Origin of the sequence: Microscilla marina ATCC 23134 (assembly GCF_000169175.1) — a bacterium.
GTDB lineage: Bacteria > Bacteroidota > Bacteroidia > Cytophagales > Microscillaceae > Microscilla > Microscilla marina.
Map to the genome: position 1 here is coordinate 1 of NZ_AAWS01000060.1, position 54,629 is coordinate 54,629.

The following is a 54,629-nucleotide window of genomic DNA, read 5'->3' on the forward strand; positions in this document are numbered from 1 at the left end:
ATGGTTATCAGTAGTTTTCTGTTTCAATATATTAATCACTCCAGCGTGCATTTTATCCAGTATTTTGCCTGGATCGGTTTCTCTTTGCTCCTTTACCACCTGGTTGAGCAGGTTATTACCAATCAGGCTCATAAACGCCCCTGGTACCCCGTGTCCGGTACAGTCTACCACTGCCAATACGTACTTATGCCTGACCAGAGCAAAGTAATAAAAATCGCCACTGACAATGTCACGGGGTTTATAAAAAATAAAGTGATGAGGCAAAAAATTGCCAATTTCCTGAGAGGTAGGCAATATGACCGATTGAATATGACGGGCATAAGTAAGACTATCGATAATGCTTTTATTCTTATTTTCAATCAGGTTTTTGTGGCGTTGCAAAGCCCGGTTTTTCAATGCAATCTCTTGGTTTTTGCGCTCTATTTCTTTGGTTTTATGGGCAAACACCTCGCCCGATATTCTCTCTTTACGGTTGTTGCGGTACAGCACAAAAGCCAACACAATGACCAAAAACGAAATACCAATAAACGAATTGCGTAATAAGCGTTGTTTGGCTATTTCGTCTTGCTTAAGCTGGTTTTCTTTGTTGAGCAATGCCAACTTGTCTAGTTTTTTTTGGGCGTCGTAACGCGCCTGCAATCGACTGATACGTTTACTGGTTTGCTCGTCGAAAATGACATCCTTCATTTGGGCAAACTTGCGGTGATGGGCAAAAGCCTGGTCGTGCTCACCCATACGATGGTAGGTAATGGCAAGCCCCTCGTACGCATTGGCTACTATAGCGTGGGCTTTGATTGTTTTGGCAAGCTGTAGTGCTTGTGTATAATACTGAATAGCAGTGCTGTAACGTTGTTGTTGGGCCAATACCCTGCCCAGGTTGTTACAAGTACTGGCAATGCGTCGGTTGTCATTGAGCCGCTGCCTTATCTGGAGTGCTTTGAGCAATGAATTGACCGCCAGCGAATACTGTCCTGTTTGGTAATAAATATTGCCAATATTGCTCAACGTTACCGCCTCACCAGGTAGGTTTTTCAACCGCTTTTTTATTTGCAGCGATTTTATAAAATAGTACAAAGCATTTGGATAATTGCGTTGTTGGTTATAGAGTTCACCAATGTTGTTGTAAGTAATGGCCATGCCTTGTTGGTTGCCCAGCTTTTGCTGAATAAGCAGCGATTGGGTATAAAAATCAATGGCTTTGTTGTATTTCTTAAGCTGGTTGTGCAGAAGCCCCAAATTGTTGTAAGTGCTGGCGGCACCTGCGGGGTCTTTGAGGGCAGTCCTGAGCTTCAATGCTTTAAAATGATACCCAATGGCCTGTTCATAACTTCGTTGTTGGGCGTATACCCGCGCCAGGTAACCATACGTATCGGCAATGCCATTTTTATAGCCCAATTGCTCGTTGATATTCAATGCTTTCAAAAAATAACTGACCGCCTTGGCGTAGTCATCTACCTGAAAAGACACCAGGCCCATTTGATTAAGCGCACGCCCTACTCCTTGAGCAAACTTGGCTCGTTTGGCAGTGCTAAAGGCACGTTCGGCATATTGTCGTGCATTGGCAGGGGAGGTGCGCAGGTACGCCCGCGAGAGCGCAATAAGTAGATTGGTACGGGCGTGGTCATTATTACGAGTAGCATTGAGCTGCTTCTTAAGCTGGGTGATCCGAAGGGTTTGTGCCTGAACCACCGTGCTTAGGCACAAACAAATAACGATGATATGTAATGGTATAAAATATCTGAACACTATGCAATAGGTATTTTTAATGAGTCGTAGGGTTGCCAATGCTTAGGTGAGCAATCAGCAAGGTGTTTTTTTAGTTTTTTTGTTGCAGTGTAAACTTGAACGTACTCCCCTTGTCGGGTTGGCTTTCTACCCAAATACGCCCATTGTTTTTTTCTATAAACTCTTTGCATATCAACAAGCCCAGGCCTGTACCCTTTTCGTGGTTGGTACCTTGGGTACTAAAGTGAGTATCTGTATTGAACAATTGTGCTTGTTGTTGGGCACTAATGCCCACCCCACTGTCTGCAATTGCTACTTCAAGCATGTTTTCTACTATTTTTGTGGTTACCTCGATTGTACCCGATTCTTTAGTAAACTTAATGGCATTACTAAGCAAGTTCCTCACCACCAGTTTTATCATTTCTTCGTCGCCCCAGGCGGTAGTTTCGGCAGCTACCTGGTTTATCAGGGCAACTTGCTTTTTATCAGCAATGGGTTGTAGCAAGCCTATATTGCTTTTGACCAATGCGTGTAGGTTAATTTTTTCGAAATGAGGTTCAATCCCCTCCATTTGAGCTTTTGCCCATTTGAGCAGGTTTTCCAACAACTCCAAAACATAAGAAAGCTCTTTATTGAGCTCTCCGGTAAAATACTGCATTTCGTCTTTTGCCAATGCCCCCATTTCCATCAAAGCCAGGGTGCCCTTGAGGCTATTTAGTGGGCTACGCAAATCGTGCGAAACTATAGAAAAAAGTCGGTCTTTTACTTGGTTCAACTTATTGAGCTCTTCACGCCGCTGTTCTATCTCTACATTTTTGGCAATTACATCGTCGCGTTGTTGTTCTATCTCCTCTTTTTGCTGAAGTATTTGTTCGTTTTTTTCAGCTAAATCATTTTTCTGTTTTTCAATCTCTTTCTTTTGTTGCTGTAGCAAACTATTAATTTTTTGTTTTTGCCAATTGTTTCTAAACAACAATGCCATAATGATAGCTGCGAACCCCAGGCCTACAATAAAAATTTTGATATACAAACGGTCTCGTTTATGTTCAATCTCCTTTTTTTGAAGTTCCAGCGTTTTTAACCTTTTCTCCACTCTCAATATCCCTGAGTTGTTCTCCATACTCACCTTGGTTTTTGCTTTAATCAACAGTTCCTGAACATCCTTGCCCAAATGTTTTTCCAACAAAACAGGTAGCTTTTGTTTAAATACATCGCTTTTAAGGTAGTCATTCAGTGGGGTTACCCAATCGCTGCCTTTAGGGAAAATCATCGTGTAGCCCTCTCTATCTACCCTAAATACGCCCTGACGCTTGATCTTGAGTCCTTGCTTTAGCCCCTGCAAATACTTGGGCAGTTCTATATAACCAAACTTGTCTATTTCTGTGCTTATCCGTTGTAGTATATTGTCAGAACTGGGCACGGCTTCGGTTTTAAGTCCTGTGATGAGTTTTTTGATGGTATCAAGGTTTTCTTGCAAACTGCTTTGGTCGATATAAAGTGCGGTAAAATCACTCATTACCTCTTGAAAGTCAGCCACATTATTGACACCTGGTACCGCCGAGTTGCTAATGAGCACCTCTATATCGGGGCAATAGGGCATAGTAAAGCCTACTTCGTGTATGCGTTGTGGAGTGATAGAAAAAGACGAAACGCCCAAAACTGCCTGGTCTACGGGAGTATTTTTTATTTGGTTATAAAGTGCGGCAAGAGAAGGGGCAGACTGAAAGTCAAGGGTAAGCGACACCTGGTGTTGGTGGAGTAGGTACCGGGTAAAACTTTGGAGTAAGTCATACTCTATACCAGTAAGTTGTTGGGTGTTTTTATCTTGATAAATAAAAGGCTGATTGGCCAGGTAATGCACCACCAATGTACCCTTGTGCAGGTCTTTGACACGTTCCCAACTACCAGAAGGCATTTGTGCCATTGATGTAGAAACAGTGTGCAAAATAAAAAATAACACCAGCAAACACCCTTGGTTTACCTTATGATTATGGCAAAGCGATCTTCCCTTTAAACTCATAAACCGTGTATTTTCTAATTGACCAAGTAAGTAAAATGGAAAAAATAAAGTAATCTAAAAGATGGCAGTACCTATTTGTGCTGCCTTGTGGAATCTCCGATTGCAGAATTACAACGATCAGAGACGAAGTTTAATGGATTAGCTGCGCAGAGTTTGACCGAAAGCCTGCGGTTAAATTATTTTTGTCGTTTTACTAAGACATACAAGGTAAAAAAAATATGCCTAAAAACTACCATTTTACCCCCAGAGTTTTGAACACGATGTTAAAAACAAGGGGCATGTGATTTAATACCTGATTAAGTATTAGTACCCGTATTTGTCTTGCCATAAATTTTTCAAACGTTTCCTTAGCTCATTTTCTCTGGCATTTTGTCCAGGGTCATACAACGTAGTATGGGCAATTGCCTCAGGCAAATATTCCTGCGGGCTAAAGTTGTGCGGGTAGTCGTGGGCATACTGGTAGCCCTTGCCATAGCCTTGTTCTCTCATGAGCTGAGTAGGGGCATTACGCAAATGCAATGGAATGGGTAAATCGCCTTTTTTACGCACCAATTCTTTTGCTTTTTTGATAGACATATAACTGGCGTTGCTCTTGGCAGACGCTGCCAGGTAAGTAGTGGCTTGTGCCAATATAATTTCAGCTTCGGGGTAACCCACCATAGTAACCGCCTGAAAACAATTGGTAGCGATGACTAAAGCCGTGGGGTTGGCATTGCCTATGTCTTCTGACGCCGATATGACCAGCCTGCGGGCAATAAATTTAGGATCTTCGCCCCCCTCTATCATACGGGCAAGCCAGTATACTGCCGCGTTGGGGTCGCTACCCCTGATAGACTTGATAAAAGCCGATACAATGTCATAATGTTGTTCACCGGTTTTGTCATACCGCACTGTTTTTTGCTGTGCGGTACTCAGCACCCACTCATTGGTGATCACCAAGGGGTCCTGGTTTGCCGGAAAAGCACTTACTACCAGTTCAAACAAATTGAGCAAACGACGGGCATCGCCTCCCGACAAGTTGAGCAAAGCTTCAGTTTCTTTCAGTTTTATATTCAACTTTTTGAGCCATTCATCTTGTTTTTGGGCATTTTCCAGCATTTCTACCAAGGTTTCGGGCGAGAGCGGTTGCAATATATATATCTGACAACGCGATTGTAGCGCCGAAATCACCTCAAAAGAAGGGTTTTCGGTAGTGGCTCCTATCAACGTAATCAGTCCAGTCTCTACGGCACCCAGCAACGCATCTTGTTGTGCTTTGTTAAAACGGTGAATCTCGTCTATAAATAAAATACTGCCCGCCCTGGTTTTGGCTTTTTCTATGACTTGACGCACCTCTTTTACGCCTGAGTTGATGGCACTAAGGGTAAAAAAAGGTGTTTTGACATGGTTGCCTATCAAGCGGGCCAGGGTAGTTTTGCCCACCCCTGGAGGCCCCCACAAAATCATAGAGGGTACTTTGTCTGACTGGAGCAGTTTACTGATGACACCATTTTTGCCCACCAGGTGTGCCTGTCCCTGGTATTGTGCCAGGGTTTGAGGTCGTAAGCGCTCTGCCAGGGGGAATTTCTGAGGTTCGTCGAAGAGTGTTGCCAATGTATTACAAAAATTAATGCTGATGGAGTAAATACCAGTCTGCAATTTGGGAGGATATATATACTTTATCAATTAAATAGGCTGAAAATATTTGCCAGCGTTCAAATATCAATAGTCTGTAGAGCACCGTCATCGCCTCAGCGCGTGTCTTCACCATAGCCGTCAGGTTAAGAGAAGTATAATAAAAAATGTAGAAAATTCACTCAAAAATAACGTCATCGCCTCAGCGAGTGTCCCCACGCGCTGATCGAATCGCCAAAACTTGGTCACTGAAAGATGTTTTACGGAGTGAAAAAAAAATTAGCCTGACGGCTATGGTGTCTTCACGCGCTGATCGAAACCTTGAAAAGCACTGTTTCCAGGCGCTGCTATGGAGCGATTTAGCTTTGCTGAGCACCGATATTCATCGGCATCTAAGGACTCGTAAACTCGGTTGTGAAGACACAAACCGAGGCGAAAAAACAGTAAGGTGGGGTAGATGTTGCCTATTCATTACTTGACTTCGAGACATACTTCCTGCTTGTTTTGCCTCAATCTTGTAAATATAGTGTCTAGCTTATTGCCACGCTTTTGGGCATAAAAAAACTCCCCCACTACGAGGAGCTTTTGTGTTTTTTTAAAACCTCTTATCCTCTACCAATTGGCCCCCCTCATACCGCTTTTGCCGTAGCAGCTTGCCCATGTCATACCAAGTCTCTTGTTGTAGGGTGCCGTCTTCGTTCCAAAGTTTCCAATGCCCGTGGCGTTTGTGCCCTAAGCTTTTGCCGTTTTTGTCGTATTGTTTTACCGTCCACTCTTGTTTCCAGGGAATGCCCTTATCCCAAACTTTGCGTTTTCTGCTTTCTACATGATGATTATTTTTTATCACCATTATCAACTCTTCGTTTTTTTCCCTATGTACTCACGACTCCAACTAATCCTATGCTCAATATATTTTTTCCCGTTAGGGTCAAATTTATATAAGTATTCATGGCTTTTAATTGAATCATTTTTAGAGCTTGCCCAACCATAATAATGATACAACTTTTTAAGGGTGTCATGCGCATAAGTAAAGCGCATATAGTTGTGGCGTTGGGTATTGCTGAGCCACTCCGTCCATTCCCCGTGGCGTTTGCCTTCTATATAGTAGCCCTCAGTGAGTTTTTGCCCAGTGGCGACGTCCCACTTGCGGTATACACTATCTAGCTTACCATTTTTATAATACTTTTCTTCTTTAAAGGCTCTCCCTTGGCGGTGCTCAAGTTCTAATTTTAGATCAAGCTTACTAGAAGGTCTTTGGGCAAATGCCCCAAACGGCACTGCCCATAAAAAGCATAATATGATATTGATTCTATACATACACAGGTCATTTAATTTTTACATCAAAACTCTCCAATTACGAGGAGCTTTTGTGTTTTTTTAAAACCTCTTATCCTCTACCAATTGGCCCCCCTCATACCGCTTTTGCCGTAGCAGCTTGCCCATGTCATACCAAGTCTCTTGTTGCAGGGTGCCGTCTTCGTTCCAAAGTATCCAATGCCCGTGCTTCTTGTGCCCTAGGCTTTTGCCGTTTTTATCAGTCTTAAGTATAGTCCACTGTTGCTTCCAGGGAATGCCTTTGTCCCAAACTTTGCGTTTTATATTAATAGTTATTCCAGCCCTTACAACTCTTGTTTTTTCCCTATTGGCTTTCCATCCCAGTATATTTCGTGCACCGTGTAATTTCTTGCGTCAGGCTGTAAAATGTAATGGTCTTCAATCCTTTTAGGTGAATCTTTATTTTTGCCCCAAGCACTGTAATCAAATATTTCTGTTATTATACCGTGTTTGTAGTTATACTCTATATAATGATAGCTTGCATACATGGTCATGAGTTCCCACCACTTGCCGTGGCGTTTGCCCGCCACATAGCACCCCTTGGTTACGAGGTTACCTTGGGCATCCAGTTTTTTATATACCCCGTGTAGTTTCCCTTTTTTATAGTGTTTTTCTTCGGTATATTGTTTGTCTGCCCGGTGTTCCTGCTCTTTTTGCCAGGTGAACTCTATGGAGCGTTGGGCTTTTGCCCCCAAGGGCAAAAACCACAACAGCATACATAAAGCATAATTGTTTATTTTGATATAATTCATTGTTCTTCTCTAGTTAATCTTGACATAAAACTTGCCTAAATCGGTGGTAAAATACACACTTTTATTTGTTCCTTTAATCGTTACTGCTTGGTCATAAGGAAACCTTACCCGTACATAACGCACCCCTTTTACAGTTTTTGGTGCTTCTGCCACTACCGCCCTTATCCCATTAAAATCCGCCTTTTGTCCATGATAAGTACCATAAAACCTAAGTATAAGCTCTGAACCTATAGCATAAGATGAGTCTTGCACTATCTCTATAATATAGCGTCCTTTAGGTTTATGGCTGATAGTATTTTTAGGAATACTTCTATCTTGTTTGCCCTACCCTCCAGCTTCCCCTTCTCCTTCTCCAACCCCTTATCGTGCACCACGTGTTGGTTTTCGCGGTCTACTTTGGGGGCGCCTTTTTCGCCTTGTTTTATATCAGGGTTCAGGGTGCGGGCACAAGCCCCTTCCAGTTTTTCCAGGTAGTCGTTCATGGTAATGCCTTTACCAGTGGTGGCTCGGTTATGCTTGTTGGTTACTTCTATAAGGTCGAGCTTGCTGCCATACCGTTGGGCAATACGTACCAATTCGTGGGCGTGTTGCGCGGTAAACTCTTTCATAAGCGAGGTGTGCCGCCCCTCCAATACCGCATTTGCCAACATGGCGCCCCATAGTTTTCTTGCCTGGGGTTGGGTGTCCAGTATTTTTAGTAGTTGGGCTATTTTGCCATTGCCTTTTTTCTGTGCTTCGGCTTTTTTGTTAAACACGATCTTGCGTTTGCCTTGGTCATTGCGGTGGGCATTGGGGTTGTCGGTAGTAACCCCACCCAACACCTCTTTGCTGGTACCGTGTTGGCTCGATTTGTGTATGTCGGTGGTGCCGTTTACGCTATGGGTTTTGTCGCCTTCCATACGGTCTTGCACCATCAAGCTAAGCAAGGCAGTACCGTCTGACGAACTTTTGCCGCTAAATATAGAAGTCAGTCTTTCGGGAGCCATTGCCCCAGGGCTTCTACTTCTTATCTACTAAACTTAAAATCATGTACTTAATCACCTCTTCTTCGTAGCGGAGAACAGTATTTTGGAAACAGGTCAAGTACATAGTAGCTACAAGTACAGGTGTATGATGGAAGTGAGCGTGTGCAAAATCTTGATTTTGTTTTTTAGAGTCATTGTTGTATAAATAGTTTTTTGCATTGCCTAAAGCAATTAAAGGGAAAGGCTTTAAACCTGAATCTCTATACTCTGTATTTAGAAAAGACACATAATTATTTAATACCTTTTCCAGTTGATACCCTACCTTATTTTGAATCATTATGGTATTTACTTCTACAGTAGCCAATGGTTTTTTTAATTTATGACTTGCCCCATAATTACCCCCAGCACTGTTTTCTAATTGATATTTTATGCTTTCAATTTTAGCCATTAAAGAATTTGTTTTCTTTTTCAATATTATTAGTTTCTTCCATTGTTGAGGGTACACAGCCTTAAAATCTTTTTTTACTAAAAATGAAAGGCTTTCATCTGCCATTTGTTTTCCTTGAGTTATATTTTTTTTAGATAAATAATCTAAATGATCTACAACCTCTATTAATTGCTGTAACTTACTAGAGTCATTATGTGGTAGTTTATTACTTGTTTGAGAATTAGAGCATCCACAAACCACCATTAATAATGCATACTTAATAAAATATTTCATCGGTTACTTTTTTACTTCTTTAAATAAGTTAGTTGGAGTCATAATAGCAGATTTAGACATATTAGTAGCTTGCTCTTTTCGGACTCTGTAGATTTTATGTATTGATCTTTTATTACTTATTATAATGCTTATTGGATAATAAAGATGCTTTGCTTCTGACTGATCATCTGCTTTTTCTCTGTTATAATAAAATCCTTTAATTGTACTAGGCACATACGACCTTTGATAAATTCCATGCTCCGTAAAAACAGGGTTAAACCTTGCCAGGCTTTCTAAATAAGCATTTCCTTGCTCTAACTTATAAATATCCTCCCCATAATAGGTCTTGTTATACTTCTCCTCAGGTCTTTCATGGCGGTTCACCGCATCCAAGGGGTAAATAATTTTCTTAGGCTCACCATCAGGGTCTTTGCCCGCAGGTGGCAATAGTATTTGTACCGCATCATCATACGCCATGTCAACCAAGTCTTTCCAAGCGTTGATATCTATGTTTTTTCTAAGCCAAACCTCCCAAGGAGTAGCGTCGCGGTATCGGCCATCCTCTATCTTCTGCTTTTCAAGCTCTTTTATGCGTTCAAAGCTAACGGTTTTAGCATTGATCAACACCCTTTGCCCAGGGTCTATGTTCCAGTCGTAGCCCTGCCCGGTTTGTAGCCCCGCTTTGTGCTTGAGCCAAAATTCTTCAAATGTTTTCATATTGGCGCGCTACTTGACCAAGGTCTAGCTTATTGCCACGCTTTTGGGCATAAAAAAACTCCCCCACTACGAGGAGCTTTTGTGTTTTTTTAAAACCTCTTATCCTCTACCAACTGGCCCCCCTCATACCGCTTTTGCCGCAATAGCTTGCCCATGTCATACCAAGTCTCTTGTTGCAGGGTACCGTCTTCGTTCCAAAGTATCCAATGCCCGTGACGCTTGTGTCCTAAGCTTTTGCCGTTTTTGTCGTATTGTTTTACTGTCCATTCTTGCTTCCAAGGAATGCCTTTATCCCATACTTTACGTTTTTTGCTTTCTAAATGTACTTTATCCTTAATTATCACATACTCTTCTTCGTTTTTTTTCCCTATAATATCTCTGCTCCAACTAATGGTATGCAAAGAAAAATTATCAGGGTTAGTTTCAAAGATGTAAAAGTATTCTCTGCTTTTGATGGAATCATTTTGGGCATTTGCCCAACCAAAGTACTCATACAACTTTTTGAGGGTATCGTGTGCATAGGTAAAGCGCATATAGTTGTGGCGTTGAGTATTGCTCAACCATTCTGTCCATTCGCCGTGGCGTTTGCCCGCCACATAATAGCCTTCGGTCAGTTTTTGCCCGGTAGCGGCATCCCACTTGCGGTATACACTATCGAGTTTGCCGTTTTTATAATACTTTTCTTCTTTAAAGGCTCTCCCTTGGCGGTGCTCAAGTTCTGGGTCTAAATGAAAACTAAACCTCCCAGAAGGCATTTGGGCAAACACCCCTAAAGGCATTGCCCATAAAAAACAGCATATAATATTTATTCTCAACATATAAGTGTTAGTTAATCTTTACATAAAAGGTTTTGGTATCATCTTTTTTAAAGTATATTTTTTGGGCTCTCCCTTCTGGTTGTATGTATTGGTCATAGGCATAAGTCACTTTTACATATTTTACCCCTTTTACCGTTTTTGGAGGAGCTACTATAGTTACCACAACTTTTTCAAAACGTGCACTTTTACCTTGGTAGGTTCCTACAAACCTTAAACTAAGGGTAGAACCTACCGAGTAATTAGCATTTCCTATTTCATCTACCATATAACGCCCTGAATCTGGTTTAGCACTCACTACACTAGTGGGTATACTTCGAGCTTCCTCAGCGATTCCTTCAAACTTCCCCTTCTCCTTCTCCAACCCTTTATCGTGCACCACGTGTTGATTTTCGCGGTCTACCTTGGGGGCGCCTTTTTCGCCTTGTTTTATATCAGGGTTCAGGGTGCGGGCACAAGCCCCTTCCAGTTTTTCCAGGTAGTCGTTCATGGTAATGCCTTTACCAGTGGTGGCTCGGTTATGCTTGTTGGTTACTTCTATAAGGTCGAGCTTGCTGCCATACCGTTGGGCAATACGTACCAATTCGTGGGCGTGTTGCGCGGTAAACTCTTTCATAAGCGAGGTGTGCCGCCCCTCCAATACCGCATTTGCCAACATGGCGCCCCATAGTTTTCTTGCCTGGGGTTGGGTGTCCAGTATTTTTAGTAGTTGGGCTATTTTGCCATTGCCTTTTTTCTGTGCTTCGGCTTTTTTGTTAAACACGATCTTGCGTTTGCCTTGGTCATTACGGTGGGCATTGGGGTTGTCGGTAGTAACCCCACCCAACACCTTTTTACTGGTACCGTGCTGGCTCGATTTGTGTATGTCGGTGGTGCCGTTTACGCTATGGGTCTTGTCGCCTTCCATGCGGTCTTGCACCATCAAGCTAAGCAAGGCAGTGCCGTCTGACGAGCTTTTGCCGCTAAATATAGAAGTTAGTCTTTCGGGAGCCATTGCCCAAGCCAGCAAAAACGCCAGGGCTTCTACTTCTTATCTACTAAACTTAAAATCATGTACTTAATCACCTCTTCTTCGTAGCGAAGGATGTTGTTTTGTAGAAGCTGCAAGTGTGATAAAGCAAGTATTAGAGGGGTGTTTTTAAAATAAGCATTTACAAAGTCTTCTTTCTTATGGCTGGGTAAAAGCTTATAACGAAGATTTCTTTGATAGTTTGTGGTTAGTTTCGAAAGTTTAAAGTAATCAAATTCTTGATTAATAAAATCAGTATATTCATTAAGTCTTTTTTCTAAATCAAAAGCTTGACGTTCCTTTAACATTACTTTTTCAACTAATGCTTCTTCATAAGGGTTTACTATTTGCTCTGTATCAGGGTTAATTCCATTGCCTGCCTTTTTTACAAGCTGATGAATTAATTTATCAATAAACGTGATTTGTTCAGTCGTCCTTTTTTTTAAGCTTGTGTACTTCGTTATTAACTTTGGTTTATCTTTAAAGTACTTTCTCACAAAAGCATAAGTGTTATCTGACCACTTTTTACCTATGGAGGTATTATAAGACAATACATTGTTATGTTTGTAAATAATACTTAACAATTGCTCTTTGTTTAACTTAGGCACTTTTTTATCGGTTGTTGGTTGCGAAACAGTACAACCAAAAAGGCAACAGAGAATAATATAAAAAAGGTGTATTTTATAGGTTAGATTCATAAATAGTTATTTTTTTGTGACTGTGAGTTGTTTAAATGGCTGTTTGGTTTGTAGTATTTTCTTACCTGTCATTGTGCCAATTGCACTAGCCTGAAATCTATAAAGGTAAAATACCCGGTGATGGTTGGTTTTTATTAATGCTATTGGATAATAACAATATTTTTGTTCGGGGTCTTCACGATCATAATAATATCCTTTATGTTTACTTAAAGTATATTTTCTATCGTAAATCCCTGAACTTGTTCCTTGAAATATAGGATGTTCGCTGATACTTGTGGACGAACCTATGCTACCCTGTTGATCTAATAAGTATAGCTCCTCCCCATAATAGGTCTTGTTATACTTCTCCTCAGGTCTTTCATGGCGGTTCACCGCATCTAAAGGGTAAATAACTTTCTTAGGCTCACCGTCAGGGTCTTTGCCCGCAGGTGGCAATAGTATTTGTACCGCATCATCATACGCCATGTCAACCAAGTCTTTCCAAGCGTTGATATCTATGTTTTTTCTAAGCCAAACCTCCCAAGGAGTAGCGTCGCGGTAGCGGCCATCCTCTATCTTCTGCTTTTCAAGCTCTTTTATGCGTTCAAAGCTAACGGTTTTAGCATTGATCAACACCCTTTGCCCAGGGTCTATGTTCCAGTCGTAGCCCTGCCCGGTTTGTAGCCCCGCTTTGTGCTTGAGCCAAAACTCTTCAAATGTTTTCATATTGGCGCGCTACTTGACCAAGGTCTAGCTTATTGCCACGCTTTTGGGCATAAAAAAACTCCCCCACTACGAGGAGCTTTTGTGTTTTTTTAAAACCTCTTATCCTCTACCAATTGGTCCCCCTCATACCGCTTTTGCCGTAGCAGCTTGCCCATGTCATACCAAGTCTCTTGTTGCAGGGTACCGTCTTCGTTCCAAAGTATCCAATGCCCGTGACGCTTGTGTCCTAAGCTTTTGCCGTTTTTGTCGTATTGTTTTACTGTCCATTCTTGCTTCCAAGGAATGCCTTTATCCCATACTTTACGTTTTTTGCTTTCTAAATGTACTTTATCCTTAATTATCACATACTCTTCTTCGTTTTTTTCCCTGTAATATCTCTGCTCCAACTAATGGTATGCAAAGAAAAATTATCAGGGTTAGTTTCAAAGATGTAAAAGTATTCTCTGCTTTTGATGGAATCATTTTGGGCATTTGCCCAACCAAAGTACTCATACAACTTTTTGAGGGTATCGTGTGCATAGGTAAAGCGCATATAGTTGTGGCGTTGAGTATTGCTCAACCATTCTGTCCATTCGCCGTGGCGTTTGCCCGCCACATAATAGCCTTCGGTCAGTTTTTGCCCGGTAGCGGCATCCCACTTGCGGTATACACTATCGAGTTTGCCGTTTTTATAATACTTTTCTTCTTTAAAGGCTCTCCCTTGGCGGTGCTCAAGTTCTGGGTCTAAATGAAAACTAAACCTCCCAGAAGGCATTTGGGCAAACACCCCTAAAGGCATTGCCCATAAAAAACAGCATATAATATTTATTCTCAACATATAAGTGTTAGTTAATCTTTACATAAAAGGTTTTGGTATCATCTTTTTTAAAGTATATTTTTTGGGCTCTCCCTTCTGGTTGTATGTATTGGTCATAGGCATAAGTCACTTTTACATATTTTACCCCTTTTACCGTTTTTGGAGGAGCTACTATAGTTACCACAACTTTTTCAAAACGTGCACTTTTACCTTGGTAGGTTCCTACAAACCTTAAACTAAGGGTAGAACCTACCGAGTAATTAGCATTTCCTATTTCATCTACCATATAACGCCCTGAATCTGGTTTAGCACTCACTACACTAGTGGGTATACTTCGAGCTTCCTCAGCGATTCCTTCAAACTTCCCCTTCTCCTTCTCCAACCCTTTATCGTGCACCACGTGTTGATTTTCGCGGTCTACCTTGGGGTCATCTTCTTTGCCCTTTTTTATGCTAGGGTCCAGGGTGCGGGCACAAGCCCCCTCTAGCTTCGCCAGGTAGTCGTCCATCGTGCCTTTAGTGGTTTTTTGGGCAGCTTGGCTATACTCCCGGGCGGTTTTGCTGATGTCCAGCTCATCGCCATACTTTTGGGCAATACGTACCAACGCCTGGGCGTGTTGCAGGGTAAACTCGGCAAAAAAAGCGTCGTGGGTTCCCCGTAAAATCGCCTCAGCGAGCATCGTTTGCCACAAGGCTTTGGCGTGGAGGTTCGCAAAAACTACCTTCATTACCTCCTCGCGGTTGCCGTTGCCGTGCTTGTCTTGGGGTTTGGTGGGGCTGGTTTTGCCCTTGCCCACTACCGTGTCTCCCGTTGCCTCCTGGCGGGTGCGGGCAGCGGCTTTGCCCTTGCCTGCCTTGTTTTGGTCGTTGGTAGACGCTTTGCGCCAGTCGGTGGTGCCGTGGGTGCTGTTTTCCTGGTCGCCTTCGGGCAGGTCTTGAGCCAGTAGTAGCAGCATATCGGTGGCACTTATGGTGTTTTTACCGCTAAATATAGAAGTCAGTCTTTCGGGAGCCATTGCCCCAGGGCTTCTACTTCTTATCTACTAAACTTAAAATCATGTACTTAATCACCTCTTCTTCGTAGCGAAGTATAGTGTTTCGGAAATGCTTAAGGTAAATCACAGCCAAAATCACTGGAGTATTTTCGAAATAAGCGTGGGCAAAATCTTTTTGACGCATTGTAATGTCATTCATATATAATGCATTTTTGTGATTAGTTCGTGCAATTATAGGTAGTTTAGGAATGCCAAATTTTTTGTATTTGGTATTAAGAAACGTTACATAATCATTGAGCCATTCTTCTAATTTGTAGGCGTTTTTTTCTTTAATCATACATTGGGTAACCTCTACTTTTTGCATAGGTGTTATTAATGAATGATTCTTTATACTTATCCCTCCACCAGCTCTTTTTATTAATGTTTGTTCTATTACTTTTATTTTAGCTATTAATGGTGACACTGTGTGTGTATGTAGCAAAAGAATCTTTTTTCTTAGCACAGGATATTTTTTGTATTTTTTCAAAACGTCTGTTATTACAGGCTGTAAACCTAATAACTTACTATTATTTCGGGTTACAGATACCAATAGTTCATTATGTAGATGAACTATGGTTTTTTTAGTTACTTGTGTTAATCTTGTTAAAGAATCTACTTTGGTCTGTAGGTCAATATCTTTCTGTGAGTATCCACACGCACTTAAACACAAGAATATACAAAAACATGTTATATATTTTTTTATTATCATTTCTAGTTACTTCGTTTAATTACTAAATTATCCAAGGTCATTATCTGATTGCGTGAGATTTTTCCTGCCTGAGTTCGCTTAACCTTATAGAGGTAATAAATTACTTTATAGTTAGATACTTGTTTTATAACAGGGTAGTATAAATGCTTTACCTCAGAATCTTCTAAACCTTCTGACATCTTCCTATAAAAACCTTTTGTTTTGCTTGCAATATAACCATCATTAAAGATAAAGTGATCCTCCATTATTGTTCCTTGGGCTTTATCTTCATCATAAATATCCTCTCCATAGTACATCTTATTATACTTCTCTTCGGGAGCTTTATTGCGGTTCACCGCATCTAAAGGGTAAATAACTTTCTTAGGCTCACCATCAGGGTCTTTGCCTGCGGGTGCAGGTTGAGCAAGCATTGATAATGTTTACCACAAAAAAACGCAGCGACTACTTGAGCCACTGCGTGATCTTGCTTTTATTTTGGGTCTAATAAACGTAATACCATATAATTAATTACTTCGTCACGATACCTAATTATCATTGCCTGAAAGTATGTGATATGAAGTATTGCTACTATTACTGGAGTATTGCTAAAATAAGCTTGTACAAAATTTTGTTGTTTTTTTAGGGGGCGGTTTTCAAAAAAAGCAATTTTCTGATTATTTATAATAATCTTAGGAAATTTAGGTATATCAAAATGTTCATATTCTTTATGTATATATTTTACATAATTGGTTAGCTTTTTTTCTAAAGCATAAGCTCTCCCTTCTTTGAGCATAAGTTGCTCTACAACTGCTATTTCATAGGGTGTTTTAAGGTTATTATTAACCTTTCCTTTTCCTGCGCTCTTTTCTAATATTTTTTTTATTGTTTCCAGCTCCTTAACAAGTCTTTCACTTTTATACATTAATGAGTCTTTTATGAAAACGTAGTGTATTCTACGTAGAAGTACCCTATTGAGGCGGTCAATTTCTGGTGACGATACTCGCGCAAGACTGTCACCAATTACTTGGGTAACCAACAAATGTTGTAATACTTCAAGCCTGTGCTTTAATCCTGTAATTGTATCATTAAACTTATTTTTTTGTGCCTGAGACAGCGTACTTGAAAAGTTCTTAGTATTTTCAGGTATACAACTTATGGTTGTACCTACCAAAAATATATACAATATTATAAAATAGTTTTGTTTGTTATAATGGGGCTGTTTCATCTGTTAGGTATGATATAACTTGTATAATAGCTTTTTTTTGATAGTTAATTACCATATTCTGAAAATGAGTAAGGTATGCCAACGCCAATATGACAGGCGTATTGTCAAAATACGTATGAGCAAAGTCTTTATCTTTAGTTAAAGTAAGTAATGGCAACTTACCAACACCTAAACGAGCATATCTATCATTAAGAAACTTTACATATTTATCAAGCTGATATTTAAGTACATTTGCGTTGTTTTCTGTGATCATGCAAAGCCGTACTTGTTCTGTTTCTAATGGAAACATAACCGAGTGGGTTTTAATACTAAACCCTCCAGATCTTTTAATCAATGTTTGTTGGAGCTGCATAATTTCGCCATTCAATTGATGGCTTGTTTTTTTTATTCTTACTACTTCTTTCCAAAACGATCCTCCATGCTTACGGTGACGTACCAACACAGGCCTTTCAAGCATTATATCTCCATGCTTTTTTTCTCTCAGGAGTTGCCGTCCTAAATTCACTTCCAGCAAATGGCTAGCATCTTTTAAATCTAGAATTAGTTGCTTAAGGCTGTCTGCCTCACTTAATTGATGTTGTTGGTTTGGGCTGTTACAACTATTTAATGTTGTAACAGCCAAAAAGGCTAATAGAATGTAAATACTATGTTTCATTGTAATTAATTAGTTACTTTGTTTTTTCACCAAATTGGCTGGAACCATTATTTGCTTACGTGATATTTTACCGGCTTGGGTTTGTTTTACTTTATAAAGGTAGTGAATATACTTATAACTGGATTTTAGATGAGTTACAGGATAATACAAATACTTGACCTCAGAATTGTCTGTTCTTCCCAAAATACTACGATAAAACCCCTTAATGTTGCTTGGTACATAGCCGTCATTAAAAACAAAGTGACTATTTACTATTGTTCCTTGTATTTTATCTTCATCATAAATATCCTCTCCATAATACATTTTGTTATATTTCTCTTCGGGAGCTTTATTGCGGTTCACCGCATCTAAAGGGTAAATAACTTTCTTAGGCTCACCGTCAGGGTCTTTGCCCGCAGGTGGCAATAGCATTTGTACAGCATCATCATACGCCATATTTACCAAATCGTCCCAAGCGTTGAGGTCTACGTGTTTTCTGAGCCAAACCTCAAAAGGAGTAGCTTTGCGGTAACGGTCATCTTTTTGGCTTTTTACTATTTCTACAAACTGCTGTAGTCCTATGCTATTTACATTGATAAACACCCTTTGTCCAGGGTCTATGTTCCAGTCGTAGCCCTGCCCGGTTTGTAGCCCCGCTTTGTGCTTGAGCCAAAACTCTTCAAATGTTTTCATATTGGCGCTAAACTTAGGTTTCATCCCGTACTCGCTCAGCATTACCTGGTTGTAGGGCGAGTTATATAAGTATATTTTACGCAAACCGTCTATAGGCGACATATCGGGGTAATAAGTAACTGCATATACCCAGGGCGAGTCGTTGGGTTGCACTACATCTACTACAGCCACCGTGAGTGTTTTACTTATTTTGTCTATTCTTATCTCGTGTTGGGCAGTTTTCCCTCTTGCTTTTATTGCCTCTTCCTCCTCTTTGCGTTGTACCACAGCATTGTTTAAAGAGGCTTTGTTTCTGTACTTGGAAGGTACCGGGTCTTGCTTTGCCTTGTGGGTCTTGTGTTTACTTTTGTGAGAGTCATTGGTACGACGCTGTTGTTGAGGTACTTGGTTTTGGGAGGTTTGATCTTGTTCGTTTTGTGCTTGTTTGTGTTCCATAACTTATTTATAGTATTTGATTTTAAGGTAAATATTTTTTTCCGAAAATCCACCTTGTTTTCACGGCTAAACCGTGCGGTGGGTTGCCAAAAACTGTCGCCTACCCATTGTTATTGGAGCGACTTTGCATTTTATCTTCAAATATAAACATTTTGTTTAATATATTGCTCACTTTTACCCTAAAAACTCACCCCTGCGCAATAAGCGCATAAACACAAGCCCATAAAAAAACCGCCTGTCTACTCAAAGACAAGCGGTCAGCACTATGTTTTATACCATTGCCTAGGCAGGCACCAGCGTAAAGTTGATGGTCACCGAACCACCTTTGCCCGTAGTACTGCCCTGGTACTTAAGCTCAGTTGCACTAAAGCTCACCGCACTATAGGTAATGGCAGTTCCGGTAGAAGGGGTAAGGGTCAAGCTGGTTTTGTCGGTAGACAAAGCCCAGGTACCCGTAGTAGACGTACCCGAACGATCGACCAAGGTATAGCTCTTGGTGGTGCCATCGTTGGCAAGGGTCAGGCGGTATTGGCTAAACTCAGCCGTTACATCCAGGGTGCCCTCCAGGGCATTGCTCACCTTCCAGGCTTTCAGCAATTCGGTATTTTCAATGACAGGCCCATTGTCATCATTCTTCTTTTTGCAACTTTGAGAAAAAACGGCCACCATAGCCACCAATACTAAAAATAGATGTGTTCTTTTCATGAGTTAAATTTCTTTTGGGTGATAGTTTTTATAGCTTTCAAGCTTCAAGGGACAAGCTTCAAGCAACAAGTGGCGGAAGTCCGTGGCTTTAGTGTTAAAAAGCCCCGCTTCGCGAACCATAAAACTATAAAACCATATAACTAATTTAGCCTATTTTTTTTGAATTCTACGGGCTACCTTTTCTTCGCCAATTTGCAACAGCAACACATAGTTCCCCGCGGGCAACTGGCCCATATCAATGCTTCCTTTGTGGGGCACACCCTTCGCCACGGTTTGTCCCTGCATATTTACCACCTGGTAGCTTACCTTGTTAGAAGCTTTGCCCTCAATGCTTAAGCGTACCTTGCCTTGGGTAGGGTTAGGACCCACCGTCAAAATACCCTCCTTCAAATCGGGGCTCACCCCGGTTACATTGCTGGTAGCGGTGCCCGTGAGGTTGATCGTATACGTGCCTTCGTCGGCATCGTTGCTGCCAATGGTCAAAGTGGCGGTGCTGCTGCCCAACCCGGCAGGTTTGTAGCTTACGCTAAACGTTACATTGCTAAAGCCCGCAATTTTATCGGTTACACTGGTTTGGGTCACTACAAAGTCGGTGGCATTGGTACCACTCACTGCCACCTGGCTACCCGAAGTACCACTCAAAGTCAAATCTATGCCGCCCAAATTCTCAATAGTGAAAGTTTTATCGCTCGACTGGCTCACTACCACACTGCCAAAATCTACCGTACTACCCGAAGCTATGGCTACCGTGCCTGCTTTGAGATTGATTTCCTGGGCGGGAGCCATTATTCTGATTCTGTCTTCAAGAGGATCACTTATATAAAGTTGTCCATTAGCATCAAAGTGTAGTTGGCGTTCACTTTTAGTAGTTCCACCTGCATTGTTCGAGTTGAACTTTTTTACAAAAGTGCCATCGCTTTTAAAAACTTTGATGTAATCGTTACTGTTGTCATCATCCGATACATAGATGAAGCCATCCTTGTCAATGGCAATGCCTGCGGGCTTGGTAAATTGAGCGTCTCCTGTACCTGTGCTGCCAAATTTGCTCAAAAACGTCCCATCTTTGTCAAACTTCTGTATTCTATCGTTATTTCTATCTACCACATACAGGTTTCCGCTTGCATCCATCACCATGCCATCGGGACCAGAAAACTTTCCGTCAGTGGTGCCTGCGCCGCCAAATTGAGATTGATACGTACCATTTTTATCAAACTTTTGTACTCGGTTGTTATTAAAGTCTACTACATAGATATTGTCTGAAGCATCTATCACAATTGCTCTAGGAGTATTAAACTGACCATCACCATTACCATTGGTGCCGAATTGAGATAGATAATTGCCGTCTTTGTCAAACTTTTGGATTCGATGATTACTACCATCAGTTACAAAAATATTTCCCTGACTGTCTTTAGCCAGCCAATAAGGAAATTCTAGTTTTCCGTTGGTGGTTCCTGACCCCCCAAACTGGGAGACATAATTGCCGTCTTTGTCGAACTTTTGTACCCGATCATTTATTCCTTCTGATACCCAAAAGCTGCCATCAGCATTAAACAGGATACCTTGAGGGGCGTTAAACTCTCCGTTGCCTGTACCATCGGTTACATTGCCTAAAGAGTCTTTGAGCACCAAAGTAGTTTGGGCGGTCAGTTGTAGGGGAGCCAGCAGGCACAGTGCCATCAAGATACTCCATAACCTTTGTGCGTTGTAGAATTTTGTTCGTTGCATACTTTATTTAGTATTTAGGTTTGATTAATTTTGTTTCCTACCTACAAAGATACGCCTTTCGTGAAATTTCATACTTTTTTTTGGCTTTTTTAACTTACCCGACCGTCTTCACCCCTGGCTTGCGCCACCACAAGCGAACGCCCTTGGGTTGACTGCGTACTTTATTTTGCCGCCCACCCTTTGCCCATGCCCTCAAAGCACTGACTATCAGTCAGTAGAAGGGAGTGGTTGCCCAACCCCTTGATAACCAGTGGTTCAAGGACATCCGGCAGCAACGCCCACCCCAGAAGAGCCGCTGGGGCAAAGGGTGGAGGTTGGGGGCAAAACTTACCTGGACAATAAAAACCGCCAAACTTTGTCCGTTTCATTGCCCCAAATGTAGTATATTTGAAGTAACGCTTGTTGGCTCCGCATTCCTTAAAAACAAGGGGTTACTTTAGGCCACCCCACCCCATCTAGGGGTGGGGTACAATGATTTACCTTAAGCAATCAATTTATTAAATCATCTTTATTGTTTATTATTTTTGCATATATGAAAACGTTGACTTTATCCAAAACACAGGCATCTTTTACCTTACTTGCCCTGGTGGGTATCATAGGGCTATGGCTACAAAACCCTCCGGCTACCTGGTCGGCTTTATGGCGGGCAACCCCCCCAGTGGTAGGCTCCCCTGAGTTACCAACCTTGCCCTCGGCTGATTTTTTACCCCCCCTCAAACCCACTGCCGTGGCGGGCAATGTCGTCATTACCGCCCCCGACTTTACCGGAGCCGCCGCCCTCTGCAAAGACGGGCAGTTTGTGACCTTGCCCAACATCACCCTCTACGAAACCACCAACGATAGTTTTACTTATACACCTCCAGGTGGAGATGATAGTGAAAGTATGGTGATTACTCTTAGGGTAAGAACCGCCAACGCCACCAATTTTGAGTTCAAAACCGGCCCCGGTTCAGTCAGTGTAACTGCCAATACTTCGGGCACCAATATTACCTCTATCAGCACTACTGATGTTAGCCCAGGATCTGTCTATTACTTTGATATCACTTTTAGTTTATTAGGGAATGATAAATTAGATGCCATTACTATTTCGGGCTTGCAAGTAAAAGCCTTATCCAATACAGCAGTAGCGGAGGAGTTTTTATATGCTGGAACAGCTACTACTGATGGGGTTTTCACTGGGCTGACTGAGGCTGGGGCAGGTGGTGTTCCAAATGCCAACACTACTCGTTTTGCCAAATATGGCTCCAAAGATGCTCCCGCTGATGTTACTTTTACCGGGCTAACCAATGTAGATATATGTGCAGGTGCTACTTTTGAGGCGACCGACAAATTCAATGTAAGTGCAGGTGCAGGTACCACCAATTGGTACTCCGACTTTGCCCTCACCACCCAGGTAGCCACTGGAAACGAGGTAACCGTACTCAATGGTACCGAAGGCGATGGCAGCAATGATTTGATTGGGGTAAACCCCACCACGGCTGCTACCCTTACTTATTATGTCCGCCGGGAACACAATGGTTGCTACAGCACGGTCAAAACAGTGACAGTTACCGTACACCCTATTCCTGATGTTTTTCTTACCCTCAACTTGGCAAGCAACCAAATATGTTCTGATGGTACGATTGGGTACACTGCCTCTAGCCCCACCTCCGATGTATACACCTTCCAAATAAGGCCTTCAGGAGGATCCTATGTCAATGCTACTACTTATGGAGCAGTAGACGCTGCCGCAGGTACTTTTACATCTAATGCTGATGTTTTTGCCGCAGGAACGTATGAAATAAGGGTAAGAGGCAAGGTTAACTCTACGGGCTGTATCAACTGGACAAACCCAAAAACATTTACTGTGGTGACAAAACCAACAATTCCCAATATCAATGCGGCATCGGCAGTGACCAAAGGGAACGCCATTCCATTGACCGCAAGCAACAACGGAGCAAGCCGGGATGAAGAGCGTTTTGAAGGAGAGGGAGTAATACAAGTTGGTCCAAATTCTTATGAATTCAATACGTCTTCTCTTACCGAAGGTAATCCATACGATGTTACCTATAGGTATAGGGTAGGCGACTGTTGGGCGTTTAATACCAAAACAATTACCGTACAAGCTGCTCAACCCCTCTTTACTAACATTACCAACCCCAATATATGTGAACAAAGGTCAGTTTTTACCCTAAATATTAATGCTGCCAAAACCGAATTGAAAAATACATTTCCTTGTGCCTCTACTGCTGTTACCTATGCAGTCAGTTGCAATGTCCCTGGCATGTTGTCAGGTAGCCCTAGTACATCGGTGAGTAGTTATACTTTTAACCCTACTGCAGTTCCCTCAGCTCCCCAAGCGGTTGAACTTACTGTAACAGCCACGCATACTTGTACTTTGGGGGGACCACAAATAAAAACTTCTACTACTACTGTCAATATTTTTAAAGCACTTAACTTAGTGATTGATCAGGCCGCACTTAATCCAGGTGGGTATTGTGATAATAATAATACAAACATTCCTTTTACGCTGAAAGATGGGGCAAATGTATTGACCGATAAGGTAACTTTTGTGCTCAACGGAGCAAATATAGCAGATGGAGACGCAAGGCTTGACAATGCCAACCGTACTTTTAACCCTCAAGAGCTAGGCGCAGGTACCCATGTTATCAAGTTTAAGTATACCAATGTGTGTTCAGATGAGTCACCTTCGGTAACTATCAAGGTAACATCACCAGCCAACACCGATTTTAAAGATATTACCCTCAACACCTATTGCAACGATGTAGGTAATATGCTTCAGTTAGCTCCTACTATTGGAGGGGTACCAGTGACTATATTTGAGTCTACAAAAGGCTTTTTTACCATTGATGGAAACCCTCAACCTAATGGACAAAACTTTATTGACCTGAGTACACTTAATGTAGGTGTCCATACCATTACTTATGTGTATACCGATGGAGCGTGTTCTAATGTAGTGGGACCACGCAACCTGACCATAGAAGCCAAGCCTACTTTAGTATTAGATGGTTTGGCCGCAAAATATTGTCAAAATGAGCCAGCAGTTACACTCACGGGTAAAGTAACTGTGGGAGCCAACCCGGAAACCACTGTAACGTTGCTAAAAGCCTCTAATGATTATATTGAGCTAAGACTTCTGCCTGCAGGTACTCCCTTTGTGTTAGATGAGGATCAACTAGACCCTTCAAAACTTAGTGCAGGTACTTATGACGTTACCTTTGTGCATAAAGAAACAGCCACTTATTTATGTGAGTCACGTATTACTTCGTCTTTAATTATTCATACTCCCCCTGCACCATCTTTTAATGGCATTAGTAAAAACCAACAATTTTGTGAGGATGTAGGAGTCATACCATTAGAACCATTGGTAAATAACCGCCCACCTCTGTTGCCAGGGAAGGGTTTTTTCAGAGTTTGGCAAGACAGTCCAAGTTTGTTTGATAAAAACATTGTGGGTACAGGCATTAACTCTACTACCGATTTGAGTGGGGTAGGTATTTATCATATCACTTACAACTACCTGGATGACAATAACTGTAATGGCGTGAGCGATACTGTTACTTTTCAATTGTTATCTGCTCCTCAAAATCTAAAGGTGACCACTTTTAAAGAGGAAAACATAGCCGAAATTAAGTATACTGCTACGGCTGATGGGGTAGACCCTTTATGGAAATGGAATTGGGACTTTGCTGATGGAACCACCGCTGATACCATTGTGGCATTGAAAAAGTTGGACGTGAACACCAATAGTATTTTAAATACCTATACTATTCAAGCCTTTAACGGAGGGGGATGTGTAGTAAGTTTTACCAAAAGTTATGTGGTAAACTTTGATTTTACTGGTTTATGTCAAGGGAGCCCTACCCAGTTTACTGATCAATCAAGTTCTTCAACAGATAACTTTACCAGTTGGGCTTGGGACTTTGGCGACGGTAGCACTTCTACTGCTCAAAACCCTGCCCATACTTACACCAACATTGGTACTTACCGGGTAACCCTTACTGTAACTACTGACGATGGCAGATCATCACATACCATTCGCAAACGGGTAGACATATTTCCTGGGGTGATTGTTACCCCTACGAGTCCCTATAACGAAGATTTTTCGGGAGGACGAGCTGGTTGGATAGCCAATGGAAATGTAGTAGTCGCTGGTGTAAAAAAAGATAGCTCAAGTTGGCAGCTCAAAACTCCGGCTGGCCTTGCCCAACATATTCCAGCTGATAAAGGCAATGCCTGGGTAACTGATAATAGCAACAACCCAGCTAAAACTGATACTGTAGCCAACTACAATGCCAACGAACAATCGTACGTAGAAAGTCCTTGCTTTAATATTACTACTTTGAATCGGCCTATGGTATCGTTTGATTATTGGGTAGATACTGACCTGGGAGATGATGGAGTGGTATTATTGTATACCATAGATGATGGTAAAACCTGGTTTAGAGTTGGGCAACAAAACCAAGGCTTAGATTGGTACAATTCTCGTCCTATTCTAGGTAAACCAGGCAATGATTTTACTATTGATAATGGCGACGGACAGGGTTGGTCAGGCAATGCACAAAGTACAAACCCTGCCTTGGGTTGGAAGACAGCGCGCTTTGGTTTAGATGGTGTACTGCAGCGCATGGATGCTGCCAATTTAACTACCAGATTGTTAAGGTTTAGAGTAGCTTTTGGTAGTAACGCTGATAATAACCCAAAAGCAAAGTATGATGGGTTTGCTTTTGATAACTTTCAGATTACTAACCGAAACCGCCTGGTGTTGATGGAGTACTTTATCAATCAGGCCACCACCAACGCCGCTACCCTGGATGCCACCACCCACACGTATGCCAGCAGCAAAGCCGAGGCGATTAATATTCATTACCATACGGCTTTTCCTGGCAATGACGTGATCAATAACCAAAACCCAAAAGACCCCAGTGGCCGGGCGTTTCACTATGGCATACGTGAAGTACCCCGCCCCACCCTTGACGGGCAAGTAAGAGATGAGTCAATTACCGGGAGTTATGCCGGTACCTGGGTAGACACGGCTTTTGCTCAGCGTACTTTACGCGCGGCTCCTTTCTTAATTAATATAAGCCAACCTACAGCCACCAATGGCACCTTGACTGTTTCGGCTACTATAAACGCCATCGAAGCACTTGACCGCAAGGTAGTCATGCACATTGCCGTGATAGAAGACACTGTTAACATTGAGGGCAATAACTACTACAATGCAGTACGCAAAATGTTGCCCGATGCAGCAGGTACCTTCCGGGCCCAGTCTTGGGTGGTAGGCGATAGCCAAACATTGAACGAAACCTGGAACTACAGTGCTGTAACAGGGCTTTCGCCCAATCACCTGCGGGTGGTGGTGTTTGTGGCAGATTATGAAACCAACGAAATATACCAGGCTGAGGTAAGCGATGTGCTGGCAAACGGCCGTGAAAACGATGTCAATGATGAAAATCAGGTAACTGGAGTTGTAGATGATTTGAAATCAGGTAAGTGGAGCATATTTCCCAACCCGGCTGCCGATCAATTAAACATCTCCTTTCCTGCCAATGGGTCTGCCAAAAGCCTGACCGAGGACATCAAGTGGGAGGTAGTGAATGTGTCGGGGCAAACGGTCAAACAAGGACGTTGGGCGCGTGGTAGTCGTCAATGGTCATTGAGGGTAAATGACCTTGCCTCCGGGGTGTATATTATCAAGTTGAGCAACCGCCAGTTTACGGTGCAACGACGTTTTGAAAAGCACTAAGCATTACATAAAATGGTAGGAATTGATTCCCGGATAAAGTACAGGCTTTATCCGGGATTTTTTTTGATTATACCTGGCAGGTTTCTAAAACCTGCCAGGTATAAAATTGGGCAATTAGAGTAAATATACTGTGAATGGGATAAAAAAACGTTTTTAGGTTCCAACCTTTGTACCGCATCGCGTGCTTGCATCCCGTTGCAGAACGGGGCAACCATTTTAGCCATTAAGCGGAGCGTAACAATGAGCGGAGCGACAACCATTAGAATAACCAGGTTTCGGTTAATCATGCCGTTCCAAGTATAAATACTATTTAGGCACCCGTTTGTACATAATTAAACCAATCAAAGCAAATAAGATATTGGGCATCCAGGCAGCAACCAAGGGGGGCAACTCTCCATTTTTACCAATACTCCGGCTCACCATAATCAACATGACATAAATAAAAGCCAGTCCAAACCCCACCGCTATTTGTAGCCCTGCGCCTTCACGGGTTTTACGGCTCGACACAATTACTCCAATCACGGTGAGAATAATTACGGCAAAAGGATAGGCCATCCGCTCATAACGCTCTACCAGATAAGTTTCCAGTTTGCCCACCCCCCGTTGCTTCAGTTCCGCTATATAGGCTTCCAGCTGATCAGACGTAAGCTGTTCATTGAACATGTACTTGCTTTCAAAATCTGATGGTTTCAGATTCATCAAAGTATCCAGGCTTTGCCCGTAAGTAATCTTATAGTTGAGAGAATCCCCTCGGTTAAACTCCGTAATTTTATAGTTTTCCATGACCCACTTTTTGCGGTCTTTGTCCCACAATATGCGTCGGCATTCTACCTTACTGTTTAACTTTTTCTGTTGTCTTTTGCCGTCATACTCAAAGCCACTGATGTTTTCGAGGGTAAATTTGTAGCCCACATGACTGGTATTGTCGTAGCTTTCTATGTAAGCAAAGGTATTGGGAGCTATTTTCAAGTGCACATTGCGGTCAGTAAAATAGAACTTGTCTTTGATGTGGGTATTTTCAAACTTGAGCCTTACCCGGTTGGCTTTGGGTATCACCCACCCAATGAGGTAAAAGGTAAGTACTGCTATCAGTGAAGAGCCCAGCAGGTAGGGCACCAGCATACGTTTAAAACTTACGCCACTGCTCAAAATAGCAATGATTTCGGTATGAGTGGCAAGGCGGGCGGTTACAAATACTGTAGCTATAAATATGAGGATAGGACTGAGGGAGTTTGCCCAGTAAGGAATAAAGTTGAGGTAATACTTCGTAAAGATTTGCCAAACCGTTTGATCCATCTTGTTAAAGTCCCCAATCTTTTCGGTAATATCAATGATCACTATAATAGAGATCAATATAATCACCACAAAAAAGAAGGTAACTAAAAATTTCTTTAGTATATACTTGTCTAACCTTTTGAGCATTATTTTAATTGTATAATTGCCAACTTTCAAATATAGAACGAAAATTCTAATCTTTTTGGCTCATTTCTACATTCCACCGAAAAAATATAAGGGAGTAGTAGCTTCAAGCTTTTAGCAAAAAGCAACAAGTTTGAGGCTGTTATTCAAGTTTGTCTTGGGTAACCTGTACTTATACTTGTTGCTTGAAGCTTATAGCTAGTCACTAATAGTGTTCAAACTTTTAGCAACAAGTTTGAGGCTGTTATTCAAGTTTGTCTTGGGTAACCTGTACTTATACTTGTTGCTTGAAGCTTATAGCTAGTCGCTAATAGCTACAAACGTTGCATCAAGTGCTTTACCATCTTGTTTTTCCATTCAAGAAAAGTACCCGCCAATATTTGCTCACGGGCTTGCTTTACCAACCAAAGGTAAAAAGTAAGGTTATGCACTGAGGCTATTTGTGCGCCCAGCATCTCTTTGCAATGCACCAGGTGGCGCAGGTAACCCTTGGAGTAAAAAGTGCTGACATAGCCCCCCAGGTGTTCATCTATAGGCGTTTGGTCATCCTCCCATTTTTTATTCTTGATATTGATCACCCCCTGGGTCGTAAAAAGCATTCCATTGCGGGCGTTGCGGGTAGGCATTACACAGTCAAACATATCTACCCCCAGCGCAATCCCTTCCAGAATGTTTTCGGGAGTACCTACCCCCATCAGATAGCGCGGCTTGTCTTTGGGCAAAATACTGCATACCAATTCAGTGCTTTCATACATTAGTTCATGCGGCTCTCCCACAGACAACCCACCTATAGCATTGCCATCTCGCTCAAAGCTTGCGATTACCTCGGCAGACTGTTTTCTTAGGTCTTTGTAAGTACTGCCTTGTACAATCGGAAAAAGCGTTTGGTCATACCCATACAAAGGTTGGGTAGCGTCAAACCGGTCGCAACAGCGCTTTAGCCAACGGTGGGTCATTTCCATAGACTTTTTGGCGTAGTCATATTCACAAGGGTAAGGGGTGCACTCATCAAACGCCATCATAATATCGGCACCAATGGCACGCTGAATGTCCATGACGGTTTCGGGGCTAAAGTGGTGCTTTGACCCGTCGATGTGTGATTGAAAAGTAACTCCTTCTTCTTTTATTTTGCGAATACCCGCCAGCGAATATACCTGGTAGCCACCACTATCGGTCAGAATGGGGCGATCCCAACCATTAAATTTATGTAAACCACCAAATTTTTTGAGAATATCAAGCCCAGGACGAAGGTAAAGGTGGTAGGTGTTCCCCAAAATAATCTGAGCATTGATGTCTTCTTTGATTTCTCTCTGATGAACCGCTTTTACAGTGCCAGCGGTGCCTACCGGCATAAAAATAGGGGTTTGTATATCACCGTGGGCGGTGGTCATTACACCAGCCCGGGCACTGCTGTTAGGATCGGTGGCTTTTAGTTCAAATTTCATAACTTGATGCGGTAAAAACTGTGAAAACTATTGTACAAGGGACCTAAAAAAAGGCAACAAAGATAGGGCTGTTCATCAGTGATTTGCAAAATAATTTGAACACTATTCTTATATTGTTTTGTTTTGTGGCACAAACACTCCGCAGTGATTTTAGTCAAAGTTGTTTGCTGTTTATCAGTTATTGATGAATTTAAAAACTATTTAATTGGGTGTTTAGGCATACAACCGAAACACTTTTAAAAATAAAGTGAGTACACAACCTTAATATAAAATACTGGTTTACAGCATTTAACAAGGTGAACATTTACTCGAATCAGCTATGGACTATCGACTAAATACTATGGACTATTGTGACACAAACACCACCAACCATTTCATCCAAGTGACTTATTTATTATTCAGTTTATTATTGATTGTTACGCTGGGGCAACTATTTTTTTTGCTCAGGTTTTTTGCCCGGCTTGCCCGGCATCCATTGCTTGCATTGCCTCAGAAGGAACTGTCCTTGTTTCAGTTATCATTGCCTCAAGTATCGGTTGTAATATGCGCCCACAATGAATTACCCCGCCTCAAAAAATTCTTACCTGGTATACTGGCCCAACAACACCCTGAGTTTGAAGTCATCATTGTCAACGACCGCTCAACCGATGCATCGGCAGCCTGGCTCGAAGCCCAAATGTCCATCCATAGTAGTTTGTGTGTGGTCACTATAGATCAAACTCCAGAGGGTTGGAATGCCAAAAAACACGCCTTGGTGCAAGGGGTAAAAACAGCCCGTTATGACGTAATATTATTGACCGATGCCGACTGTGCGGTCAATTCGCCCCACTGGATACAACACATGTGTCAGCCTTTGCTTGATCCTCATATAGAAATTGTGCTAGGTTTTTCGCCTTATTTTAAACATAAAGGGGTACTTAACTGGTTTATACAATATGAGACCTTCTTTACAGCAATACAATACCTGTCTTTTGCTTTATTGGGTAAAGCTTACATGGGAGTAGGGCGTAATTTAGCCTATAGGCGAAAATTATTTGCTAATGGAGAAATACTTGAGCGGTTCAAGGGAATTACCGGGGGCGACGATGATTTATTTATCAATCAGGTAGCCAATGCCCATAATACAAGCGTATGTATGCACCCGGAAGCGCACATATTGTCAGTGCCTAAAACTACCTGGACTGACTGGTATCGTCAAAAATTACGACATTTGTCAGTAGGAAAACTCTACCAGGCTAAATATCAGTACTTGTTAGGTTTTTTACTGTTTACACAAACTTTATTTTGGTTTTTGAGTATTTTAGGGACGATATTTGAGCTATATAATTCAAATGAACCAATATTTGAAGGAATAATTTTTCTATTTTCATTGAGAATGTTAGTTTTACTATCAATTTATAATGTAATAATTCGTAAATTGCGTATTGATGTAAACGTGTGGTGGATTCCTACATTGGATTTTTTGTACATTTTTTATATATTTATCATAGGATCATTAGCAATTAGCAGAAAGAGAATAAAATGGACGTAGGCAAATCAAACAAACAATTTTCGGAAAAAGCTCTCAGAGATTTCAAACTAATTGATTTAGCAAAAGAAAATGGCGACCAAAAAGCCTACGCTGAATTAATGGATCGTTACCGTAAGCCATTGTATCATACGATGCTTAAAATGGTGAAAAACACCGACGATGCCGAGGATTTAACTATCGAAGCTTTTGCCAAGGCCTTTAAAGGATTGAGTAAGTTTAAGAAAGAATATACTTTTAGCACCTGGTTGTTTCGTATTGCTACCAACAACTGTATAGATTTTATTAGAAAGAAAAAACTGGAAACCCTCAGCATCAGTTCTTCTTTCAAAGATGATAATGGTGAAGAAGTGGGACTAGACATCAAAGACGGCAATCGTGACCCTCAGGAAGAGGCCATCAGAAGTCAAAAAATAGAATTGATGCAACTCATTGTAAACAAGCTTCCGCCCAAATACCAAAGGTTGGTAGAGCTACGCTACTTTAAGGAGTTCTCTTATGATGAAATAGCCAAAGAAATTGAAATTCCACTGGGCACCGTAAAAGCCCAACTGCACCGTGCCAAAGAACTATTGTTTGACATGGTCAAAGATAAAAGACACTTAATTTAATATGGTTTATATCTTAAAATGGTTAAGCCCTTGATGACTTAATCATTTTTTTTATAAAAAGAACCCTCATTGTTTTTTGAAGCAATGAGGGTTTTTCTTTTTTATATAGCCTATCAAACTAACTTTTTTGCTTTACTTAGGAATGGTGTAAAAATAAAGTTCTATTCCTTAGCTTTGGTCTACTGGTACATTATTTAAAATAAACTCAAAGAAAGTGTTTCCATTGATTTTTTGCACCAACTCGTGGTGACGGTTATAGATAAATACACTGGGAGTCATGACATGGCCAAAGTAATCAAATATTTTTTTCTCTTCAATTTGCATTACCCTATAGTTGTCATACTTATTCATCTCATAAGCCTCATCAAACGTTTTCAGTGCTTTGATTGGCTCACTGGAAAACAGAATTACTTGTTTACCTTTTAACTGGTTAGCGTGTTTGACCAGGTTCTTGGCGTTGTCTTGACAATGATGACACAAAGAATTGAACAAGAAAAACATGGTGGTTTTTTTGTCAAGGTCTTTGCGCGTAAAGGGTTTCCCGTCAAGGGTAGTAAATTGTACATCGGGTATTTTCTGAGCTTGAGGGTTGGGCTTGTCATTGGTAATTATTTTTCTGGCGTTAACCCCACTGTTTACTCCTCCTTTAGAGTTTTGGCAGCTCCACATGCTTAACAAAAGCACTAAAATGAGCAGCAACCCTCCTAATCCAACAATTCTTCCTTTCATTTTGTATGTACGTTTAAATGTTTGTGTAATATATAATAATTGCTCATTACAGCATGTTGCAGGCAAACTACTGAGAGCAGTTGCACAAAAATAATAATTTTACGCAAAATCGGGTGAGAAAATAATTGTTTGATAGTATAGATTAAAACTGTAGCCTGAAATGCTGTACCGGTTGATTTTTCCTAAAAAAAATCAATCCTACCCTAAATAAGTCGATGCTAAGGGTTACTTCGGGGTGTTGCCTGATAGTTTGCCAGGCTTGTTGCATTTCTGCCGACCAGTAGATGTCGTCAAACACAAATAGGCTGTTTTCGTGTGCCTGGGCCAAGCAAAGCTCAAAATATTGCAGGGTAGGTGTGTAGCGGTGGTTGGCATCAAAAAACACAAAGTCGAGCAGGGGCAGGGTGTCCAGTATTACAGGCAGTGTATGGTCAATATTGCCTTCAGCCACGTGAATGTGGTGGCCACTGCTTTGAGCAAAGTTTTTTCGGGCAATGGCAGCTATATTGGGGCAGCCTTCCAGCGTAGTAATATGGGCCTTGGGGTTGGCTTGAGCAAGGTACAGGGTATTAATACCCAGCGAAGTGCCCAGCTCTACGATGGTTTTAGGTTGGAATTTACGGACAAGTTTGAAAAGTAATTGACTGGTTTTTCGGTTAGAAACAGCGTACCGGGCAATTTGGCTCACTTTACGTGTGTTGTTAGAACTTTTTCTAGAGCCTGCTCCCAAATCTTTGATGGCAATAGACTGATGATTTTTGAGCAAACTCTTTCTTAGCTGTTCTATAGGTATAAACTCACGGTATTTTTTTGAGGATTTAATCGTTTGGGTATATAACTCAAACACAAAAGGTGAATGTACCGAACGTACTGTTTTTGCCGTAACTAAATGGCGTAAATATTCTTTTATCAATGTAAAGCGATTTGAGATTAATTAAGCAAATAGGGCAAAATTAACACAAATTCGGGAATTACTACTTTAAATTGTTTACCATCTACTACGCGCTCCATCAAATAAGTACCGTTCATTTTGCCAATACCTGTTTTTAGGTTGCAGCCAGATACATACTGGTGAGTTTCGCCAGGCTCAAGCACAGGCTGTTGACCTACCACCCCCTCGCCTTCGACTTCTTTTTGAGTGTTGTTAGAATCATATATAAACCAATGTCTGCGAAGCAACTGTACTGTATAGGCACTGCAGTTTTCAATGGTAATGCGGTAAGTAAATACATAATGCGATTGTCGGGGGCTTGAATAATCTGCCTGATACTCTGTGACAACACTTACCTTTACGCCATCAGTAATTTGTGTAATCATCTTATTATATGGTTAATGTTTGTAAAAATGAGAGAGAGGAATAACATCCTGTATTTTTGAAAACAAAGCTTTTAAATATAGACTTTACTTTTCGATTAGCAAATTTTTTTCCAAAAAAATTGTTTTGTACTTTTAGCCATTAATTTACCTAATAAAAACACTGTATGGACGTAAAAATAGCAGATTCCTGGAAGGAAAAACTACAAGAAGAGTTTGAAAAGTCTTATTTTAAGGATTTGGTAGCATTTGTAAAAGATGAATACCTCAGTCAAACAGTATACCCTCCTGGTAATCAGATTTTTAATGCCTTTGATAAATCTCCTTTTGACCGGACGCGTGTGGTAATCATAGGGCAAGACCCTTACCACGGAGCGGGGCAGGCAAATGGTCTTTGTTTTTCGGTGAGCGATGGAGTAAGAATTCCTCCCTCTTTGCGCAATATTTTCAAGGAAATTAACCAGGATTTGGGAAAAGATATTCCCAAGTCGGGAAACCTGGAACGTTGGGCAGAGCAAGGAGTGTTGCTGTTGAATGCTACTTTGACAGTAAGGGCCAAAACTGCCGGATCGCATCAAAACAAAGGCTGGGAACAGTTTACCGATGCGGTGATCAAGGCCATTTCGGATGAAAAAGAAAATGTAGTGTTTTTGTTGTGGGGAAGATACGCACGTGACAAAGGTAAAGTGGTAGATCGCAACAAGCATTGTGTGCTGGAGGCCCCTCACCCTTCGCCTATGGCAAAAGGCTTTGTGGGATGTCGTCACTTTAGCCGTGCCAACGAATTTTTGAAATCCAAGGGATTGGCAGAGATTGATTGGTAGTGCAAATAAACTTATAGAATAGCGAGGTACCAAAGGGGCAATGTTTGCCCTTTTGGTGCTTTAGCGTCTGGTGTATTTGTGGGGAGGGAGTGTTATACTCAAACGGTGGAGCAACTGCATTGTGATGTATATGACGACTCTCGACAATATAAAACAACCTTATGAAAACTTACCGTATTTTAGTAGCAGACGATCAGCCTGGCAATCTCGACACTATTATCAGGTATCTGGAAGAATCGTCGGGTATTTACAGCATTCTAAATGCCACCAATGGAAAGATAGCTTGTAAAGTAGCCGAAAAAAAACAGCCTGACCTCATTATTATGGACTGGGAAATGCCCGTAATGTCGGGGATAGAAGCCATTCGTTACCTTAAGGCGCAAGACGTAACCAAGGACATTCCTATTATTATGGCTACTGGGGTGATGTTGTCACCTGCCCATTTGAAGGTAGCCCTGGATGCTGGAGCCATTGACTATATTAGAAAACCTATCGAGCGTACCGAATTATTGGCGAGGGTAAACTCTATTCTCAAGCTTGCCGATTCGTATAAGATGATCAAAGAACAAAATGAAAATATTCAATCAACCAACAAAAGACTTTTGGAGCTCAACTACGAAAAAGATCAATTGATTCACGTAGTAGCACACGACTTAAAAGTACCTTTGAGTCATATGTCGAGCCTGGTACATATCATTGACCCTAATGCCGACAACCTGACCGAAAAACAAGCGGCGTTTCTGCAAATGATTGGGCAGTCGTCGGATCGGTTGATTAAACTTATCAATAAGATTTTAGACATAGAAGCCATAGAGTCTAAGAAAGCAAAGCTGCACATGGAGCCAGTAGACATCAGGTTACTACTAAGGCAGGTATCAGAAGAGTTTACCCACGTAGCCATACGCAAAAACATAGAAATTATTAGTCAGATTGGCGAAGGCATTGTGTGGGCAGATAAAACCCATCTGACCCAAATACTTGAAAATCTGTTGTCTAACGCGGTTAAATTTTCGCCCAAAAATAGCCAGGTACAAGTACATTGTGTAGCAGCTGAAGGCAATATAAGGGTAGAAGTGCAAGATCAGGGAAAGGGCGTACTGCCCGAAGAAATGTCTCAGCTATTTATCAAATACCAAAAACTATCGACGCGCCCCACTGCCGGAGAAAAATCTACTGGCTTGGGGTTGTCTATAGTAAAACAATATGTAGAGGCAATGCAAGGACGGGTTTGGTGCGAAAGTACTCCAAAAAAAGGAGCTAAATTTATTGTAGAGTTTGCCCAGCATAACCCTGCAGTACAATCAAACACTTGATTGAATGGTACAACCACCCGGGTGACCGTATAATGGTACCTTTTGAATGTACGACACAGCAGTAAAGCGAAATATTATCGCTGAAACATGTTTTTTTTCAAAATATCCTACACGAAGTGCAGTTAGTGTATTTGAACCGTTAAATTTGTTACCTGCTAATATTACATAATTATTAATTGTTAATCATCGTTTTATGAGTCCACAACTAGTAATTATACCTAAGCATAACATATATTTAAAACCGTATGAAACAAGTTCACAAGTACTGGGAGGACGTTGATAAGCAACTTACCAAGATCACTAACCAAAGCTTGATTAACTTTCACGCCAAAGGAGCAGCCAAAGAAGACATAGCCAAACTATCGGCCAAGATAGGTTATGAGTTGCCCGAAGACTTTCAAGATTTTCTCACCCGTTTTAACGAATACCAAAGCGTAACGTTTTTTGAGTATAAGTCGTTAAGTATCAGCGATATATACGATAATTGGCGTTTGCTTACCAACCTTAAAACTCAAGGTGAGTTTGAGCATCTTACACCTTGGTATATCAAAGAAAAAGGAGCTGTAAAGTTTAAATGGTGGCATAAGGGGTGGATTCCTTTTGCCGAAGACAACAACGGCAACTTATTGTGCATTGATTTGGCTCCTGCCAAAAAAGGTACAAAAGGGCAAATCTTTTATTGGGAAACCGTAGGAGGACCAGGGGTACCACAGGCAAAATCTTTTGGGGAGTACCTCAAAAACTACAAAAAATCGCTTGAAAAAGGCAAATTCGCTTATGACGAAGTAATGGGAGTGTTGGCGCAACAACGCGAATCAGTAGGGGCCTAAGTGATGGCCAAAAGAATGGTGAAGGTTTCGACGACCAGACAGATGTGACTGATCGCCGGAACCTTTATTGCTAATATTTGCAAACTCTATCCCTTTTTGGTAAGTCGCCTGCGCAGATAACGAACACCGAAAAAGCCCCCTACACCCAATACCAACAGCGTAGGCCAGGCATAAGTCAACCCAATGATAAAGCCAAGGATGCCTTTCCAGCCGGCAACAAAACCTCGCCCCATTTTAGTGAAAAAACCATCTGAAGGAACTTCTGCGGCTTCTGTACGTTGGTATACCTCCATACTAATGGTGCTGTAGTTGATCTGATCAACCAAAAACTTGAGCCTGCCTTCTCTAGCCTCTATTTCTTCTCTGATCACCCGCAGCTGGTTCTCCACTTTGAGGATTTCTTCAATACTTTTGGCTTTTTCAAGTATTTCAAGGTAACGTTTTTCTACCGCGCGTTTGGTTTTGAGTCGGCTTTGTATGTCTACAAACTCTTCAGTAACATCTTCGGCTTTTACATTTTTGTAATCCAAAAATACTGCTTCGCGCACCATTTCGTCTAACAAGTCTTCAAATTTATCACTTTCTACCCTTACCACAATTTTGCTTTGCAAACGGTTGTATTGGCGGTCTTGTTTTGCCGATGATACATAACCTTCGTGTTTTCTAATCATTGCCTGCATTTTTGCAATACTTTTAGCCAGATTTTTTACCTGAAATCTTACATCTGCAGTTTTAATGATTTTCTGATTTTTTTTGACCAAAGGTTTAGGGGTTTTTACGTTTTGTACCTGCAGTATTTTCATTTTGTGTGCCGCAGTGCCATCGCCTTTAGAGCCTGTTTTTTTAGTACTGGAGACTGTCTTTTCTTCTGAATGGATAGTCATTTCTTCTTTTGACTGAGCTCCGTTATATTGCTTACTGCCACAGGCAGCCAGCCATAACATACAACTCATCAAGAGCCAATAATTCAATGTTTTCATAGTGTTTCAATTGTAAGTTTATTTGAGTGTTTTTCAGTGTTGCCATTTTATACTGCCTTTGACTTAAAGTAACCCAGTATGCTATAGTTTATGTTTTTTTTTGGTCAAAAACCTACAAGCTCCCAATCTTTCATAGGCATTTATATCCTTAAAAGGTAAATTCATCGTTATTTTTGAAGTAAATAAATATTATCTTTGTTACTCATATAAGCCTTACTCGTTATATTTATACATACTATATCCACAGTGTGAATACTGAGAGGCTTTCTAACATTGAGAAATGCTGTATTTTGAAAAACAACTTGCAAAGTACAGTGTTAATAAGCACCAAATAACAAAAAATGACAATCGCCATGGCAAAAATTTTATTATTTGCATGGGTTTTACATTTTCCCATGAACCACCCCATTTATAACAACTCTTTTGATGAAAAAATCAGTTGTTATGGAAGTTTTGTAGGGGATATTAAACAAGGCTACTGGAAGTGCAGGTATACCAATGGCAACACTTTAAGAGAAGGGGCTTATCTGCATGGCAAACGCCACGGATACTGGAAGTTTTACCATCGAAACGGCGTACTGGCTGCCGATGGATATTATAAAGTAGGAGAAGAAACCGGTATTTGGTATATATACGATGATCAGGGAAACCTGCTTCACGAGCGAGAAGATGGATTGTGGGGTACTGAAGGAACCGAAATTACTTGTAGTGGAAGCGTTTTGGGGGATCAGAAAGAAGGTTTATGGATATGTTTTTATGACAATGGAAATAAACTACAAGAAGGCGCCTATTTTAAAGGCAAGCGTGATGGATACTGGCGTATGTTTCATCAAAATGGCAAGATTGCGGCTGAAGGCCCTTATATAAAGGGCGAAGAGGTAGGCCGCTGGAAAATATACAATGAAGAAGGTTCGCTTATAATGGAGCGCAACGATTAAGTTTATAAACAGTATTATAAGAGACTTTTAGCAGACCCTGATATACACATATCAGGGTTTTTCTTTTGCCTTCAATTCACCTTTCGTTGCAACTAATTTCAAGTTTTGTTTGTTTATCGGGTGGCAATGCAATTACTCAATACTTTATATACTTTACATGCGTGAACTATTATCTTTAAGAAAACCCAGTTTCTGCTGTTGGGCAACATTTTGAGTCACATGGGCAGCGGCATTGCCCTGATCGCCATTCCGTGGTTGTGGTAAAGCACCCTAACGGCGAACAAATTTTTGGCTATGCTACCATGGCAACTGCGCTTATCACTATGCTGATGTTGCTCTATACCGGATCGTTGATTGATAAGTTTTCCCGAAAAAAATATTGGTATTGGCTGAAGTTTTTGGTCTTTTGTGCACCCTGGTCATTGTTTTTGTTGAATGGGAGCACACACAACCAGCCGTAGTTTCATTAGTGGCTATGTTGCTTTTTAGCAGTATGGTCTACAGTGTACACTTTCCCACCCGTTTTGCTTTTACCCAAGAGTTGTTTGAACCCCACCAATACCAACGCTTGAATAGTTTGCTGGAGATTCAAGGACAAATCGCTTTTATGGTAGCAGGTGCTTTGGGCGGGGTATTGGTAGAAGTGACTACATTTGCCAATGTAATGTTGATAGATGCCATTACCTTTGGACTAGGGGCATTGTTTTTTGCTGCCATTCCTTATCAACCAGTGCTCAAAACCCTTGCTGAGGTAAAACCTGTTTGGCAAAATGTAAAAGAAGGGATAAGCTTTATTAAGACCTATCGCCATACCACCAGTTTTTTTGTATACACCATGTTGCCCTTTATTGCAGTATTAATTGGCATGTATTTGGTGCCTATATATGTTGCCAAAACCCTCAAAGCCGATGCCTTGGTATATGGTTGGCACGAGGTAATATGGTCTGTAGGTGCCATCATAGCCGGGCTTACCATTCCTATACTCACAACCAGGGTACAAGGCCGGGTATTGGTTATCTGGAGTGTACTGTTGTATAGTATGTGTGTATTGGCGTTGGTGTTGAATACCTCGGTAGGTGGTTTTTTGATCATTAGCTTGCTTATGGGCTGGGGCAATGCTGGTAGGCGGGTAGCACGTGCTACTGTCATGATGGAAAGCATTGACAATCGCATGATTGGACGAATGAACTCTACCCTGATGTCGTTTGGCAAACTGTTGCAGGTATTTTTGGTGTATGGTTTTACCCTTGTTATTCCGGTTTGGGGAACCAAAGGTGCTTTTGCGGTATTAGGTGTGTTGTTGTTGTTTACCTGTTGGGGAGCATGGCAAAGCAATAAGTGTTTTGTAAGCAGTATTTCGACTAAAGTAGCAGCAGGCGATTAAAGTAGTAACAAGTTGTTAGTTTTAAGCCCCGACAAGGTTCTAGGTACACCTTGTTTAACTGCGTTGAGCTCATCACAGCAAGCTGCTGTAGATTCGGTTCATGGGTAATTAACAAATTTATATTATACTCATTTTCAATGGTTTATACATTTGTTAGTTTTAAGTGATAAGTAGGCACGCCTTACATTTTAATAGGCCACTTTTGCCAGCAGAGCTGCGAATAACTGTGGCTTTAAAAAATAAAAAAAATGGAAACAATCGATACAATCAAACTATTAGGGCAAGTGCCCAACCAAGCACCGCAAGTATGGGCAGATATAGGAGCAGGTACAGGAGTATTTACGGTAGCCTTGCAAATGTTGTTGGCACCCCAAAGTACTGTATGGGCAGTAGACAAAAACCCTCATGTATTGTGGAGTTTGCCTAAGCAAAATGAAGTAAATATAAGCGTAGAAGAAGGCAATTTTGAGCGGGCAATGGATTTACCCTTGTTTGATGGCATTGTAATGGCAAACGCCTTGCATTATGCTACTGACCCTGCTGTGGTATTGCAAAATGTATTGCAACACCTCAAGCCCTCTGGCACTTTTATTCTGATAGAATACGATACCTCAATACCCAACCCGCCTTGGGTGCCCTATCCTGTAAGTCTGGCGCATTTTCAGAAACTTGCCTCTCAGCTAGGGCTCAACTCTCCCAAAGAATTGCATCGGGTAAGTTCTCAGTATGGGCAAAACAGCATTTATTCGGTATCGTGCCAATCACTTCAAAAATCCTGAAAAAGGGTTTTTAAGATTTTCAAATATGCCACTAATAACGAGGAACCCTGGCAAAAAGCGAGCAGGTACAATGCCAGACTTCTAGTTCATTACATCAACCATTCATAAACTCAAATGCTGCTTTCATAAACTCAGCAGCCCTCTTTTGCGGCAAATGGCGTATTTTTAGCTTACAGATACAGAAAAAAACTATACAATATCTCCATGCGCAAACAATACAGCCTGTTAATACTTTGCTGGTGGCTTACATTCGTTGCCCAGGCACAAACCAAGGTGATCAATATACAGTCGCCCATTAATGGCAAAACTGTGAGTTTTACCGAGTTTTTAGATGCACTCGAACAAGCCAACCAACGAGTGCCCCAAGATGGGAAAAAATATGATTATATTGTTCAAGATGTGAAAGTCCGTTTTGTGCAAGAGATTGACAAGGCAGGAATGGATCAGCGTTTTTTTAGCAATGGTCCAGAGATTGTCATTCGCCCCGATTTGCGTATTTCTAAGATAGACTGGGACTCTCAGTTTTGGTTTGTGCCCCGCAATATCACCTTTGCCGGCAACGTATATATTACCGAAACCCTGCGAATGAAGGCTATTTTCACCGAATGTCGTTTCAAAAAAGCGTTGGCGTTTCTGAGCAATGATGGCGACTTCCTTGACTTTAAGAAGTGTGACTTCAACGGAGGCTTTCGTATGCAACGCAGCTCGTTGATAGACCACCTCAAAATAGACAGTTGTCGTTTTGACATTGCCGAAAACCTAGAGTATGGGGTAGTAGCGATGGGGCTCGAACCGCGCATTTTTTTGATAGACAACAAAGCCAATAACCTTGACTTGAGTATTTCAAACACTACTTTTAATGTGCATCCCAAAAAACGCTACAATCCTCAATACTTTGTTTCGCTGCGCAACTCGGTATTTAGCAATCTTAAGTTCGTAAACAGCCAGATCAAAACCTCGCTCGACCTGCAAAACTCCTCTATTAGCAACAACTTTCAGCTAAACAGTACCCAGGTGCACGACTATATTTTACTATTTGGGCTCAATATCAACCCCTTGGGTACCCGGCTCGACTGGAAACTGGTAGAAAAACGCATTGCGTATTATGATGCCCAACAAAAAAAGCTCTTTAGCATCCACAATCTCAAGCAAATACCCCTGAACATTTTCAATGATTTATTCAGCAGTTATGCCATTGTATATGCTGCCTTTAAGTCTCAGGGCAACCGCTATAGTACCAATCAGTGTTATATAGAGTGGAAAAATGTAGAAACCCAATATCTGAAAAAACTCTACGAAAAAGACCGCAACGCTGAAACCTATTTTACTTATTGGATGAATGTGTTTTTGAAGGTGTTTTGTGACTATGGTACCAACCCGCTTAAGTCGTTGTACATGTCGTTTTACGTGTTATTGGTGTTTGCCTTGGTGTATTTCTTTTTACCCCACCAGTTTGGCTATGCCCGCAACAATTTTTATGAAAACCTTCGGCGTTTTAGCAACTATTTGCGCCATCCTGAAGAGTTTTTTAAGGTCATGCAAGCTAAGAAAGCCGAAATGAGCAAACGCCACAGCAAAGTCAAAGACTTTGTGGAAGGAAACAAGCGTAATAAAGCCCCGTTTTACTTCAACCTGATTGCCTTGCCTGATAATATTTTGTATCAGGCAGGCAAAGCTTCCAACAATTTTGTAGTGACATATATGCGATGGGTACACAAGCTCAAAAAATCGGGCAACCAACTGGCGGGGGGACTTGCCAATGTGTTATTTTTTCTACTCATATTTATCATTGTACTGGAAAATCTCATTTTCCGAGCTTTAGACTCTACCGCCCTGAGCATCAATATTTTTACTACACTGGGTTTTGGCAATACCGACGCCAAAGGGTTGCCTATGTATCTGACAGTACTGGAAGGTTTTATTGGTTGGTTTTTATTAAGTTTTTTCAGTTTATCGCTGATCAGCCAGTTAATTAATTAACTTGATAAAACAGGCGAACAGACGAAAAAAGCAGCCCTCAACCTCCTGAAGACTACGCCTTGGCAGAACGCCACAAAGGACCTACTGCCAATAGTAAAATCAGTACGTTAAACAAAACATTGGATGCATTGCCAGAGGCAATAGAGCCCGCACTGTCGAGCACAAACCACGACAAGGTGCCAATGAGCACGCTTTTGCGAATAGCTTCTGGTGCCTTATCGTATGCCCATACAGATAAACACCAAATCATTACGCCCCAGCCCAAAAGAAAGCCACCAGTAAGTGCCGATAAAAACCGGGTATCGGCCGAGGCATAAGTCGTTGCTCCATCAATTGGCCAACTCAGTAAATCAAGCGTCCAGCGGGCAGGTTCGGCGGTGGCTACCATAGTGCCCAGGAAAAATACAGGACCAAAAGACCCTACTACTATCGCGGTAATTTTTAACCAAAACTTATGAAATTGGTGAGACATCATACCATGCTGACTGTTTTTTGTATGTTCCTTCATCATCATTTGTTTAGTAAAAGGCAAAAAAAATAAAAATGTTCTAAGTGATCTTTCATAAATAATTTGAGCCATTAAAGTGTATCTATTGCCCTCATTCTTCTCAAAAAAAAAGCTTCATAGCTTTGGCTATGCACCGTTTTTTTTGAATCGTCTGAGAACAATATATTTTCTTGAATTGGCACATCTTATTTTTTCCAGATCACTAATAGAATAAAACATCCCCGTTGTGCGGGATTTACAACTTGTGGGCAGTGCAAATACTTTTGCCTTGCCCAAGGTTGTTTTGAATGACAAGGTTAGAGAAAAAACAGGAGGTATTTTAGACGCTACCGTCTAATAGACAAATGAAAAAAGATGAGAAGTGCGATAAAATAGGCAAGTTGGGTAAGATTATCAACGCAGAATTTTTCCAGAGAATAAAAATAATACCACTCTACGCTACACTGTTTTTACCTTAACCGTGAGGCAAACCAGCGTTTTACTTTGTGATAAATATGATAAAACCAATAAACGTTTATTTTATTTTTAGATAATAAGACGATGGTTTCTGTAAGTTTTGTAGTTGAATTCAGTTTTTTTAATAAGTCATTAAATGAAAATACCAAATCAAAGTGTTGAGTATAAAACGCCAACCGTAAGTGATAAGATACTTGGCGCGACAGTGCCAGGTTTTCGGAAGGGCTGGTATTTAGCTCAAAAGCCTTATAAAAAACTTGAAGGGTGCTTTCTAAATGCGGGTTCATTTTGTTTCGGTAAAATGCACTTGATAGTGAATTTCTTACAACACGCTTCATGGTGGTTACCTCATCTTGGTACTTATACAAATAATGCCGAGAAGTAGATACCCAAAAATCAAAGTCCTCGTAGCTTAAGTCTTCATTATAGCCCCCCATTTGTTGCAATGTGTCTGTCCGCATCATCATTGTAGCTGTATTGATAAAATACCTACTCAATACTTCAGTATATACATTGCCTTGAGGCACAGCTACCTTGCTTTTTCCAGCTTTATCTACTGGATAGTGATAATTTAATATATCGCCAGCTTCGTTGATGTTTACTGCGTTGCTAAACACCACTGCGTATTCTTTGGGTAAAGACTCAAACAAAAGTACCTGTTTTTCTATCCGGTCGTCCAGCAATACATCGTCAGCTGCCAGGTCTATAATATATTTACCTTGAGCAATTTTCAGCCCTGCATTAAAAGCCTTACAATTGCCTTGATTTTGTTGGATTTTGATAAAAACAGGTGGTTTTGGCAACTTAAATACTTTATTTTGCGTTTCTTTAGCTGTAGAACTTACATCAATATCATCTAACACCTCTTCAATAATTTTTACACTGCCATCAACACTGGCATCGTCCACTATTATCAACTCAATATTCGAATAGGTTTGCAAAAAAACTGAACGAAGTGCCTCAACCACAAATTTCTCGTGGTTATAACACAAACAAATAACAGATACTAAAGGTGCTTGCATAAATTATTGTGTAAAAGCAACTTAGGTAATAAACAATACAAATAATCGTTTCAAATAAACGCTTGTGCTGCTATATTTGTATGGTCAAAATCCAAATCACCAAAAATATGAAAAATACAAAGCTTGAATACAAAATCATTACCACCAGTGGAACCAACCAAACCCCTGCTAATATTGACAAAGCAATTGCAAATGCTGGCGAAGAGGGTTGGGAGGTTACCAGTATCTCGCATGATAAACATCCCAGCGACCAAACCAAAACTGAGGAAATCATGTGCGTATTGAGACGAGAAGTAAAAGCCAAAGCTGCCCAAAGGGTAAAAACACAAGCTTAGGCTACAAATATAGATATAATTGCATATCACTGTTTTAAATACACATTTTTATCTGCCTTGTCATACTTTTGACAAGGCATTTTTTTGTTAAGCCAAAAAAAGCTGCATAGGGACAACCTATGCAGCTTTTTTAATGATTTTAAGTAAGTAACCAATAGTATTTAGTTGCTCTTGACCAATGGGTTAAAACTTATAAGTAAAGTTAGCCAATAATGTACGCGGCTGTTGTGGGTTGATCGTAGTCCAACCTTTGTAATAAAAGTGGTTGCCCATGTTATTAAGCTTCAGCCCTATACGGAACTTATCGCCTTGATAATATACCGATTGATTAAAAATGGTATAAGCAGGCAACATAAATTCACCTGCGGCTGGTTCGCCTGCCATTACATTTTGCTCACTGGCTCCGTTGAAACCAAACCCAATACCAAAGCCTTTAAGTGCACCCTTAGGAAACTCAAAGTTTGCCCATAAGTTATACAACATCTCAGGACCAGCCCCGCCAAAGCGAGTGTTGGCAAGCTCAGGCTGAGAAGGTGAATTAGTGATTTGAGCATCATTGTTACTAAATCCACCTCTTAAGTTAAAACCATCAAATGGGTTTACATTTACTTCTACTTCAAAGCCTTTGCTTCTTACGGTACCATTTTGCACCTTGGCTGGACCAAAACCTATCACTTTGTTATCTACTGTAATATCATAATAACTTACAGTCAATTCTACTCGATCGTCAAATAGGTTGGTTTTAGCACCTACTTCTATCTGGTTGGCTTGCTCCAGGTCAAAATTACGCAACACCAAGTCTGATGTAGGATTGTTAGGGTCAGAAGGTACCAACTCTGGGTTTACGTTAGTAAAACCGTTTTGATAGTTGGCAAATAACGACAACTGGTTAAGTATGGGTTGGTATACAATGCCAAACTTAGGCGAGAAAGTTGTTTGAGTGTAAGCCTGTTCGTCATCTGCGGTAGTATTTAAATCACCTTCATAGTCAAACATATCAAAACGAACACCTGCCATCAACGAAAGTGCAGGAGTGATATTGACTACATCAGATATATAAGCACTGAACACATTTTGGCGTACTCTAGTATTGACAGGTGCCGAGTTGCTTAGCAATCGTTCAACCGAAGCCTTGGTTAAATAAGTAGGCGTTGTCTCAATGTTGTTAGGTAGGGTAGGGGTAAAAATTGGGTTTGTATTAGGATTGTCATAGTTTACTACATTACCGCGAGGGTCTACATTGTGTACAAAAGCAAAAGCAGTATTATTGCTTATCACAGTGCGGCTAAAGTAGTCTACACCTACCACCATACGGTTACGAATGCTGCCTAGCTTAAAATCACCAATAAAGTTTTGCTGTAAGTCATAAGTAGAGGTGATGCCGTTTTCTCGACGCACATTTAAGCTAAAAGTACGACTGTTAGGGTTTATAAACGCGCTGGCGCCTGGTTGAACATTATCTACCACTGCACTCATGGCATCATTCCATAAGTAAGAGTAGTGTCCAGTAGATTGGGTGCGGCTACCTGATAATACAGTTTGTGAACGCCATTGGTCAGAGATTTTATAGTCTGCCTCCATCCGGTAATTTGCCGTAGGTGTTTTCAAGGTCAAATCATTGCTGGTCATCGATTGCTCATAGTCGTAATTTAGCTCTGCCAGGTTATTCCATTCTGTGGGTACACTACGGTTCAAAAACAAAAAGGTAGGGTTGGTTTGTTCTGCTTGCGATATTTCAGAGTAAAGCGAGAATGAAAGCCTATTATTTACTTTATAGCTGATAGAAGGAGCAACAAACAACGACTTTCTGAATCCGGCATCCTGAAAGCTATTCTCAGTGTGGTAAGCCGTATTAATTCTAAAGTAAATCTTTTCTTGCTTGTCTAGAGGAGTGTTTACGTCTAGTACCAATCGGTTGAGCCCAAAAGAGCCAGTAGTATAAGATACCTCTCCACCAAAATCTTTATAAGGTTTTTTTGTCACTACATTGATCAAGCCGCCATAAGAGGTAATAGTACTGCCAAACAGTGTAGCCGAAGGACCTTTGATTACTTCTATACGCTCAATGTTTGAAGGGTTGATAATCCCATTGGTAATACCTGGCAATCCATTGACTAGTTGGGGTTGTACCGAAAAGCCTCGCAAAGCATAATACCCGGCACCGTCGCCATCGCGTCCGGTAGATGCCCATAATTTGTCTACCCCTACGGCGTTTTTCAAAGCATCTTCAAAGTTGGTCACCGTTTGCGACACCAACAGTTCATTAGTAACGGTGCTATATACCTGGGCATTTTCTATATTGCGCAGAGGCAGTTTAGATACATAAGCACTCTTTTTTCGTGAGAATTGATTTCTTCTTTCACCTTGTATTACTACCTCCTGTAGTATTTCATTACCTTCGTATAAAGTAACCGTAGGTACGGCGATGGCTTGGGTGCCGCTTACGTTTACCGTTACTTCTTTGGTTTTATAGCCCACAAAAGAAAATACCAGTGTTTGTGCACCGGCTTTTGATGGGAGGCTAAATTGCCCATTAGCATTGGTGAGGGTACCATTAGTCGTTCCTTTTATCACAATAGTTACCCCGGGGAGTGGTTTACTATTATTGTCATTTACTTTGCCTGTCAACACTTGGCTATATGCTTGTGCAAACAGTAGAACCATTAGCATGCACGTTATATAAGTAGTTTTTGCCTTCATTTGTATTTATTTAGACTAATTATAAATAATAATCGCCGCGAAAGTAGGCAACACCACCTAAAAAGTAAAGCGTTGGGGAATGAAATTTTTGAATAAAGGTGATAGGAATCCTTAAAATATAAAACAAAAAAGTGAAACTAGTATTTTAAGAAGTGACAAAAAAAGAGTTAAAAAGAGGAGTTTTTAATTGTAAGTACTTGATAGATAGTGCTTTAAGGTAAAATACCCATCGTCTTGTTGCCAAAACAGATGGGTAAACTTGGGTAAATGCAGTATAGAAAATTTTTGCAACACTACTTGTCAAGGTAGCCGTATTGTTTAAGGCTCCCCTTTAACATTTGTCGTGCCATGTGGATACGGTTTTTTACGGTGCCAATGGGTATATCCAATGCTTCTGCTATTTCCTGGTATTTAAATCCCTTAAAATAGAGCTTAAATGGCACCCGGTATATCTTCTTTACCTTATCTATAGCAGCGTTTATTTCTTCCATAGCAAAGTTAGAGTATGCCTTATTCTCTATAGTTTTGTCACTGGTGTTTAATATATGTTGGTTGTCCGTTTGGTCTAGCAGGGTTTTACGCCGGGCAACACGTTGATAATTGGTGATAAAAATATTTTTCATAATGGTATACAACCACGCCTGAAGGTTAGTACCTTCCTTAAACTTTTCGCGATTTACAAAAGCCTTGATCAATGTTTCCTGCATCAAATCATTGGCTTGTTCTATGTCTTTGGTCAATTTGATCGCCACAGGCTTCAAATTAGCCGAAACTTTATCTATAGTGTTAAACTCAAGTGTATTATGCATAATTGTCCTTGTCTTTTGTTGAGTAAATAATCTCAGGAGCTCGGCTAAAGTTCCATTTACAAACACTTACGTAGCAATATAATCGGATGTTCTGTACTTTCAAAAATAAATGAAAGATTTAACAAGCTTTTCACAAATCTACTTTGAAAATTGAAAAATAATAAACGTAAGCTTCGAGAAATAAGTGATTTGCTTGCCTAAAATAGTGAAACAAAGCAAGCTAAAAATAATAGGGTGGTGGGTGTTTGCTTATGCAGCAGCTACCGCTGTTTTGCATTAAAAACGGCTATCGTGAGGTGGTTTATAAAGAAGGCTTGATGGAGGACAAAATAAAAGCAGGGGAGAGGTACAAAAAAACTCTTTCGCTGTGTTAAGTCTTTCCGAAGGGCGACTTGAAACCATTGATTACCAGAGGTCTCCAGACTTCCCCTGCAAACAAGTTCGCATAGGCGTCAACTTAACTTTTCAAGTGAAGGCTTTAAATGCTTGATAAACAATGCCTTAAGTTAAAAATAAGTACCTTTTAGAGTTACTTGATCTTGATGCTTTAGGAACACACGCGAGGACATGTGCGCCAGCCGTTCAAGAAAGCCCCTGAGGTGCTTTAAATAAGGTGTTTTATTACCTAACAATAAGTTTAAGTAGTATTTCTAAGGAATGGTGAGAAATTAAATTGCTATTCTTGAGGTAGAGGTTTTGTTTTGAGACGAGGCTATTTTTTGCGCCCATAGCAGCGCTACGGTCAAAAACCGATGGCTACAGCTACGCTGTGCCGAGCTCTGCCAAAGGCTAAAAATAACGAAGTATCAAGGCAATAAATCACCTCTCAGGGTGTAAATTTATTTTGGTACTATTCCTAAGTACACTGTAAATTAAGTAAGTTGTTATTTAGTTCGAGTTTATTTTGTTTGCTGGCGATCTTTACAAATAGAGCATAGCCAAAGCTACGCGATTTTTGTAAAGAGAAGTCAGAGGGCAAAAGAAGCCGAAAAAAGCATAAGATATTTATTTTACAGTGTACTAAGACGCACAACTGAGGCAAATGTCACCAGTAATAGAAAAAAGTTTTTGCTTTTTCGGCAATAATTACTCAAACGGTGTGTATATCTAGTACTGATGTAAAAGGTGTAGTTATTTGTCAGCGTTGTTGACGGTAAATCACTTAGATAGTCAGCGTTTGAACCAGGTAATTGTATGACAGTGATTGATTGCTATTGCTGTATTTAGACTGCCTACTTTAACAAACCCTTAAAATTATGAGAATCTTTATTTTGTTGTTGATCTCCTACTGTACTCATTTTAACAGTGTATTTGCTCAAAAAGCCCAAAGTCTAAGCGATTATAAAATACATAACCTCAGTGGTTTTCAGGTATATGTTCAAAAAACAGCTTTGACCCAACACCCCCATTTTACTAAACAAGCTGTCAGCTTATTAAAGCAGAAGTTGTTAACTATCAGTAAATTGCCCTTAAAGAGGCCTGCTGAAAAACATCTGAAAACTGTACGTATTTTTATGGATTGGAGCGCCAATACCCAAAAAGCTGCACAATATCATATCAGCAAGCAGTGGTTAATGAACAACGGATACATTCCTGAAATGGCAAAAGCAGTACACATCTCAAGCATTCAAAACTTTGTTAACTGGAGCAAACAAAATCAACCTGAAATGATCTTGCACGAACTGGCGCATGCTTATCACGACCAGGTGCTTGGTGATGGGCATAAAGGGATTAAGCAGGCGTATGATAAGGCAATGAAATTGAAACTCTATGAAAGTGTAGGCTATGATGCAGGCAATGGCAGTAAAGTAACCAAGGCCAAGGCTTATGGAGCCAACAATCATCACGAATACTTTGCTGAACTCACTGAGGCCTTCTTTGGCAAAAATGACTATTATCCTTTTACTAGGAAAGACCTCAAGTTCCACGATCCTAAAGCTTATGCCTTGCTGACAAAAATATGGCAAGACAAAAAACTGAGTACCCACGTAAATACGTCAAGTAAAAAATCGCAGCAAAGCAGTAAGCGAGCTACTTTGTTGTTAAAAAATAAAAGTAATGGCTTGTTATATGTTTACTGGGTAGACTTTCACGGGAAAGAAATCTTTTACTTTAAAATAAGGGCAGGGCAGGAGGTAAAACAGGCGACTTATATCAAACATTTATGGCGTTTGAAAAATACAGAGGGGCATTTAGTAAAAGAACTAAGACCAAGTCAAAGTTACCAAAAGGTGGTGATAGACTAAGTAACAACTTTCCTAAACGTGAGGTTTAGACGAGCTTCTGTTTTATCTTTTTCGATGGGAACTTTGTGTACATATACATGTTGCATGTCGCCTTGCATAATCACAATATCTCCACTGTGTAATGTGAATTTATGGCGGTCATCATGGTGGGTTTTATGCCGTACCCAAAAGTCCCTCGATTCGCCAAATGACATAGAAACAATGACTGGGTTGGTTCCTACACAAGAATCATCGTCTGAATGCCAGTTTACCCGATCGTTACCATCGCGGTAATATTGCAGCACCAATGCGTTGAATTGTACTGAAGCTAAGTTTTCTGCGACTGTTTTTAGTTCCAGCAAAAAGTCTGTCCAAGGCTCTGGGTTAAATACTAGTCCTGAGTAATTATAAGACTTCTCACCATAATTAGCCGTCAGGCGAGGCAAATCTACTATCTTTCCTTCGTTGTTGTGGCTTTTTTGTAACCACTTAATTTCTTTGAGCAACTTATCGAATGTTTGTTGGCAGTATTTTAGATCAAAATAGTTTTGGTAAATGACCAGGCGGTTATCGAAGTAAGTGTTCACGGTGTATAAGTTGTTTGCGTTAACAAGTAATACAAAATTACTCAAAGTCGCTAAAGTAAAAAACGAGACCCTAACAGAATCTCGTTTTTCTTTCCTAACCACAAAGCTTATTAAATATCTTTGGTTAGTATATATTCAAACCAAAGACCAAAAGCATTTTGGTGTGAAAAATATTTTTTAAGTAATTGATAATCAGTGCAATAAAATTTAATTTTTTTACTGTCACGAAAATGGGAGGGCTACAAAATCGCAGCTTTTATACGTTATTTCATAATTAGTGCGGTATTTCGTTAGTAGGAATAACCCCTTGTGGTTGCTCCACCCTCCGCGAAGGTCTTACCGTAGGGTGACCTGAGCATAAAGTCAGGAGTTAGGAGTCGGTCGTCAGTAGCTTTCACTGCCTGATGTGTAAAATTTTATCAGAATGCTTGCTCCATCATTTAGCAAACAACCCCAATACTATCCTCCGCGAAGGTCTTACCGCAGGGTGACCTGAGCATAAAGTCAGTAGTTGGGAGTCGGTCGTCAGTAGTTTTCATTTCGCGTCATACACCATTGATAAAAGCTTTTTCACCCCATCATTTAGCAAACAACCCCAATACTATCCTCCGCGAAGGTCTTACCGCAGGGTGACCTGAGCAATGCTATTCGAAACCTGATAAACGACTTATGTAAGAATTGTTGGAGTAGATTGGTCATACACAGTGAAACAAGAGAATATTTCAGAAAGGGCACTAAAGTAAAAAACGAGACCCTAACAGAATCTCGTTTTTCTTTCCTAACCACAAAGCTTATTAAATATCTTTGATTAATATATATTCAAACCAAATACCAAAATCATTTTAGCTTGAAAAATATTTTTTAAGTATTTGATAATCAGTTCAATAAAAAATTATTTTTTTATTTCCACGAAAATGGGAGAGCTGTAAAATAGTGGTTTTCATACGTTATTTCGTAATAGTTTCGGTATTTCGTTAATGGGAACAATCCCTTGTGGTTGCTCTCCTTCGTGAAGGTCTTACCGCAGGGTGACCTGAGCAATTCCATTCGAAACGTTGTGTACAACTTGTGTAAAAGCTTCTAACAGTTTGTCGGTATGCTTGTTCAATCATATAGCAACCAACCCTAATACTACCCTCCGCGAAGGTCTTACCGCAGGGCGACCTGAGCAAGGCTAAAGTTGGTAGTCGGTCGTCAGTAGTTTTCACTTCGCGCCATACACCATTGATAAAAGCTTTTGGGTTGGCAAGTGTAGGTCAGGCTAAGGCCCAAAGACCCACACCTGAGACGGTATTTTTTGGTTGAACTGCTTATGACGAGGTTAAGGTAAAATAAGGCAAGAGAGCAGGGTAATCCCTTGTGGTTGCAACCAACAAGTGTAATAGAGAAATGATCATTTGGAACGGGTACTAAAGTAAAAAACGAGACCCTAACAGAATCTCGTTTTTCTTTCCTAACCACAAAGCTTATTAAATATCTTTGGTTAGTATATATTCAAACCAAATACCAAAAGCATTTTAGCTTGAAAAATATTTTTTAAGTAATTGATAGTCAGTGCAATAAAATTTCATTTTTTTGTTTTCACGAAAGTGGGTGAACTGCAAAATAGTGATTTTTATACGTTATTTCGTAATGGTTTCGGTATTTCGTTAGTGGGAACAATCCCTTGTGGTTGCTCTCCTTCGTGAAGGTCTTACCGCAGGGTGACCTGAGCAATTCCATTCGAAACGTTGTGTACGACTTGTGTAAGAGCTTCTAACAGTTTGTCGTGCTTGTTCAATCGCATAGCAACCAACCCCAATACTACCCTCCGTGAAGGTCTTACCGCAGGGTGACCTAAGCAATGCTAAAGTCAGGAGTCGGTCGTCAGTAGTTTTCACTTCGCGCCATACACCGTTAATAAAAGATTTTGGGTTGGCAAGTGTAGGTCAGGCTAACGCCCAAAGACCCACACCTGAGACGGTATTTTTTGGTTGAACTGCCTATGAGGAGGTTAAGGTAAAATAAGGCAAGAGAGCAGTTCAACCAACAAGTGTAATGGATAAATGACCATTTGGAATGGGCACTAAAGTAAAAAACGAGACCCTAACAGAATCTCGTTTTTCTTTCCTAACCACAAAGCTTATTAAATATCTTTGATTAGTATATATTCAAACCAAAGACCAAAAGCATTTTGGTGTGAAAAATATTTTTTAAGTAATTGATAATCAGTGCAATAAAATTTAATTTTTTTATTTTCACGGAAGTAGGTGAACTGCAAAATAGTGATTTTTATACGTTATTTCGTAATGGTTTCGGTATTTCGTTAGTGGGAACAATCCCTTGTGGTTGCTCTCCTTCGTGAAGGTCTTACCGCAGGGTGACCTGAGCAATTCCATTCGAAACGTTGTGTACGACTTGTGTAAGAGCTTCTAACAGTTTGTCGTGCTTGTTCAATCGCATAGCAACCAACCCCAATACTACCCTCCGTGAAGGTCTTACCGCAGGGTGACCTAAGCAGTGCCATTCGAAACACCATACACGACTTGTGTAAGGACTTCTGGGTTGGCAAGTAGGTCAGGCTAACGCCCAAAGACCCACACCTGAGACGGTATTTTTTGGTTGAACTGCTTATGACGAGGTTAAGGTAAAATAAGGCAAGAGAGCAGTTCAACCAACAAGTGTAATAGAGAAATGATCATTTGGAATGGGCACTAAAGTAAAAAACGAGACCCTAACAGAATCTCGTTTTTCTTTCCTAACCACAAAGCTTATTAAATATCTTTGGTTAGTATATATTCAAACCAAAGACCAAAAGCATTTTAGCTTGAAAAATATTTTTTAAGTGATTGATAATCAGTAAAATAAAATTTTATTTTTTTATTTTCACGGAAGTAGGTGAACTGCAAAATAGTGATTTTTATACGTTATTTCGTAATGGTTTTGGTATTTCGTTAATGGGAACAATCCCTTGTGGTTGCTCTCCTTCGTGAAGGTCTTACCGCAGGGTGACCTGAGCAATTCCATTCGAAACGTTGTGTACGACTTGTGTAAGAGCTTCTAACAGTTTGTCGTGCTTGTTCAATCGCATAGCAACCAACTCCAATACTACCCTCCGTGAAGGTCTTACCGCATGGTGACCTGAGCAGTGCCATTCTAAACACCATACACGACTTGTGTAACGACTTCTGGGTTGGCA

General features: G+C 40.8%; 49 protein-coding genes. 12 read left to right on the forward strand and 37 right to left on the reverse strand.

Features of this window, described 5'->3' with window-relative positions; translation table 11 throughout:
• The 25 genes from M23134_RS32305 to M23134_RS32425 all read right to left on the reverse strand — a co-directional run.
• A partial coding sequence (locus M23134_RS32305) for a tetratricopeptide repeat protein (protein ID WP_157558757.1) occupies nucleotides 1-1,746 on the reverse strand: 1,746 nt, incomplete at its 3' end.
• Nucleotides 1,747-1,816: 70 nt separating this feature from the next.
• Entirely contained in the window at nucleotides 1,817-3,745 is a 1,929-nt protein-coding gene (locus tag M23134_RS39270) for an ATP-binding protein (RefSeq protein ID WP_053337436.1), read from the reverse strand.
• Between the two features lie 303 nt (nucleotides 3,746-4,048).
• Entirely contained in the window at nucleotides 4,049-5,338 is a 1,290-nt protein-coding gene (locus tag M23134_RS32315; protein ID WP_002703987.1) for a replication-associated recombination protein A, read from the reverse strand.
• Between the two features lie 616 nt (nucleotides 5,339-5,954).
• Nucleotides 5,955-6,209, reverse strand: coding sequence for a hypothetical protein (locus tag M23134_RS32320; RefSeq protein WP_002703989.1), 255 nt, complete (start codon nucleotides 6,207-6,209; stop codon nucleotides 5,955-5,957).
• A 2-nt stretch (nucleotides 6,210-6,211) separates the two neighbouring features.
• Nucleotides 6,212-6,676, reverse strand: a complete 465-nt coding sequence (locus M23134_RS32325) for a toxin-antitoxin system YwqK family antitoxin (RefSeq protein ID WP_002703991.1) — start codon at nucleotides 6,674-6,676, stop codon at nucleotides 6,212-6,214.
• Nucleotides 6,677-6,978: 302 nt separating this feature from the next.
• A complete protein-coding gene (locus M23134_RS32330; RefSeq protein WP_002703993.1) occupies nucleotides 6,979-7,446 on the reverse strand; it encodes a toxin-antitoxin system YwqK family antitoxin in 468 nt (155 codons plus the stop codon).
• Nucleotides 7,447-7,455: 9 nt separating this feature from the next.
• Entirely contained in the window at nucleotides 7,456-7,698 is a 243-nt protein-coding gene (locus tag M23134_RS42315; RefSeq protein ID WP_002703995.1) for a hypothetical protein, read from the reverse strand.
• A gap of 5 nt (nucleotides 7,699-7,703) precedes the next feature.
• Entirely contained in the window at nucleotides 7,704-8,432 is a 729-nt protein-coding gene (locus M23134_RS32340) for a hypothetical protein (RefSeq protein ID WP_002703997.1), read from the reverse strand.
• 13 nt (nucleotides 8,433-8,445) lie between these two features.
• Nucleotides 8,446-9,132, reverse strand: a complete 687-nt coding sequence (locus M23134_RS32345; RefSeq protein WP_045114788.1) for a hypothetical protein — start codon at nucleotides 9,130-9,132, stop codon at nucleotides 8,446-8,448.
• Between the two features lie 3 nt (nucleotides 9,133-9,135).
• Complete coding sequence (locus tag M23134_RS32350) at nucleotides 9,136-9,828, reverse strand: hypothetical protein (RefSeq protein ID WP_002704000.1); 693 nt, start codon at nucleotides 9,826-9,828, stop codon at nucleotides 9,136-9,138.
• An 89-nt stretch (nucleotides 9,829-9,917) separates the two neighbouring features.
• The gene (locus M23134_RS42320; RefSeq protein ID WP_002704008.1) at nucleotides 9,918-10,646 is read right to left on the reverse strand and encodes a toxin-antitoxin system YwqK family antitoxin; all 729 of its coding nucleotides are present in this window, start codon (nucleotides 10,644-10,646) and stop codon (nucleotides 9,918-9,920) included.
• A 7-nt stretch (nucleotides 10,647-10,653) separates the two neighbouring features.
• A complete protein-coding gene (locus tag M23134_RS42325) occupies nucleotides 10,654-11,637 on the reverse strand; it encodes a hypothetical protein (RefSeq protein WP_045114790.1) in 984 nt (327 codons plus the stop codon).
• A gap of 29 nt (nucleotides 11,638-11,666) precedes the next feature.
• Entirely contained in the window at nucleotides 11,667-12,350 is a 684-nt protein-coding gene (locus M23134_RS32365) for a hypothetical protein (protein ID WP_002704012.1), read from the reverse strand.
• A gap of 6 nt (nucleotides 12,351-12,356) precedes the next feature.
• Nucleotides 12,357-13,055 (reverse strand): hypothetical protein, encoded by a 699-nt coding sequence (locus M23134_RS32370; protein WP_002704014.1) that lies wholly within the window; start codon nucleotides 13,053-13,055, stop codon nucleotides 12,357-12,359.
• A gap of 89 nt (nucleotides 13,056-13,144) precedes the next feature.
• Nucleotides 13,145-13,399: a hypothetical protein gene (locus tag M23134_RS32375; protein WP_002704015.1), complete on the reverse strand. Its 255-nt coding sequence runs from the start codon at nucleotides 13,397-13,399 to the stop codon at nucleotides 13,145-13,147.
• The gene (locus M23134_RS32380; protein ID WP_002704017.1) at nucleotides 13,396-13,872 is read right to left on the reverse strand and encodes a toxin-antitoxin system YwqK family antitoxin; all 477 of its coding nucleotides are present in this window, start codon (nucleotides 13,870-13,872) and stop codon (nucleotides 13,396-13,398) included. Before M23134_RS32380 ends, M23134_RS32375 begins: the two co-directional genes overlap by 4 nt.
• A gap of 7 nt (nucleotides 13,873-13,879) precedes the next feature.
• Nucleotides 13,880-14,866 (reverse strand): hypothetical protein, encoded by a 987-nt coding sequence (locus M23134_RS42330; RefSeq protein ID WP_002704018.1) that lies wholly within the window; start codon nucleotides 14,864-14,866, stop codon nucleotides 13,880-13,882.
• Between the two features lie 13 nt (nucleotides 14,867-14,879).
• The gene (locus M23134_RS32390) at nucleotides 14,880-15,593 is read right to left on the reverse strand and encodes a hypothetical protein (RefSeq protein ID WP_045114791.1); all 714 of its coding nucleotides are present in this window, start codon (nucleotides 15,591-15,593) and stop codon (nucleotides 14,880-14,882) included.
• A 2-nt stretch (nucleotides 15,594-15,595) separates the two neighbouring features.
• The gene (locus M23134_RS32395) at nucleotides 15,596-16,003 is read right to left on the reverse strand and encodes a hypothetical protein (RefSeq protein ID WP_002704022.1); all 408 of its coding nucleotides are present in this window, start codon (nucleotides 16,001-16,003) and stop codon (nucleotides 15,596-15,598) included.
• Between the two features lie 59 nt (nucleotides 16,004-16,062).
• Nucleotides 16,063-16,797: a hypothetical protein gene (locus M23134_RS32400; protein WP_045114792.1), complete on the reverse strand. Its 735-nt coding sequence runs from the start codon at nucleotides 16,795-16,797 to the stop codon at nucleotides 16,063-16,065.
• A complete protein-coding gene (locus M23134_RS32405; RefSeq protein WP_002704026.1) occupies nucleotides 16,778-17,452 on the reverse strand; it encodes a hypothetical protein in 675 nt (224 codons plus the stop codon). Before M23134_RS32405 ends, M23134_RS32400 begins: the two co-directional genes overlap by 20 nt.
• 9 nt (nucleotides 17,453-17,461) lie before the next feature.
• A complete protein-coding gene (locus M23134_RS42335; RefSeq protein WP_002704030.1) occupies nucleotides 17,462-18,559 on the reverse strand; it encodes a hypothetical protein in 1,098 nt (365 codons plus the stop codon).
• Between the two features lie 282 nt (nucleotides 18,560-18,841).
• A complete protein-coding gene (locus M23134_RS32415; RefSeq protein ID WP_002704032.1) occupies nucleotides 18,842-19,264 on the reverse strand; it encodes a lipocalin family protein in 423 nt (140 codons plus the stop codon).
• Between the two features lie 150 nt (nucleotides 19,265-19,414).
• Nucleotides 19,415-20,989, reverse strand: a complete 1,575-nt coding sequence (locus M23134_RS39275) for a choice-of-anchor D domain-containing protein (protein WP_082226754.1) — start codon at nucleotides 20,987-20,989, stop codon at nucleotides 19,415-19,417.
• 161 nt (nucleotides 20,990-21,150) lie between these two features.
• Nucleotides 21,151-21,357 (reverse strand): hypothetical protein, encoded by a 207-nt coding sequence (locus M23134_RS32425; RefSeq protein WP_002704037.1) that lies wholly within the window; start codon nucleotides 21,355-21,357, stop codon nucleotides 21,151-21,153.
• Between the two features lie 164 nt (nucleotides 21,358-21,521).
• Here M23134_RS32425 and M23134_RS42665 point away from each other — a divergent pair, with 164 nt between their 5' ends.
• Nucleotides 21,522-26,735: a T9SS type A sorting domain-containing protein gene (locus M23134_RS42665; RefSeq protein WP_002704039.1), complete on the forward strand. Its 5,214-nt coding sequence runs from the start codon at nucleotides 21,522-21,524 to the stop codon at nucleotides 26,733-26,735.
• Between the two features lie 306 nt (nucleotides 26,736-27,041).
• On the opposite strand, the gene M23134_RS32440 is transcribed toward M23134_RS42665, so the two are convergent.
• Together M23134_RS32440 and tgt are read right to left on the reverse strand one after the other, a co-directional pair.
• Nucleotides 27,042-28,157, reverse strand: a complete 1,116-nt coding sequence (locus M23134_RS32440) for an LptF/LptG family permease (RefSeq protein WP_002704041.1) — start codon at nucleotides 28,155-28,157, stop codon at nucleotides 27,042-27,044.
• A 311-nt stretch (nucleotides 28,158-28,468) separates the two neighbouring features.
• Entirely contained in the window at nucleotides 28,469-29,599 is a 1,131-nt protein-coding gene (gene tgt / locus M23134_RS32445; protein WP_002704042.1) for a tRNA guanosine(34) transglycosylase Tgt, read from the reverse strand.
• A 340-nt stretch (nucleotides 29,600-29,939) separates the two neighbouring features.
• Between tgt and M23134_RS32450 the strand changes: the two genes are divergently transcribed.
• Together M23134_RS32450 and M23134_RS32455 are read left to right on the forward strand one after the other, a co-directional pair.
• The gene (locus M23134_RS32450; protein ID WP_002704043.1) at nucleotides 29,940-31,130 is read left to right on the forward strand and encodes a glycosyltransferase; all 1,191 of its coding nucleotides are present in this window, start codon (nucleotides 29,940-29,942) and stop codon (nucleotides 31,128-31,130) included.
• Nucleotides 31,121-31,738 (forward strand): RNA polymerase sigma factor, encoded by a 618-nt coding sequence (locus M23134_RS32455; RefSeq protein ID WP_002704044.1) that lies wholly within the window; start codon nucleotides 31,121-31,123, stop codon nucleotides 31,736-31,738. Before M23134_RS32450 ends, M23134_RS32455 begins: the two co-directional genes overlap by 10 nt.
• A gap of 168 nt (nucleotides 31,739-31,906) precedes the next feature.
• On the opposite strand, the gene M23134_RS32460 is transcribed toward M23134_RS32455, so the two are convergent.
• The 3 genes from M23134_RS32460 to apaG all read right to left on the reverse strand — a co-directional run bounded on the left by M23134_RS32460 (nucleotide 31,907) and on the right by apaG (nucleotide 33,784).
• Nucleotides 31,907-32,467 (reverse strand): peroxiredoxin family protein, encoded by a 561-nt coding sequence (locus M23134_RS32460; protein ID WP_045114794.1) that lies wholly within the window; start codon nucleotides 32,465-32,467, stop codon nucleotides 31,907-31,909.
• Nucleotides 32,468-32,609: 142 nt separating this feature from the next.
• Nucleotides 32,610-33,380 carry an O-methyltransferase gene (locus M23134_RS32465; RefSeq protein ID WP_002704046.1) on the reverse strand — a complete coding sequence of 257 codons (771 nt, stop codon included), beginning with the start codon at nucleotides 33,378-33,380 and terminating at the stop codon, nucleotides 32,610-32,612.
• A 17-nt stretch (nucleotides 33,381-33,397) separates the two neighbouring features.
• Nucleotides 33,398-33,784, reverse strand: coding sequence for a Co2+/Mg2+ efflux protein ApaG (gene apaG / locus M23134_RS32470; RefSeq protein ID WP_002704047.1), 387 nt, complete (start codon nucleotides 33,782-33,784; stop codon nucleotides 33,398-33,400).
• A 164-nt stretch (nucleotides 33,785-33,948) separates the two neighbouring features.
• Between apaG and ung the strand changes: the two genes are divergently transcribed.
• From ung to M23134_RS32485, 3 genes are all read left to right on the forward strand, one after another.
• Complete coding sequence (gene ung / locus M23134_RS32475) at nucleotides 33,949-34,605, forward strand: uracil-DNA glycosylase (RefSeq protein WP_002704048.1); 657 nt, start codon at nucleotides 33,949-33,951, stop codon at nucleotides 34,603-34,605.
• A 161-nt stretch (nucleotides 34,606-34,766) separates the two neighbouring features.
• Nucleotides 34,767-35,918: a hybrid sensor histidine kinase/response regulator gene (locus M23134_RS32480; protein WP_002704050.1), complete on the forward strand. Its 1,152-nt coding sequence runs from the start codon at nucleotides 34,767-34,769 to the stop codon at nucleotides 35,916-35,918.
• 245 nt (nucleotides 35,919-36,163) lie between these two features.
• The gene (locus tag M23134_RS32485; protein WP_002704052.1) at nucleotides 36,164-36,748 is read left to right on the forward strand and encodes an SMI1/KNR4 family protein; all 585 of its coding nucleotides are present in this window, start codon (nucleotides 36,164-36,166) and stop codon (nucleotides 36,746-36,748) included.
• A gap of 86 nt (nucleotides 36,749-36,834) precedes the next feature.
• On the opposite strand, the gene M23134_RS32490 is transcribed toward M23134_RS32485, so the two are convergent.
• Nucleotides 36,835-37,728, reverse strand: coding sequence for a DUF4349 domain-containing protein (locus M23134_RS32490; RefSeq protein ID WP_002704054.1), 894 nt, complete (start codon nucleotides 37,726-37,728; stop codon nucleotides 36,835-36,837).
• A gap of 353 nt (nucleotides 37,729-38,081) precedes the next feature.
• On the opposite strand from M23134_RS32490, the gene M23134_RS32495 reads away from it, so the two are divergent.
• The 4 genes from M23134_RS32495 (at nucleotide 38,082) to M23134_RS32515 (ending at nucleotide 42,809) form a co-directional block, all read left to right on the forward strand.
• Nucleotides 38,082-38,666: a toxin-antitoxin system YwqK family antitoxin gene (locus M23134_RS32495; protein WP_045114795.1), complete on the forward strand. Its 585-nt coding sequence runs from the start codon at nucleotides 38,082-38,084 to the stop codon at nucleotides 38,664-38,666.
• A gap of 379 nt (nucleotides 38,667-39,045) precedes the next feature.
• Nucleotides 39,046-40,050 (forward strand): MFS transporter, encoded by a 1,005-nt coding sequence (locus M23134_RS32505; RefSeq protein ID WP_075164097.1) that lies wholly within the window; start codon nucleotides 39,046-39,048, stop codon nucleotides 40,048-40,050.
• Between the two features lie 248 nt (nucleotides 40,051-40,298).
• On the forward strand, nucleotides 40,299-40,829 hold the full coding sequence (locus tag M23134_RS32510; protein WP_002704061.1) for a class I SAM-dependent methyltransferase: 531 nt from the start codon (nucleotides 40,299-40,301) through the stop codon (nucleotides 40,827-40,829).
• Between the two features lie 204 nt (nucleotides 40,830-41,033).
• Entirely contained in the window at nucleotides 41,034-42,809 is a 1,776-nt protein-coding gene (locus tag M23134_RS32515) for a hypothetical protein (RefSeq protein WP_002704064.1), read from the forward strand.
• Between the two features lie 52 nt (nucleotides 42,810-42,861).
• Here M23134_RS32515 and M23134_RS32520 read toward each other — a convergent pair whose 3' ends face one another.
• Nucleotides 42,862-43,284: a hypothetical protein gene (locus M23134_RS32520; protein ID WP_232296853.1), complete on the reverse strand. Its 423-nt coding sequence runs from the start codon at nucleotides 43,282-43,284 to the stop codon at nucleotides 42,862-42,864.
• 482 nt (nucleotides 43,285-43,766) lie between these two features.
• On the reverse strand, nucleotides 43,767-44,795 hold the full coding sequence (locus M23134_RS32525; RefSeq protein ID WP_002704071.1) for a glycosyltransferase: 1,029 nt from the start codon (nucleotides 44,793-44,795) through the stop codon (nucleotides 43,767-43,769).
• 107 nt (nucleotides 44,796-44,902) lie between these two features.
• On the opposite strand from M23134_RS32525, the gene M23134_RS32530 reads away from it, so the two are divergent.
• Entirely contained in the window at nucleotides 44,903-45,130 is a 228-nt protein-coding gene (locus tag M23134_RS32530; protein ID WP_157558759.1) for a DUF4177 domain-containing protein, read from the forward strand.
• Between the two features lie 183 nt (nucleotides 45,131-45,313).
• Here M23134_RS32530 and M23134_RS32535 read toward each other — a convergent pair whose 3' ends face one another.
• Both M23134_RS32535 and M23134_RS32540 read right to left on the reverse strand, forming a co-directional pair.
• Entirely contained in the window at nucleotides 45,314-47,794 is a 2,481-nt protein-coding gene (locus M23134_RS32535) for a TonB-dependent receptor (protein WP_002704076.1), read from the reverse strand.
• A gap of 329 nt (nucleotides 47,795-48,123) precedes the next feature.
• Nucleotides 48,124-48,639: an RNA polymerase sigma factor gene (locus tag M23134_RS32540; protein ID WP_002704077.1), complete on the reverse strand. Its 516-nt coding sequence runs from the start codon at nucleotides 48,637-48,639 to the stop codon at nucleotides 48,124-48,126.
• Between the two features lie 1,256 nt (nucleotides 48,640-49,895).
• Here M23134_RS32540 and M23134_RS39280 point away from each other — a divergent pair.
• Nucleotides 49,896-50,885, forward strand: a complete 990-nt coding sequence (locus tag M23134_RS39280) for a VHL beta domain-containing protein (protein ID WP_002704079.1) — start codon at nucleotides 49,896-49,898, stop codon at nucleotides 50,883-50,885.
• Here M23134_RS39280 and M23134_RS32550 read toward each other — a convergent pair.
• Together M23134_RS32550 and M23134_RS42350 are read right to left on the reverse strand one after the other, a co-directional pair.
• A complete protein-coding gene (locus tag M23134_RS32550; protein WP_002704080.1) occupies nucleotides 50,882-51,451 on the reverse strand; it encodes an alpha-ketoglutarate-dependent dioxygenase AlkB family protein in 570 nt (189 codons plus the stop codon). The genes M23134_RS39280 and M23134_RS32550 overlap by 4 nt on opposite strands.
• 2,977 nt (nucleotides 51,452-54,428) lie before the next feature.
• Nucleotides 54,429-54,629: hypothetical protein (locus tag M23134_RS42350; RefSeq protein WP_232296854.1), on the reverse strand; the 201-nt coding region annotated here is incomplete at its 5' end.

Coding starts and splice junctions, on each gene's coding strand:
- M23134_RS32425 (WP_002704037.1), bottom strand. CDS start 21,357: ATGAAACGGACAAAGTTTGGCGGTTTTTATTGTCCAGGTAAGTTTTGC.
- M23134_RS32380 (WP_002704017.1), bottom strand. CDS start 13,872: ATGTTGAGAATAAATATTATATGCTGTTTTTTATGGGCAATGCCTTTA.
- M23134_RS42325 (WP_045114790.1), bottom strand. CDS start 11,637: ATGGCTCCCGAAAGACTAACTTCTATATTTAGCGGCAAAAGCTCGTCA.
- M23134_RS32490 (WP_002704054.1), bottom strand. CDS start 37,728: ATGAAAACATTGAATTATTGGCTCTTGATGAGTTGTATGTTATGGCTG.
- M23134_RS39270 (WP_053337436.1), bottom strand. CDS start 3,745: ATGAGTTTAAAGGGAAGATCGCTTTGCCATAATCATAAGGTAAACCAA.
- M23134_RS32415 (WP_002704032.1), bottom strand. CDS start 19,264: ATGAAAAGAACACATCTATTTTTAGTATTGGTGGCTATGGTGGCCGTT.
- M23134_RS32535 (WP_002704076.1), bottom strand. CDS start 47,794: ATGGTTCTACTGTTTGCACAAGCATATAGCCAAGTGTTGACAGGCAAA.
- M23134_RS32395 (WP_002704022.1), bottom strand. CDS start 16,003: ATGCTTGCTCAACCTGCACCCGCAGGCAAAGACCCTGATGGTGAGCCT.
- M23134_RS32400 (WP_045114792.1), bottom strand. CDS start 16,797: ATGAAACAGCCCCATTATAACAAACAAAACTATTTTATAATATTGTAT.
- M23134_RS32440 (WP_002704041.1), bottom strand. CDS start 28,157: ATGCTCAAAAGGTTAGACAAGTATATACTAAAGAAATTTTTAGTTACC.
- M23134_RS32320 (WP_002703989.1), bottom strand. CDS start 6,209: ATGGTGATAAAAAATAATCATCATGTAGAAAGCAGAAAACGCAAAGTT.
- M23134_RS32345 (WP_045114788.1), bottom strand. CDS start 9,132: ATGAAATATTTTATTAAGTATGCATTATTAATGGTGGTTTGTGGATGC.
- M23134_RS32370 (WP_002704014.1), bottom strand. CDS start 13,055: ATGAAAACATTTGAAGAGTTTTGGCTCAAGCACAAAGCGGGGCTACAA.
- M23134_RS32325 (WP_002703991.1), bottom strand. CDS start 6,676: ATGTATAGAATCAATATCATATTATGCTTTTTATGGGCAGTGCCGTTT.
- M23134_RS32515 (WP_002704064.1), top strand. CDS start 41,034: ATGCGCAAACAATACAGCCTGTTAATACTTTGCTGGTGGCTTACATTC.
- M23134_RS42330 (WP_002704018.1), bottom strand. CDS start 14,866: ATGGCTCCCGAAAGACTGACTTCTATATTTAGCGGTAAAAACACCATA.
- apaG (WP_002704047.1), bottom strand. CDS start 33,784: ATGATTACACAAATTACTGATGGCGTAAAGGTAAGTGTTGTCACAGAG.
- M23134_RS32450 (WP_002704043.1), top strand. CDS start 29,940: ATGGACTATTGTGACACAAACACCACCAACCATTTCATCCAAGTGACT.
- M23134_RS32330 (WP_002703993.1), bottom strand. CDS start 7,446: ATGAATTATATCAAAATAAACAATTATGCTTTATGTATGCTGTTGTGG.
- M23134_RS32520 (WP_232296853.1), bottom strand. CDS start 43,284: ATGATGTCTCACCAATTTCATAAGTTTTGGTTAAAAATTACCGCGATA.
- M23134_RS32365 (WP_002704012.1), bottom strand. CDS start 12,350: ATGAATCTAACCTATAAAATACACCTTTTTTATATTATTCTCTGTTGC.
- M23134_RS32480 (WP_002704050.1), top strand. CDS start 34,767: ATGAAAACTTACCGTATTTTAGTAGCAGACGATCAGCCTGGCAATCTC.
- M23134_RS32525 (WP_002704071.1), bottom strand. CDS start 44,795: ATGCAAGCACCTTTAGTATCTGTTATTTGTTTGTGTTATAACCACGAG.
- M23134_RS32460 (WP_045114794.1), bottom strand. CDS start 32,467: ATGAAAGGAAGAATTGTTGGATTAGGAGGGTTGCTGCTCATTTTAGTG.
- tgt (WP_002704042.1), bottom strand. CDS start 29,599: ATGAAATTTGAACTAAAAGCCACCGATCCTAACAGCAGTGCCCGGGCT.
- M23134_RS39280 (WP_002704079.1), top strand. CDS start 49,896: ATGAGAATCTTTATTTTGTTGTTGATCTCCTACTGTACTCATTTTAAC.
- M23134_RS42665 (WP_002704039.1), top strand. CDS start 21,522: ATGAAAACGTTGACTTTATCCAAAACACAGGCATCTTTTACCTTACTT.
- M23134_RS42320 (WP_002704008.1), bottom strand. CDS start 10,646: ATGTTGAGAATAAATATTATATGCTGTTTTTTATGGGCAATGCCTTTA.
- M23134_RS32485 (WP_002704052.1), top strand. CDS start 36,164: ATGAAACAAGTTCACAAGTACTGGGAGGACGTTGATAAGCAACTTACC.
- M23134_RS32405 (WP_002704026.1), bottom strand. CDS start 17,452: ATGAAACATAGTATTTACATTCTATTAGCCTTTTTGGCTGTTACAACA.
- M23134_RS32455 (WP_002704044.1), top strand. CDS start 31,121: ATGGACGTAGGCAAATCAAACAAACAATTTTCGGAAAAAGCTCTCAGA.
- M23134_RS32495 (WP_045114795.1), top strand. CDS start 38,082: ATGGCAAAAATTTTATTATTTGCATGGGTTTTACATTTTCCCATGAAC.
- M23134_RS32340 (WP_002703997.1), bottom strand. CDS start 8,432: ATGGCTCCCGAAAGACTGACTTCTATATTTAGCGGCAAAAGTTCGTCA.
- M23134_RS32530 (WP_157558759.1), top strand. CDS start 44,903: ATGAAAAATACAAAGCTTGAATACAAAATCATTACCACCAGTGGAACC.
- ung (WP_002704048.1), top strand. CDS start 33,949: ATGGACGTAAAAATAGCAGATTCCTGGAAGGAAAAACTACAAGAAGAG.
- M23134_RS39275 (WP_082226754.1), bottom strand. CDS start 20,989: ATGCAACGAACAAAATTCTACAACGCACAAAGGTTATGGAGTATCTTG.
- M23134_RS32390 (WP_045114791.1), bottom strand. CDS start 15,593: ATGATAATAAAAAAATATATAACATGTTTTTGTATATTCTTGTGTTTA.
- M23134_RS32510 (WP_002704061.1), top strand. CDS start 40,299: ATGGAAACAATCGATACAATCAAACTATTAGGGCAAGTGCCCAACCAA.
- M23134_RS32540 (WP_002704077.1), bottom strand. CDS start 48,639: ATGCATAATACACTTGAGTTTAACACTATAGATAAAGTTTCGGCTAAT.
- M23134_RS32350 (WP_002704000.1), bottom strand. CDS start 9,828: ATGAAAACATTTGAAGAATTTTGGCTCAAGCACAAAGCGGGGCTACAA.
- M23134_RS42335 (WP_002704030.1), bottom strand. CDS start 18,559: ATGGAACACAAACAAGCACAAAACGAACAAGATCAAACCTCCCAAAAC.